Raw genomic sequence first — 52,897 nt, forward strand, 5'->3', positions numbered from 1 at the left:
CGATGAAACCACCTATTTGAATGCTTTGAGGAAGCGTGGGTCACCGCTCCTCAAGAGTCTTGATTTAGGTTGACTGACTTCCTCAGGGCGTGAAGCGGACGGTCGAATCAGGCAGCTAACGGCCAGGAGTTGACGATAGACACTGGATCGCGAGGTGCCTAATCTAGACTTCGAAATCACTACAGGGAAAAGGATATGGCAGGAGGGAACATCATTTGCGGTACGTTCCAAAGTGCCGACAAGTCGGGGTCAGCCTTGGAGGCAGTGTTAGATGCACTCCCTTTGCAGGCTCGCGAACTGGTCGAAAATGTTAAACAGCAACTCGACACAGCAGACTTTGTCCTCATAGATGTCGATCAAGCGAAAAGCTTGCTTCCATTTTTACAGGTCTACCAGGCGCAACTGATCGCCGAGATCGGGCACGATGATTGGGCTCGGGCAACGCAGGAGGAGGAATCTTCGCTTGAACCGGTTGCTGCCAAGTGGGGATCGGGCAAGGGATGGAGACTTTACTGCGTGCGAGATCTCGTAGGCGCTTGTGAAAATGCGTTGGTAGAGATGGAACCTGTTTGCATAGCGTTTAGTTAACTACATCCAGCCGGTCGCATGCCCGGCCTTGGGTACAGGCTGTTTGAAAATACAGACACTGCTTTGAGACCCACGCTTCTAGGTAAAGCCTGTCCGGTTTTTCGCGGTTAACGGACGCAAAAATTGGATAAAAACGGAAATTTCGTTCTCTTTTTGAGCCGTCGCGCAGCTCTCAAAAAGGTTTTCACACAGCCTGGACCCAAAGCTGACATGAGGCAATGGATGCTCTTGGCGAATAGCCGTGATTAAGCAAGCAGCGTAATCTTTCGGCCTTCCTGCACATTGAGGCTAGCGACAGATGACGGATCAGCTTTGCGTTGTATTCATTCCGGCGCTTTCGGTGGTTTTGCAAAGCGCCGAAACGAACAAAGGTTCGCCACTCACAGAGTCCGAAGTACTCAAGATCCGTGACCAAGCGACGTGTGTTGCAGTTCCATTCGACGTCGCCCTCGATATGGAGAACGAACGTGGTCTCCGGGACTTAGTTGCAGAGGACTGCTGGAATGAATGGCAACGACTACGGCTCTCAATGAAGAAATGAGCCTTCTGATTTGCACCGACACCCATTCAGATGATGCAGTTTTCAGCTGCCCATTGCTGCCGTAATGATCGGCAGCTAGTGGCCGCTTTCTGCCTGTCACGACCGGTTGAATCCACAACCCAAAGCGGTCAGTCGTGACAGGTAAAAAGCGACCGAGTGGAGTCGTTCGCTTCTCGCCACGCTCGACTGGGTGCCACACGCCGTCTGGGGTGTACCTGGGCTTTTCCGTTGCGTCTGTGACTGTCGGCTGCCGACTCGCTGAATCGGCTCTCGACAGCCCCCGCGCTCAGCAGGGCCTGCCGGGGATACATATTCGGGCGGGGCCTTAAGCGCGCTCGCCGGTAACCTGAATTTGCTGCCTACCGTTGACATCTGGCATGGTCAAAAACAAGTACGTACGTTTCTTATACTCGGAAATCTCAACCGATTTTCCGGCCACCTTCGCTTGATTGAACCCAAGGGTGATGAGCTGCCCAAGCTGATTCAAATCTGGAAACCTCTCGTCAGGGGCAATTCGTAACCGACACTCGACACCGATAATATTTCCGCCAGTAACGAACCCCCCGCATGGCCACCTCATCCAGTTGAAATCGAACGGCATTGGTGATTAATTGACTCGCTTTTTCCCTGGAGGAGAGTAATGCGCATATTTGAGATTTCACCACGTGAATCGATAGGCCCCGCCTGTCTCGGGGCGTCCCGGGAAGCGGCGAGGGAGGCTCTGGCCAACAGCGGATTTGCCCTTGAAGACTCCTATGGTCGCAGTGATTACTTTTGCGCCGCCTGTATCCAATTGGAGTACAGCCTCGAAGGTTTCGTCCAGTTCATCGGTGTCTCCGGCAGCTCTGAGATCAGCTTCACGTATAAAGGAATCGATGTTTTTTCCACCGCTGCGACAGAATTATTTTCTTTTGTGGCTGCGGCGGACGACTCCGGCCCGCATGTGTTCGACCGGTATGAATACTGTTTTCCGAACCAAATTCTTACACTTTGGGACGCCGACGAACAATACGATCGTCAAGGCGGAGAAGAACGTGAGGTGTGGGGGCAGATCGGAATTGGTAGCGAGGAATATGTCGCGACAGTTGAGGGTCTTCATCAGTAGCGATAAGGTGCCACGAAGGACCGGTCTTGGCCGATAGTTGTAGGTCACGAAGGGCCGCTACTGACCAACGTGGTCGATGACCCGAAAGAAACACCAGGCAACGCCAAACTCAAACACCCCATCCCTCCCGCACAGCCCTTCGAATGCCTTCCAGCAACATCGCAAATGCCGGGTTGTCATTGTTCTCGCGCCAGATCAGATGCAGCTCGCTCTGCACACCTTCGCCCAGATCGATATCGCGAAACACCACGTTCTTGAACACCACGCTGGTGGCGCAGCGAGGCACCAGGGCCAGGCCCATTCCGGCGTTGACCAACGCCAGGATGGTCAACGATGAGCCGAGCCATTGCACGTATTCCGGGGCGACGCGGGCAGAGCGGAGCATGCCGGTCAGCAGTTCGTTGAACGGCGGGTAGGCGGCGTGGGAGTACATTAGGAACGGTTGTGCATCGAGGTCTTTGACCGACACGGTTTCTGCGCTCGCTAGCCGATGACGGCTCGGCACCGCCAATACAAACGGTTCACGCACCAGGCATTCGGTGGCGTATCCCGGTTCCAGCAACGGTGCTCGAACGATGCCCAGATCGATACGCCGCGCGCGCAGCGCTTCATGCTGCTGGTAGGTGTTCATCTCCGTCAGGTCGATTTTCACATGCGGCTGTTTGAGCCGTGCTTCGGCGATGACCTTGGGCAGGAATTCATACACCGCGCTGCCGACGAAGCTGATGTTGACCGAGCCGATGTCGCCCTCGGCAAAACGGCGGGCGGTGACGGCGGCTTGCTGGGCGCGCTCCAGCAGGTTCTGCGCTTCGATGAAGAAGGCGCGGCCGGCGGCGGTCAGGGCGACGCTGCGGGTGGTGCGGGTGAACAGCTCGACGCCTAGGTGATGTTCCAGCAGTTGAATCTGTCGGCTGAGGGGCGGTTGGGTCATGTTCAACCGTTCGGCGGCACGGCGGAAATTCAGTTCGGTCGCCACGGTGGTGAAGCAGCGCAGTTGAGTCAGTTCGAACATTGATCTAATCCAGGTATCAATCGAATGCCAAGTTAGATTAGACGGGATCAATACCTGCGTCCATCATCGGCCTGTCCCTAAAAAAACAATGATTGGGAGTTGCCCCTTGAATACCGTCCAGAGTCCGCCGGACCCGAATGTACTCGCCCGCGCCGCGGCCAAGGTGAAGCGCCATGTGCTGCCGCTGTTCGTGGTGATGTTCATCGTCAACTACATCGACCGCGTCAACATCGGCTTCGTGCGCAGCCACATGGAAACCGACCTTGGCATTGGCGCGGCAGCCTACGGCCTGGGCGCCGGGTTGTTCTTTATCGGTTACGCGATCTTCGAAGTCCCCTCTAACATGCTGCTGCAACGCTACGGCGCTCGCGCCTGGCTGACGCGCATCATGTTCACCTGGGGCGCGGCGGCGATGGCCATGGCGTTTGTGCGCGGCGAAACCAGCTTCTATGTGCTGCGTTTTGTCCTCGGTGCAGCCGAAGCAGGCTTCTTTCCCGGCATCATTTACTACTTCACCCAATGGCTGCCGTCGACTGAGCGCGGCAAAGCCATGGCGATTTTCCTCAGCGGTTCGGCCATTGCCTCGGTGATCTCCGGTCCTGTCTCCGGCGCGCTGTTGAATGTCAGCGGTTTCAGCCTGCATGGCTGGCAGTGGATGTTCTTGATCGAAGGCTTTGCCTCGATCGTGCTCTGTGGGTTCGTGTGGTTCTGGCTGCAATCCCATCCGCGGGAGGCGAAATGGCTGAGCGCCGAAGAAAAGGACGCACTGGTTGACGCCATCGCGCTGGAACAACAGGCCCGCGAAGCCACACAGACCGTCAAGCCGTCGATGTTCAAGTTGCTGGCCGACAAGCAGATCGCGCTGTTCTGCTTCATCTACTTTTCCATCGCCCTGACCATCTACGGCGCCACGTTCTGGCTGCCGAGCATGATCAAGAAAATGGGCAACCTCGGCGACTTCCAGGTGGGCCTGTTCAACTCGATTCCGTGGATCATTTCGATCATCGCGATGTATGGCTTCGCCGCCATGGCCAGCAAATGGAAACACCAGCAAGCCTGGGTGGCGTTGACCCTGGTGATCGCCGCGTTCGGCATGTTCATGTCCACCACCGGCGGGCCGATCTTCGCCTTCGTCGCCATCTGTTTTGCCGCCATTGGTTTCAAGGCCGCCTCGGCATTGTTCTGGCCGATTCCGCAAGGTTATCTGGACGCTCGCATCGCCGCCGCGGTGATCGCCCTGATCAATTCCATCGGCAATCTCGGCGGTTTCGTCGCCCCGACGGCGTTTGGTTTCCTGGAGCAAAAAACCGGCTCCATCGAAGGCGGTCTCTACGGTTTGGCGGCCACGTCACTGGTCGCGGCCGTGGTGATCTTTTTCGCCCGCACTGCACCGCGTGGCGATGCGCTCCGCGCGCTGACCGACAAACCTGCCATCGACACGGCAGCCAAAAAATCCATCCGTCATCAAGCCTTGAGTTCAGGTTCAAAGGGAGCAGCTTCTTGAAAATCAAACGAGTCACCGTCACCCCAATCGCCTTCCGTGATCCGCCGCTGCTCAACGCCAGTGGTATCCACGAACCCTTTGCGCTGCGCTCGATCATCGAGATTGAAAGCGACAACGGCTACATTGGCCTGGGTGAAAGCTACGGCGACGCCCCGGCGCTTTTGATCCAGCAGCAACTGCAAGACCAGTTGATCGGCCTCGACCCGTTCAACCTCAATCAGCTGCGCCGCATCGTGCAGGCCACGGTGGCTGCGAACAAACCGGCGAGTATCGCCGGTGCGGAACTGGCGCCGGGCTCCCATGCCAGCAAAGCGGTGAGCAACGCGTATTCGGCGTTCGAAGTGGCGTTCCTGGATTTGCAGGCGCACTCGTTGAACGTGCCGTTGGTGGACTTGCTGGGCGGTGCGATTCGCGACGAGATTCCATTCAGTGCCTACCTGTTCTTCAAGTACGCCCAGCATGTCGATTCACCCTACAAACCCGACAGTTGGGGTGAAGCGCTGAACGAGGAACAGATCGTCGCCCAGGCGCGGCGCATGATCGAGGCCAACGGTTTCAAGAGCATCAAGCTCAAGGCCGGCACGCTGCCACCGGAGCATGAAGTGTCGTGCATCAAGGCGCTGAAAAAGGCTTTCCCCGGTTACCCGTTGCGCATCGACCCGAACGGCAACTGGTCGCTGGAAACCTCGATCCGCATGGCCGAACTGCTGGGCGATGACCTGCAATATTACGAAGACCCGACGCCGGGCCTCGACGGCATGTCCGAACTGCACAAGCGCACCGGCCTGCCGCTGGCGACCAACATGGTGGTCACCGATTTTGATGAGTTTCGCCGCAGCGTCGCGTTGAACAGCGTGCAGATCGTCCTCGCCGACCACCATTACTGGGGCGGCCTGCGCGACACCCAGGCGCTGGCGAAAATGTGCGACACCTTCGGCCTTGGCGTGTCGATGCATTCCAACTCGCACTTGGGCATCAGCCTGATGGCGATGGCCCATGTCGCCGCCGCGGTGCCCAATCTGGATTACGCCTGCGACACGCATTACCCGTGGCAGGAACCGGATGAAGAAGTGATCAAGGGTGGCAAAATACCCATCGTCGATGGCTGCGTGAAAATCACTCGAGCGCCCGGATTGGGTCTGGAGCTGGATCACGATCAACTGGGCAAGCTGCACGACCAGTACCTGACGTGCGGCATTCGTCAGCGCGATGACGTGAAACAGATGCAGCGTTACAAACCGGAGTGGAAGGCGGTCAAACCGCGTTTTTGATCAGGTGAGCTGTGCCTCCCCGGAGTATTGAAAAGTCATGGCAAACCGAAGGAGCGATCCTTGACCTATGCTGATGGCTTTTCAACGAGCCGGTTTCGGCGGGGGCATAGATGGATCTTCGGTGTGAAGTAGCGGTTCTCGGCATGGGCGCAATGGGCGCCGCCACCCTGTATCAACTGGCGAAATCCGGCGTCAAGGTGGTGGGTGTCGACCGCCACCATCCTCCCCACGATCAAGGTTCAAGCCATGGCGATACGCGCATCACCCGGCTCTCGGTCGGGGAAGGCGCCGAGTATCTGCCCATCGTCCGCAACGCTCACCGAATCTGGCGCGAGCTCGAAGCGCTGTCCGGTGAGTCATTGTTCGAGCAGTGTGGTGTGCTGGTCATGACCTCCAGCCCCACGTATGACGCTGACGATGAACGTGACTTCACCCACAGCACCCTTCATCTCGCGAACACCTATGACATCGAGCATGAGGTGTTGTCGGCGGGACAGATTCGTCAGCGATTTCCGCAGTTTTCACCGGTGCTGGACACGGCAGTCGGTTATTTCGAACCGGGCGGCGGTTATCTCCGGCCCGAACGCTGCATCGCGGTACAACTCAGGCACGCCGAGGAACTGGGCGCGACGCTGCTGAAGGGCGAAACCGTCATGCAAATCACCTCGGACGAGCAGGGCGTCACCGTCATTACCGATCAGCGAACCCTCCTCGCCGACAAGGTCGTGATCAGCGCCGGCATGTGGTCGCAGGGCTTGCTCGGCGAGCCTTTCGACCGGTTGCTGCGGGTGTGTCGTCAGAAACTGTTCTGGTTCGAACTGGAGGAGAACGCCCGATTCGCACCGCTGTCACCGACCTTTATTTGTACTCACGGGCCAGGCGATGAAGACTCTGTCTATGGTTTCCCACCGTTGCCCGGCGAGGGCAGCCTGAAGGTCGGCACCGAGCAATACAGCGAAGAAACTTCACCCGACACGCTGGACAGAACCGTCAGCGACGCCGAAGCACGCGAGATGTTCGACACCCATGTGCGCGGCAAGATTGCGGGCGTCAGCTCGCGGGTCGTCAAATCGGCGGTGTGTGCCTACACCGTCACACCGGACGGCAATTTCATCATCGACGAGCACCCGTCGCTGAAAAATACCTTGGTGGTGTCCGCCTGTTCGGGGCATGGTTTCAAGCATTCCGCTGCGCTGGGGGAAGCGCTGGCGCAGTGGTGCGTGCGGGGCAGCAGTGACCTGGACTTGTCGGCGTTTTCGTTGAAGCGGTTTGAGGGCGTTATTGAGTGAGTGCAGTGCACAGGCGCTCGATCTGCGCCAGCTCCCAGGTGCTGAGCAAACTGACCGGGTCGGTGCCGTAACGTTGCCAACTGTCGAGCACGCCCTCGCGACCGTCCGGGCTTTGGCAACGCTGGCAGTGGCGCAGGCGAGTGCCGTCGAAGTCGAGGGTCAGGCGCCAGCCCTCGATATCGATTTGTACCTGGCCGGGCTCGGGTTGTTCGTCGAGGCGCTTTAGAAGCCGAACTTCCAGCGCGGCGTCGCGCAATTGCTGGTAAACCTCGCGGGCGGTCAGGGGCGGCACTGATGTCTCCGGTGAAATCGTGGCAAGCGTAGATTCGGGGGGCACAGGATAGAGCGTGCGCTTGAAACTGTCAGCGGATAGCGGGCGCGCCGAATTTATTCGACGGTCTGCGGGCGCCGTGCAGGCTGTCCTTCTTCCTCTCGAAGCTCACGGCTCATGTCGTTGCAGCTTTGCGACCAGTCTGTCAGCCACGTCGGCATCGGCGGCGACTGTTCAGCCAAGCCCAGTTCCCGGGCGTATTCGCCAGGTGGAACGGTGCCTTTGGCAGAGCGGAACAGACCCCGCATCACCACGACACCGACCACGCGTCCCTTGCTCACGAAGCGGTGCTCCATAAAGCTCCACTTGTCGTCCCAGCCAAGCATCCTGGTGTGAATCTCGAACGCCTCGAACAGTTTCAGCTCACGCCGGAACTTGCCCCAGGTGTCCCCGACGATAGGAACGGCCTTATTACGCAGCGCCACCCGGAATGCACCGCAACGCAGCACGTAGTCCATGCGTCCGATATCGGCCAGGGTGAAATACCGGCCGTTGGTAACGTGTCGGTTGAGGTCGAGATCAAGCGGCCAGACGCGCATGTGGACGATGGTGGTGTCCAAGGCGTCAACGGGCTTGCGCCATGGACGACGAAACAGCATGAGGAAAAGTCGGAACCAGAGATTCATAAGTACGCCGATGATTGAATGACCGGTGCACTTTAGGGAGGAAGGATCGGGTAAGGTAGGTGCGCAAATGACTTTTTTCATGCGAAAAGCGCAATTGGATCATTTATGCACATCACGCTTTTACTGGCGGATCAATGTTCCGCCGCCAGCGCCACGATGGCCCTGGAAGTGCTCAGCGCCGCCAACCTGTTTGCAGACACTGCCGGCGCGCCTTTTGAAGTGGTCATCGCCTCGCTTGAGGGGGGTGATGTCGCCGCGTGGGGAGGGCAGATGTTGCGCGTGGACCTGTCCACCGGCGAGATCCCGCGAACCGACCTGGTGCTGATCCCCGGATTCCTCTTCACCTTGAAGGATGCCTTGCCGGCCTTTTCAGCTTATGGGCCGTGGCTGCGTCAACAGCATGCGCAGGGTGCCGTGGTGGCGTCGATGTGCACGGCGGCGTTCATGCTGGCCGAAACGGGCCTGCTGGATGGCGTTCGTGCTACCACGCACTGGGCCTTTGCAGACCTGTTTCGTCGTCGGTATGCCGAGGTCCGTCTGGAGGAGACGCAGATCCTCTGCGAGGACAATCGCGTGATCACGTGCGGGGGCGCGAGTGCCGCCATGGATCTTCTGCTGCACCTCGTGCGCCGGTTCGCCTCACTGGAACTGGCGCAAAAGTGCGGCAAATACTTGCTGGTCGACGCTGTGCGCAGCGAGCAATCGGTGTACGTCATGTGGTCATTGCCGAAGAACCATGGGGATGGCGACATCCTGCGGGTTCAACACTGGCTGGAGGAGCACTTCGAACAGCCGCTGCTGATTGATGACGTCGCCCAGCAATTCGGGTTCGGCGTCAGGAACTTCAAAAGGCGTTTCAAGAAGGCCACCGGTTACACGCCCATTACCTACCTGCAAACCCTGCGTCTGGAGAAGGCAAAGCAGCTTCTTGAGTCCACCCGCATGACACTCGACAGCATCACTTACGCCGTGGGCTACGAAGACGGTAATTCGTTCCGTAGACTGTTCCGCCAGCGCGTGGGTTTGCTGCCGGCGGCGTACAGGAAGAAGTTTCAATCGGGTGCGAGTTGATTGACTTGCGCCAAGCCACAGATGATTGGGAGCAGAACATGCAGAAAACCGCCGTACTCACCTTGGCCCTGGTGCTCAATGCTGGATTATTCGGCGCGCAAGCACACGCGGCCGGCGATGCTGAAGCGGGTGCGACACTGTTCAAGCGGATATGCGGTGGCTGCCATCAGGTCGGGGAGTCCGCGCGCGGTTCATTCGGGCCGCAGCTCAATGGCATTTTTGGACGCCCTTCGGGCAGCACCACGGATTACCAGTATTCCGATGCGATGAAATCCGCCGGTATCGTCTGGACCCGCGAAACACTGACCGCGTACCTGGAAGCTCCAAAAGAAGTGGTGCCCGGCACTCGCATGATTTTCTGGGGCCTCAGTGACCCGGAAAAGATCGACAACCTGTTGGCGTACCTTCAGACGTTTCAGCCGCAGTAGGACTTTGTGACGCTCGAAAGGCATTCGTTCGGCTCGGAACACCCGGTGGTTACGATCTGAATTACAATCCCCCCCTTTTTTCGGTGGGGAGCCGTTAATGGATGTTTTCGCGCTTCTGTATGACGGCCTGATGAAGTGGGTGATCGAGCCTGTCACGGATCAGTTTCTTGGCATTTTCGATCTGAACGGCCGCTTCAGCGTCGTGTTTCTCTGCGTGTCCTACAGCATCGCCTACACCCTGTACCGCTTCAGAAAATATCGCGGGCTGACCGACGCACGTTCTTTCTGGCAGTTCATCGGCGGGCACCGGGTTCATTTTCATCCCTCGGCGTTGCTGGATTACCGGTACTACTTCGTGCGGGCCATCCTGAAGGTCGCGCTGGTGCTGCCCATTGTTGGCCTGGTCGATCCGTACGTCCTGCGTTCCGGCGACTACATCTCGTTTTTCAACAATCTTTGGGGCGCGCGCGTGCAGGTGGGGGAGAACCTCTTACTTTCCTTGCTCTACGGGCTGGGCGTGTTTCTGGTGCAAGACTTCATCCATTACTGGGGCCATCGCGCCTTTCATTCCCGGTATCTGTGGGCGTTCCACAAAGTCCATCATTCCGCGCCCGTCCTGGTGCCGGCGACGGCTAGCCGGATTCACTTTGTGGAAAAAATGGTCGAGAGACTGACTGACACCGTCTTCCTCGGCGCTTTTGCCGGTGTCTTCTGGTACGCCTGTGGCGGGGAGATCAGCCGGTACACCTTGTTCGGCGTGACTTATATGGTCCTGATCCTCAATGCCTTGGCTGCCAATCTGCGTCACAGCCATGTCTGGCTGTCTTTCGGGCCTGTGGTCGAGCATGTACTGAACAGCCCGGCGCAACACCAGATTCATCACAGTGACGCGCCCCGACATTTCAACAAGAACTTCGGTATCAACCTGTCACTCTGGGACTGGATGTTCGGCACGCTCTACGTCACACACTCGACGCCCGAGCCTATTCAGTTCGGCACCGGCAAACAGGACCACGACCGTTACCTGACGCTCTATAGCCTGATCGTCACGCCCTTTGTGGACATCGCCCGCAAGATCTCCACGTTCAACCAGTGGACGGGATTGGAGCGTGTAAAGCTCCAATCCCGCCCTTTCTATTGTTGGCCAACCGGCAAGGGTGGGGTGCGAGGCGGGATCAATCGTTTTGACCCGATCGATTCGAACGCCGAAGCCAGGCGCAGCAGCGTCGAATCGTCATAGGCACGACCGGCGAATGTCAGCCCGACGGGCATGCCGATGTCGGGCATGACGCCCATCGGCACCGTGACCGTGGGAACGCCCAGGTGCCGGATGGCAAGATTGCCGTTGGCGACCCAGACGCCGTTACTCCACGCGATATCCGCAGACTTCGGATCGACATCGGCATTCGCCGGACCCACGTCGGCCACCGTAGGGAACAGCACCGCATCGAGCCCCAGCCGATCCATCCAGTGCTCAAGATCGATTCGACGCGTCTGTTCAAGTCCGCGCAGTCCGTCAGGCACTGTGGTGATCTGGTCCCACGGTGTGATGCCGCGCTTGGCCATCTTCACGTACTCGTCCATGCCTGCGGCAAGGTCGTCCTCCCGGTTGGGGAGAGTGCCCGGGTCGTGGGGGAAAATCAGCGGTCCGTCGACATCGGCCAGGCGGTTCAACTGAGGATCGCCATTGGCCCGCAGAAAATCATCGAACGCCCAGGCCGACAGGTCCCACAACTCATGATGCAGGAACTCTTTGGACACCAGGCCTCGCGTAAATACGGTCGGTGCACCCGGGCGATCACCCTCGCAATTGGAGACCAGCGGGAAATCGACTTCGATGACTTCGGCGCCAGCGGCTTCGAGTGCTTTGCGTGCCACTTCCCAGAGCCCGATCACGGAAGGACGGGTGATGATTCGCTGCCCTGTCGGACCACCGATGCCTGGCGTATCGCTCGTGCCCGCATCGGGATCCGCGTTGATGTACATGCGCGGAACACCAAAGCGCTTTCCTGCCAGTGCATCGGACTTCACGGCCAACTCGGCATAGGAAGCGGGGCGCACCGAGGCGACACTCGGAATCGGCACCCACGGTTGCATCCGCCACAGATCGCCACGGGTGTCGGGATCATCCGCCACCACCACGTCAAGGACCTCGAGCAGGTCGGCCATGGTTCTGGCAAACGGCACGACAACGTCCATCGTCGGCGTCAACGGCCAGTTGCCGCGCACCGAAATCACCCCGCGCGAAGGGGTGTAGGCGCACAGACCATTGTTCGATGCAGGGCCGCGTCCGCTCGACCAGGTTTCTTCCGCGAGGCCGAATGCCGCGAAGCTGGCGGCAGTTGCGGTACCGGCGCCGTTCGATGAACCCGAGGCGAAGGGAGCGGTGAGATAGTCAGCGTTGTATGGGCTTTCTGCACGGCCGTAGACCCCGCGCTGCATGCCGCCGTTTGCCATGGGTGGCATATTGGTTTTGCCCAGGCAGATCGCACCAGCAGCGCGAAGTCGTTCGATCGTGAACGCATCGCGATAAGCAATCAGGTTCGCGAAGGCGGGACTGCCGGAGGCGGCAGTGAGCCCCTTCACCAGGTAACTGTCCTTGGCCGTATAGGGAATGCCATCGAGCGGACCCAGCGTTTCGCCCTTGGCCCGACGGGCATCGGACGCCTGCGCCTCGTTCAGCGCCTCGGGGTTTAGAACCACCACCGCGTTGAGGGCGGTGGGCGTGTCGGGACCGTCGTAGGCATCGATCCTGGCGAGATAGGCCTGGACCAGCTCAACCGCAGTGGTTCGGCCTGACTCGAGCGCAGCACGCAGTTCGGCAATGGAAACTTCGGTGACCTCGATCATGCTGTTACCACCGTCTGCTGATGGGCGACGCGATGAATGTTGCCATCGCGCTGAATGTTGGGCTCAGGGACATCACTAATCTCAAAATGGGTATTCATCGGTGTTCTCGTTGCGCAGCTTTACGCGCTCTATTTAACACCAAGCAGGGAGCAGAGGCATCGCCCAAGGCGATGCAACGTCTTCAGGCTTTGCTGGCCGCCAGGTAAGCGCCAAGGCGTTGTCCCATTTGCTCGCCCAAGGCTTGCAGGCCACTCAAGGGACGGACCATCACTTCAAACTCGACGATTTTTCCTTGTTCATTGAAGCGAATCATGTCGATGCCCTTTAACGCTTTCCCGCCGACGTTGGCGCTGAACTCCAGGACAACGCTCAACCCGTCTGCGGTCGACAGTTCCCGGTGGTAGACAAAGTCCTCAAATACCTCGATGACCGTGTTGAGAATCATCGATACCACGGCCGCACCCGGGTAAGGCGTGTGAGCCATCGGGGAGCGGAATATCGCCTGTGGGTCCAACAAACCGGGCAAGGCGCTCAAGTCACCCTTGCTGATCATGTCGTGCCATTGGTTCAGGGATTCTGCGGCTTTGGGATGCAGTTTCAGTTCAGACATTTTCAACTCCTGTATTTTTGTTGTTTGGCAAACGCTTCGGTGTTGCTACTGAGCAGCGACGCACAGTTCCCCGGTGGCGCGGATCAGTGCCTGACCATGCAGACCGTCCTTGATCAGGCTGGATCGTTCTTTGGCTAGCCAGTCCGCGCATTGCGGGTCATTGCGATAGGGCGCGAAGGCGGCGTATTGCTGCAACAGGCGGTTTTGCAGCTCATCGAGCTGTGGCCGGATTTGATTGGCGAGGTCTGGCCGCGGCGTGTCAGGCGCCTTGCCAACCGCTCGCCATTGGGCCACCAGCCCGTATTGCACCAGCTTGTTGGCTTCAATCTGTGCGGCGATCAATTCGGCTATTTCGTCCGGGTCCAGTTTGCGCTCAACGGCCAGCTTCCTGGCGTTGGCGATGACTTGTGCTTCCCGGGCACTGTCCTGGATCGGTTTGCCACTGTCCCACTTGGTCAGCGCCACAAGATCAGCAATGCTCAGGCGTTCGTTCAACGTTACCAGCAGCGGTTGCAAGCTATCGGGTGCCGGGGAGGGCGCGCTGGCCTGTGCGCTGCTGGCGAGTAAACCGAGGACGGCGCAGGTCAGCAGTTGCGGTAAGCGTGGGGAGTGGAGCATGGGCAAACCTCATTGGGTACGGGACTCACAATCAGGTGTTATGTATCACAGGTGCGGCGGAGGCATTAAGCAGGGATCGATTTATTTTGTGCACGAAAAAGCCCGGCTTGTCAGGCCGGGCTTTTCGTTGAGTACTTCGGTAAAGCCATTCATTTATGCAGCGCGGTTTTCGATCAGACGGTCGGAACCACCTTCAGCGACGCGGTTCTCGATCAGACGATCTGAACCACCTTCAGCGACGCGGTTTTCGATCAGACGATCCGAACCACCTTCGGCAACACGTTTCTCGATCAGACGGTCGGAACCACCTTCAGCAACGCGGTTTTCGATCAGACGATCCGAACCACCTTCGGCAACACGTTTCTCGATCAGACGGTCGGAACCACCTTCAGCCACACGATTTTCGATCAAACGATCCGAACCACCCTCAGCCACACGACTTTCAATCAGACGATCCGAGCCGCCTTCAGCGACAACCGGGTGAGCAGAGGTAGCAGCGAAAGCGTTTACTGCAAAAACCGAGAAAGCGATGCTGAGAAGGATTTGGCGTTTCATGATGGTGTGCTCCGGGGTGTAGTTGTTGGGTATGGGGCTGATGTTACGCCGCGGATTTTTTATGAGAACTTCATTGAGGTGATGGTGACTATCGACGCCGGCAATGATCCTCCTGTCGTCGGCTCTACCGCTCAGCCAGAACCGCGGGGGTATGCTGGACCTCTCTGGTCGAGAGGATAAATCGATGCACGACTATTACGATTTGGGCACCTACAGCCGCCCTGTTACGACCCACTCGTCCCAGGCCCAGCGCTGGTTCGATCGTGGCTTGGTTTGGTGCTACGGCTACAACCACGACGAATCCATACGCTGTTTCCACAAGGCGATCGAACACGACCGCGATTGCGCGATGGCCTACTGGGGCATCGCTTACGCTTCGGGCCCCAACTACAACAAGCGTTGGGATGCCTTCATCGAACAGGAGTTGAAAGAGGCCGTGGCCCAGGCCCGACTGGCGACGCAAACCGCGCTGGCGCATATCGACGGCGCAACACCGGTGGAACAGGCGCTGATCCACACGCTGGAGCAACGCTACCAGGCCGACCAGGCCGACCAGGCCACCAGCCTCGACCAACTCTTCACCTGGAACGATGCCTACGCCGCGTCCATGCGCGATGTCTACAAAGCCTTTCCCGAAGATCCCGATGTCGTTGCGCTGTTTGCCGAAGCGTTGATCGACCGCACACCCTGGCAATTGTGGGACCTGAAAACCGGTAAACCGGCGCCGGGCGCCGACACGCTTGAAACGGTAGACGTACTGGAACGGGCGCTACGGCGGATGGAGCAGCACGGCGATGCGCCGCACCCCGGCGTGCTGCACATGTACGTCCACACCCTGGAAATGTCGCCCTACCCGGAACGGGCATTGCGCGCCGGCGATGTCCTGCGTGACCTGGTGCCGGATGCGGGACATTTGCGCCATATGCCGTCGCACATCGACGTGCTCTGCGGTGATTACCGTGGGGCCATGGTCACCAATAGCCGGGCAATCCTGGCCGACAGCAAGTACCTGGAACAGGAAGGACCAATCAACTTCTACACTCTGTATCGATGCCACAACTACCACTTCAAACTCTATTCGGCGATGTTCCTCGGGCAGTACCAACCGGCCCTGGAAGCCGCCAATCAACTGATGTCGACCATCAGGGAAGAACTGCTTCGCGTGGAGCAACCCCCCATGGCCGACTGGCTGGAAGGCTTCGTGTCGATGAAGGTGCATGTGCAGATTCGCTTCGGCAAATGGCAGGACATCCTCGCCACCCCGCTGCCGAACGACCAGGCGCTGTACTGCGTGACCACGGCGATGCTGCATTACGCCAGAGGCGTGGCGCATGCGGCCACCGGGTATATCGCCGCCGCAGAAGCCGAACAACGTCTCTTCCTCGACGCCTGGACCCGAGTGCCGGACACCCGCTACCTCTTCAACAATAAATGCACCGACATTCTGGCGGTTGCCGCCGGCATGCTGCGCGGGGAAATCGAGTACCGTAAAGGCAATTACGACGACGCCTTCGCCCACTTGCGCCAGGCACTGTCTCTGGACGACAACCTGCCTTACGACGAACCATGGGGCTGGATGCAACCGGTCAGGCATGCGTTGGGCGCGTTGCTTCTGGAGCAGGGCAGGGTAGAAGAAGCGTTGCAGGCCTATCGAGCCGATCTGGGACTGGACAACACACTGAGTCGTGCGTCCTGGCATCTGGACAATGTGTGGAGCCTGCACGGCTATGTGGAATGCCTGAAACGACTGGGTCTGGATGCCGAAGCTGCCGCCGCCCAGACCCGCCTTGCTCTGGCCATGGCCCGGGCGGATGTGGAGATTAAGGCCTCGTGTTTTTGCCGTGTTGGGGCGGGGTGTTGTCAGTGATGCACGAAAGCGCCGGAGATTGCCTATGGATCGCTTGTTTACGTTGTTGTCGCAGTTCGGCGTGTGCGCAAGCCTGTTTTACAACGGCAATCTTTGCGGCATGGCGTCATACGATGGCGCTGACCAGCGCGGGCATATTCACCTGCTGCGGGCAGGTAGCGTCACTTTGCAGGGGGTCGACCGGAAAGACTTGCTGCTCACCCAACCCAGTCTGATTTTTTTGCCGCGCCCGTTGTGGCTCTTTGAGGATGCTGAACGATTTAGCCAATCTGTTGCATCGACCGGTTGAATCCACAACCCAAAGTTATCGGTCGTACAGGATTTACAATCGGAGGCTCAGATGAACTGACCGGTAGCCTTCAAGACGGTGCATCCAAGGCGGCCACGTCGAACAGGCAATTCAATCGCGACCTGAGCAAACACGGCTAGGCGCGGGCACGCCGGTATAGTCGACTCTATTGCCTACCGTATTTCCCGGAGCCTCCATCCAGTGTCTGACTTGCTGAGCAACGCCGCCTACACAAAACGCTTCGACCTGGTGCTCGCCTACATCGACGCCAATCTCGGAGGTGACTTGTCCGTGAAGATGTTGAGCCAAGTCGCGAATTTTTCGGCGTTTCACTTCCATCGACAATTCACCGCGTTCGTGGGCGTGCCGGTTTCACGTTATGTACAACTGATGCGACTACGACGCGCGGCGCATTGCTTGTCTTCCCTCTCGGATTACTCGGTGCTGGACGCCGCTTTCGGTGCGGGTTTCGAAAGCCCCGAAGCATTTTCCAGGGCGTTCAGGCGGGCGTTCGGTACGACGCCGAGTGCATTCAGGAAGCAACCGAATTGGCAGGTCTGGAGTGCGGTGTTCACCATCCCTCATTTTTCCAGGAGCATCATCATGCAGATACGAATTGTGGAGTTTCGTGAAGTCAGGGTTGCAGCATTAGAGCATTGCGGAGCGCCGGGGCTCATTAATGAGAGCGTGCGTAAATTTATCGAGTGGCGCATGCAGAGCGGACAGTCGCCGGTGGCATCAAGTCGCAGCTTTGGTATTCCTTTCGGCAACCCCGATACAACCCCGGCCGAAGAGTTCCGGTTTGCAATCTGCGGCGAGATTCACGAGGCGGTAGCAGCGAATGAGTTCGGCGTGACCGAGAGGGTTATCCCTGGCGGGCGCTGCGTCGTGGTGCGTCACGTGGGCTCGACGGATCACATCGGCGAATCGATCTATCCGATCTATCGCGACTGGCTCCCTACCAGCGGCGAGGAGCTTCGAGACCAGCCGCTGTTCTTCGATTATCTAAGCATTTTCCCCGAGACACCGCAGGATCAATGGCAGACCGATATTTATGTGCCTTTGCAATAGCGGACAGGTCGCTGCTGGTTTGAAACGATCGTCGTTGAGTTCATCGTTGTAAGCTGCCTCTCGCCAAGGGGTAGCTATTGGCCGATTCTATTGAAAAAGTCGACCATGGTTTCCACGGCAGAAAAGTACGCGCTTGAGATTGAAATCTTTTCTATGAGCAGAGGGTTCCAGGCTCAGATTCCGCGTAGCTGCGCGCAAAAAAGGCGTTTTCAGCAACCAGAATGCGGGCAGTCTGGAAGGACCGACTTTTTCAACACAATCGGCCGATTTCAGCCCTTCAGAAAGAGCGGCTATTTGATCTGAAACAGGCGTGAAATCGTGATCAGAGCTTTCTCCCCGTCAGCCTCATAGAGGCCAAACAAGGACGCTTGGTCGGTGAGGCGATGCAGACGGAAATAGTGATAGAAGGCTTGACCCAGGCGCTGCTTCTCGAACCTTCCCTGGTTCCAAAGGCCGAAAAATTCGTTATAGGCAGCCTCCTCGATTTCCAGCCCCGGTGTGCTGTCCATTTGAACCTCACTTGATGGTGAACTCTGGCGGATCCTGCCAACCGTGGAAGCAACCTACCGACTATGAGCAACCGCTGCCTGTTGCTCGGTATCTACACGAACAAAAACGGAGTCTCCAATAGCCGTCAGCACATCCCCCGCGTAGACCTCGCAGATGACGCGAGTTTTGCGTCCGACTTCACCTTCGACTTTCGCGCGCAGGGTCAGCGGTACACCCATCGGTGTCGGTTTGAGGAACTTGATGCCAAGGTTGCCAGTGACGCAATTGATGCGGGGGAGGCTTGCGACTTCGCGGTGCTCCGTACGGTAGTGATAAGCCATCGCCGTCCAGTTTGAATGGCAGTCAACCAGCATCGCTATCAGCCCGCCGTAAACCAGATCCGGCCAGCCGCAATACTTGGCGTCAGGCACGTGTTCGGCCATGACGTGCACGCCGTCCTCATGCCAGACGCTCTTGATGTGAAGCCCGTGCGGATTACTGCTGCCGCAGCCGTAACAAACGCCTTCAGGTGCGGCGGTGTCTTGCAGGGAGGTGTCGAGCCTGGACATACGGTGGTCATCCTCAAAAATGTGAACAAAATCTGTCGAATTTTAACGCTGCAATCGGGCCGCGGTCACTCGGGCAACCCGGCCAGCCGCAGTCCATCCGCGAACCGCGCGAGATCCTCGGGCCGTTGGATGGGCAGCCAGTCTTTCAGGTTGGAGACGCGCAACGAGGGTTCCAGCTCGTGCAGGCGCTGTATCGCCTGCTTCGCTTTGTCCATTTGCCCGGTGAGCGCATGACTGGCCGCCATCAGGGCAACCGAGGGCAGGAGGGTGGGCAGGTTCCCCAGCGCCTTCTCCGCCCAGGTCGAAGCGGCGTCGTAGCGCCCGGCGAAGAAATACGCGAGTGCCATTCCCACCTGCATCCGGAACATTTCCGGGTCCAGCGGACTCAAGCGAACGGCATGGGTCAAATGCTCAATCGCTTCGTCTGTTTCACCGCGCAGTGCGCGCAGGATACCGCCCAGGAACCAGGCGGGGGCGAGGTTGGGATTGAGCAGGCGTGCCCTGTCGAGCAGGGCAATGCCGCCATCGACATCGCCAGCGAGATGGGCAAGCGCATGTCCGCCTCGCGTCAGCGCCACCGCATCATCCCGGCCGAGTGCCACCGCCAGCCGCGCAAGCCGTATGCCTTCGGCGATCTCTTGAGTCCGATCGATCATCCAGCCATTCAACTTGCGCCAGAAATGGCACCAGGATGCCATGCCATAGGCCGATGAAAATTCCGGGTCGAGCTCGATGGCCTTGTAGAACAACGGCAGCGCCACCTCGATGGCTTCCCGGGTGCCGCTGTGCAGTTTTGCCATGCCGCGCAGGTAATAGTCGTAGGCGTCCAGGCTTTCCGTCGGTTTACGCTTGGCGCGTTCGATTTCCGCACGCTCCAGCTGCGGCGCGATGGCGCCGACGACACTTCCGGCAATTTGATCCTGCAGTTCAAAGATGTCGTCGAGCGTGCCTTCGAAGCGTTCCGCCCAGATATGCGTCCCGTTTGTTGCGTCGATGAGCTGCCCGGTGATGCGTACCTTGTTTCCGGACTTGCGCACGCTACCTTCGAGCACGTAGCGCACGCCGAGCTCCTGGCCGATGCCCTTGATGTCCACCGCGCGGCCCTTGTAGGTGAAGCTCGAATTGCGCGCGATGACGAACAACCAACGGATACGCGACAGGGCGGCGATGATGTCCTCGACCATGCCGTCGGCGAAATATTCCTGCTCCGGATCACCGCTCAGGTTGTGGAAGGGCAGGACGGTAATGGAGGGTTTGTCCGGGAGGACGAGCGAGAAGGGAGGTGTTTGCTTCGGGTCCACGGGCGCGATTTCGCCGGTGCCTGGCCCGTCAGGCTGTCGTGCTCCGCCGATCTCGCCGACCTTGATCTCGCCGACGAAGCGGTAGCCCTTGCGGGCGACCGTGCGCACCAGTCGTTGTTCTTCGCCGCTATCGCCGATGGCCTTGCGCACCGCATTGATGTGGCTGGTGATCGTCGATTCCGAAACGATCCGACCGCACCACACCGTCTTGAGCAGGTCGTCCTTGCTGACGACGCGATCGCGGTTGCTGACGAGCTGCAGCAATAAGTCGAAAACTTGCGGCCCGATGTCCACGACGTGTCCGCGCAAGGTGAGCTCCCTGCGCTCCTGATCGAGCACGTAGTCTTCAAACACGAATGGCAAAGTGAGGTTCCCCTGGCGAAGCGCCCTCAACTCCGTGTTCCAGGCGACTGGCGATTAGTATTTGAAATTGATGATACGGCAGCGCTAAACCCGCCGCACCGTCCGCAGCAATGACGACGTCGGGCCGCGGCCTCTTTGGACGTAAAACCAAGCGTTCATGGAGGGAAACCCACAGCAGGCACAAGGACTTCGCTGACGCGCGCAGGCAATCTCCCTTTACACCGACGCAATGGTTGCAGTCGACACGTGGAGAAAGCCCATGAAGATCGTCGTCATCGGAGGCTCCGGCCTCATCGGATCGAAACTTGTGAACAACCTCCGCGAGCGCGGTCATGACGTGCTCGCAGCCAGCCCCAGCACGGGCGTAAACAGCATCACCCGCGAGGGTTTGGCCCAGGCGATGGATGGTGCTGACATCGTCGTCGACGTGGCGAACGCGCCGTCGTGGGAGGACCAGGCCGTCCTCGAATTCTTCGAAACGTCGAGCCGTAACGTGCTGGCCGCCGAAGCCGCCGCCGGGGTTCGCCATCACGTTGCCCTGTCGATTGTCGGGAGCGAACGGCTTCCCGAGAACGGCTATTTCCGGGCCAAGGTCGCGCAGGAAAACCTGATCAAGGCATCCGGCATTCCTTACTCCATCTTGCGTGCCACGCAGTTCTTCGAATTTGTCGGCGGCATTGCCGATTCGTTTGCCGTCGGCGAAGAGCTGTGCGTTTCGCCGGCGCTGATCCAGCCGTTGGCGTCCGACGACGTGGTGGCGGCGCTCACCGACGTCGTGCTGGCAGCACCGCTCAATGGCACGGTCGAAGTCGCGGGGCCCGAGGCCATGCCGCTAGACGAGCTGATCAGGCGCTTTCTGCGGGCCACTCAGGATACTCGCCAGGTCGTACCGGACGTACACGCGCGCTACTACGGCGCCGTGCTTGACGATCAATCGCTGACCCCCGGCAAGAACCCGCGTCTGGGCGCGATCCGCTTCGAAGACTGGCTCAGTCAGTCGACGGCCGGGTAACAGGCCGCGACGTCACAACTCACACCAAGAAGGAGATTTGTCATGTTTACCCGATACCTCTTGGCCGCTGCCTTTGCAGTGCTGTCGATCAGCGCAGCGTCGGCCGCTGAGCCGCCTGCCGGCAAGGTGACGGTCGTGTTTGACCGTCCCATTCCCAACATCCCTGGCAAGAGCATGAAGGGCGTAGTCGTCGAGTATGGGCCGGGCGCTGCGTCGCCGTCCCACACCCATCCGAAAACGGCCTTCATTTATGCAACGGTCCTGGAGGGCTCGTTTCGCATCAAAGTCAAAGGCCAGCCGGAAAAGATTTACAAGGTCGGCGAAAACTTTGTAGAGGAGCCGGGCTCCGTACACGAAGTCAGCGCCAACGCCAGCGACACCCAACCCGCACGCCTGTTGGCCGTGTTCGTCCTCGACACCGATGAAAAGACGCTCGTTACACCGATCAAAAAGTGAGCCGATGACGCGCTCATGAATGCTCGACAGCCGGGCGGCAGGCCACTGCCGCCCGTGGCTGCTGTAGTCCCAGGCATTGAACAGGAAATGACAACATGAACTCGCTTCAGGACAAGGCCGCCATTGCCACCGGCGCAAGCGCCGAGATCCCTGTCGTGGTGGTGCGGCAAAGCAAGAGAAAGAAGATCGGCATCCTGCTGTGCATCGGTGCCGTGGTGGTCCTGGCTGGCGGATGGGCCCTGGCGCTTTCGAGCGGTGCGACTTCCACCGACAACGCTTACGTGCGCGGCGACGTCACGTCGCTCGCCGCAAAGGTTGCCGGCTATGTCACTGCGGTAGAGGTCGAGGACAACCAAACCGTCCGGGCCGGTGACGTCCTGTTCCGTATCGATGATCGGGACTACCGCGCACGGCTGGCGCAAGCCGTGGCCAATGTCAGCGCTGCCCAGGCTCGCCTGACCCATGTCGACGCGCAAACCCAGCTTCAGCGTGCCCTGATTCGACAGGCCGAAGCCCAGAGACGCTCGGGCGTGGCCGAGATGAATCTGGCGACCAAAACCCACGATCGCAGCCGCAAACTTATCGTCAGCAACGCGGTCAGCCAAGCGCTGGTCGATGAAACCGGCGCGGCACAATCCAGAGCCGAGGCGACGGTATCGGCCGCTTCGGCATCGGTGGAGGCGCAACAGCAACACATCGCCGTCCTTGTGGCCGAGCGGGAAGCTGCCGTGGCTGCGGTGACGCAGGCGCAGGCCGCACGAGATCTCGCCCAGATCGATCTCGACAGCACCGTGGTACGCGCGCCGGTTGATGGCGTGGTCGGTAACCGCCAGGTTCGCATCGGCCGCTTTGTTACGACGGGCGTTTCTTTGCTCGATATCGTGCCGGTCAATGATGTGTGGATCGTGGCGAATTTCAAGGAAACCCAGCTCGAACAAATCCGCCCCGGTCAGCGCGTGCGCATCACAGTCGACGGCTACCCCAGCGGGGTACTTGAAGGCGTGGTCGACAGCTTTGCACCGGGTAGCGGGTCGGCGTTCAGCCTGCTCCCCACCGACAATGCGACCGGCAACTTTGTGCGTATCGTGCAGCGTGTTCCGGTGAAGATCCGGCTTGTCCACAACCCATTGCCGGGCCGCATCGTGCCGGGCCTGTCCGCCCGAGTTGAGGTCACGCACGGGGAGGGATCATGAGCGCGGATGCCAGCGCGACGCGGAGCAACACCCGCGCTACGACCGGTGTCTTGCTCATGGTGGGCATCGTGCTTGCCACGCTGACGGAAGCGATCGCCAGCACCGTTCTGTCGCTCGGACGCGGCGACATCATCGGCGATACCTATGCAACGCCTGATGAGTTCGCCTGGCTGGATATCGGCTACACCGCGCTCAAGCTGATCGGGTTCATGACCGCGCCTTGGCTGCTGACGCGTTTTAATCCGCGTCATGTGATCATCGGCTCAACCCTGGCCATGGGCATGGCATGCGGTATTGCTGCCATCACGGCTCGGCTGGACGTGCTGATCGCGCTTCGAATTATTCAGGGCTTCGCTGGCGGCACCCTGCTGGTCGGGGGGCAGGCAATCATATTTCGCACCTTTGCGCGATCTCACCAACCCATCCTTCAAGCCCTGTTTGCCATGGGTGCCGTTGTCGCGTCTGCGACGCTCGCCCCGGCCCTTCAAGGGTGGTTGATCGATAGCCAGTCCTGGACGTGGATTTTCTTCAGTGTTGTTCCGGTGGCCTTGGCGGCGACCGGATTTCTGCTGATCGCAGACGGCCCGATGCCAGCCAAGGTCCGGCACCGTCCATTTGACTGGGTCGGCTTCGCGCTGATCGCTGCCACGCTGTTCTGCTTCACTTACGTTCTCAGCCAGGGCAGTCGATGGGACTGGTTCGAAGAGCCACGCATCCTCTGGCTGAGCGTGATCGGCACAGCCGCGCTGCTGGCATTTCTCGGCCAACAAGTGTTGGCCAAAGGCCAAGGTCTGCTCGACTTTACCCTGTTCAAATCGAGCGACTTTTCCTTCGCCTTTATCGTCAGTTTTGTCGCCGGTGCCGCCTTGTTCGGCAGCGCGTTTTTGATCCCGGCGTTCGCCCTGTCGGTCCTCGCGTTCACGCCTACCGATGCCGGCCTGCTCCTGTTGCCCAGTGGCGGGTTGTTTATCGGCGGACTGCTCATATCGGCTTATCTCATGCAGGTCCGCCGCGTTCCGCCGGTCGCCACCGTGCCCTTTGGAATCCTGATGATCATGGTTGCGATGTGGATGCTGTCCGGTTCGACCAGCGAAAGCGGCACGGACGACATGATGGTAGCCATCCTGTTGCGCGGTCTGGGCCTTGGCTTTCTCTTTCTGTCGATCACGCTGATCGCGTTCAGCGACCTCAACAGCCGCAACCTCGCCTGCGGTATAGGCCTCTTCAATACGGGGCGCCAGTTGGGCGGTCTGATGGGCGTCGCAGGACTCCAGACACTGATCGACCATAACGTCTTCGCCAATGCCGTGGTCCTCGGCGCCAATGTCACCCCGGGAGGGGCCGCGGTCATCGAACGGCTGACGACCACGACAGCCATGCTGACGGTGAAAGGGATGGATGCAGCGGCCGCTGGCCGGGCAGCGGTGAGCCTCTTGGGCCGGGTCGTGTCAGGTCAGGCCACGGTGATTGCCTTCGACACCGCGTTCATTGCTGTCGCCCTGCTTTTTGTCGTCGCCGCCCCCATGCTGGTTGGCATCAAGATCGGACTCTCGCGACACGCGAAAGTGCGCGCTGCGCGAACCGTGGGGTGAGGTTTCACTCAGTCCAGGTTACTCAGCAGCCACTCGCTAAAGCTTCGCGCCAGCGCATTATTCTCACTGTCACGATGGGTCAGCATGGCCCAGTTCGGGCCGCGAATGGTTTGCTCCACCAAGGGTTGCAACAATCCTTGGGCGCGCGCCTGCCGACTCAATAACTGGCTGACCAGGGCGATACCGAGCCCCGCGCACGCGGCGTCCAGCAGCAGGCCAGGGTCGGAGAAATTCAGCCCCTGATCTTTCTGGCCGACATCGATGCCAGCCTCCACCGCCCAGTGACTCCAATCCATTTCCCGCTCACCGTGAAGGGTGGTGCGCTGTTCCTGTGGCAACGCCAAAAGGCTCGGGTGACACGCCGGATAGAGGCGGTCGGCGTGCAGCACCTTGAAGCTGCACTCGGCTTGGGAGCTGATGTCATCGCGCACTGCGAGGTCGATGGTCTGGGTGGTCATGTCCGGGACTTCATCGGTACTGAAAATCCACAGATCAACGTCCGGATGCTCGCGGCGAAAATCCCCCAAGCGTGGCAGCAACCAGTGACGGGCGAACGCCGGAGTGGTGTTGAGGACCAGTTGGTTGGGTTTCTGGTATTGCCCGAGGCGGCGAATGCCGACGGCCAGTTGTTGCAGCAACGCCTGGGTGGTGCTGAGCAGGTCGTGACCGGCGTCGGTCAGGCTGACGCTGCGTCCACTGCGAAAGAACAAGGGTTGTTCGAGGTACGCCTCAAGGCTGCGGATCTGCTGACTGATCGCCGATTGGGTGAGGTGCAACTCGGCGGCCGCCTTGTGGAAACTGCCCAGCCGGGCGGCGGCTTCAAAGCCGCGAAGGGTGCTGAGTGGCGGCCAGTGCTTGAGCATATTGATAAGTTCCTCTAATCATTTGTCTGCAAAATCCATCGTTTGTTTGCCTGATTTTACGGCCGTAGCATGCATGCCAGGATCACCCAAGCAGTTTTGTTGAACACAATGGCTTAACTTAAAGGGCTTTTTATCATGCAGCATGTCATGCAGCAGAATGAAATTCGAAACAGCGGTTGGATGATGCCGGCCGAGTGGGTCAGGCACGCCGCCACCTGGATGGTCTGGCCGCACAACACGGTACTCTGGGAGTCCGGTTGGGGCGTGACATTGCCGCTGGTGCAAGAGGACTTCGCTCGCGTGGCCAACGCCATCGCCCGTTTCGAACCGGTGAAACTGGTCGTCGACCCTTCTGCTATTGCCAGTGCCAAAGCGTTATGCGGGCCGAACATCGAATTGATCGAGCTGGCGGTGAACGACAGCTGGTGCCGGGACTCCGGTCCAAGCTTCGTCTGCCATCCGCAACAAGGTCTGGCCGGGGTGAGCTGGCGCTTCAACGCGTGGGGCGGCAAGTCGGCCCATGATCTGGACGAAAGCCTGGCTCGTCGCGCACTCAATCACTTGGGCGTGGAGTGCTTTGGTACCGCGCTGAGCAATGAAGGCGGGGCCATCCATGTGGACGGCGAGGGCACGCTGATCACCACCGAGTCGGTGTTGCTCAACCCCAATCGCAACCCGGGGATGAACAAGGCGGAGATGGAGGAAATCTTCTCGCGACTGCTGGGTGTGAAAAAAACGATCTGGCTGCCAGGCGATCCGGACTATGTGACCGGTGACATGACTGACGGCCACGTCGATGGCGTGTGCGCGTTCGCCCGCCCTGGGGTTTTGCTGGTGGACGCCACCCACGACCAGCACTCGGTGTATGCCGAAGTGGCTCGCGAAAACCGGCGTGCTCTGGTGCTGGCCACCGATGCCCGAGGCCGACAGTTCGAGCTGATCGAATTGTATGAAGCCACCGATGCCGTGGACACCGAAGCTGAAGTGTTCTGTGCCTCCTACACCAACTTCTACATCGCCAACGACGCCATCATCATGCCGGCCTATGGCATTGATGCCGACAACGTGGCGGCCGCTGTACTGCAGCAGGCATTCCCGGGGCGCGAAGTGGTGCCGGTGCGGATCAATCACCTGGCCCACGGCGGTGGCGGTGTGCATTGCATCACCCAGCAACAGCCCGCCTGGCCGGTGGAGGGTTGATGCCATGACGCTTCTGACCATCGCTACCACCCAGATGCCCTGCACCTGGGATCTGCAACACAACCTCGATCAGGCCGAGCAATTGGTGCGCGAAGCCGCGGCCAAAGGCGCCCAGGTCATCCTGTTGCAGGAGCTGTTTGCCACGCCGTATTTCTGCATCGAGCAAAGCCACAAGCACCTGGAGCTGGCTGAAGAATATCGATACAGCCCTGTGCTCAAGCGCTTTGCCGCATTGGCCAAAGAGTTGGGAGTGGTGCTGCCGCTGAGCTGGTTCGAGAAGGCCGGTAATGCTTACTTCAATTCCTTGAGCGTGGCCGATGCCGACGGGCGCCTGCTGGGTGTGTATCGCAAGACCCACATTCCCAACGCCATCGGCTATCAGGAGAAGGAATACTTCAGTCCCGGCGATACCGGTTTTCGTGTCTGGGACACGGCGTTCGGGCGCCTGGGTGTGGGGATCTGCTGGGATCAGTGGTTCCCCGAAACCGCGCGCTGCCTGGCGTTGATGGGCGCTGAAGTCTTGCTGTTTCCTACCGCCATCGGTTCTGAGCCTGGCTGCGCGGCGCTGGATTCCCGTGACCACTGGCAGATGACCATGCGCGGCCACGCCGCCGCCAACCTGCTGCCGGTGGTGGCCGCCAATCGCGTCGGCCGAGAGGCGGCGACCACCGATCCGACCTTGCAGATGAGCTTCTACGGCTCGTCGTTTATCTGTAACCACAAGGGCAAGTTGCTCGCCGAGGCCGACCGCGACAGCACCGGCGTGCTGGTGCAAAGCCTGGACCTGGCCGCGATGCGCGAAGAGCGCTTGAGCTGGGGCATTTACCGCGATCGCCGTCCGGACATGTACGGCGCGCTGTTGACTCAGGACGGTCGTCACACCCATGCACGCTGGAAGACTCAAGAGGTTTGATATGCACACGATCAAAAAGCTGTTGAGCGGTGCCTTGGGCCTGGCGCTGGGCTGTGCCTTGCCGGCGCTGCACGCGGAAGAGAAAACCCTCAGGCTGTACAACTGGGCCGACTATTTTGCCGAGGACACGCTAGCCAAATTCACCGCCGAAACCGGGATCAAAGTGATCTACGACGTCATGGATGGCAGCGAGACGCTGGAAGCCAAAATGCTCGCCGGCGGCAGCGGTTATGACCTGATCTTCCCGGGCGACACCGTCGCCGAACGCTTGATGCGTGCCGGCAGCCTGCAACCGCTGGACCGGTCAAAACTCACGGCCCTGGATGACATCGAACCCGGTTTGCAGAAGTTGCGAACGCACTACGAGTATTCGCGCCGGGCCACCGTCCCTTACACCTGGGGCACCATCGGCCTGACCTACAATGCCGAGCAGATCAAACAGCGTGTGCCGGATGCTCCGGTCAACAGCCTCGACATGTTGTTCAAACCGGAGCTGGCTGCCAAATTTGCCGACTGCGGCATTTCGATGATCGACTCGCCGGACGAAGTGCTGGCGGTGGTGCTCAATTATCTGGGCCGGGAGCCACGCAGCGCCAAGCCCGAGGACCTGGCCGCGGCGAGTGATCTGTTGCTCAAACTACGGCCGTACATCCGCAAGTTCCAGTCGCAGCCGGTCACCGACCTGGTGAACGGCAATCTGTGCCTGTCGCTCGGTTACAGCGGGGACATGACGCAGGCGCAACGGACGGCGGACTCCGCCGGCAAGAGCACCACGTTCCAATACCGTGTTCCCCGTGAAGGCACCACGGTGTGGATGGACGCCATGGCGATTCCGGTCGACGCCAGACATCCGGAGTACGCTTATGCGTTCATCAACTTCGTCATGCGCCCGGACAACATGGCCGCCATCAGTAACTTCACCGGCTACCCCACCTCCAATGCCAAGGCACGTCCGAGCGTCGATGCGACCATGCGCAACAACCCGGATATTTACCTCGATGAGGCCACTTACGCACGGTTGATTCCGGGCAAGGACATTCCGCAGCCCGATATGCGAGCGCGCATGCGCACCTGGACCAAGTTCAAGACGGCCACCGCGAAATGACTTCAGACAAATATTCCAGGGATCAATACATGTCGACGCGTCGTGAGTTCATCAAACAGGTATCGGTAGTCGCCGGTTTAGGCGCGGCAGCGTCTATCGGGCTTGGCCTGACGCCCCTGCATGCGCAAGCGGCCACCCCCGGCAGTTGGCGTATGCCGGATGAGGGCGACAGGCATCAGCGGGCCTTCATCGCCTTTGGCGCACAGGAAGCGATCTGGGAGGATTTCACCCCCGACGTACAAGCCGCCATTGGCCTGATCGCTCGCACCCTCGCACGATATGAACCGGTGACCGTGTTCTGTCGTGAGCGAGAACGGGATCTGGCCGAAGAACATTGCGGCACGGCTAACATCACCTACGTCACCAGCGAACTCGACGACATCTGGATGCGCGATATCGGCGCCAACTTCGTCATCGATGGGGAAGGCGGGCTCGGCGCCGTGGATTTCAACTTCAACGGCTGGGGCAACAAACAGCAGCACGGCGAGGATGCGCAACTGGCCGCTCTGGTTGCGAGCACCGTGGAAGCCCGTCATATCCGCAGCGAGTTGGTGGGTGAGGGCGGTGGTATCGAAGTGGATGGTCATGGCACCGGGATCATGACCGAAAGCAGCTGGATCAATGCCAACCGCAACCCCGATTGGAGCAAGGCCGAAATCGAGCAAGAGCTGAAGGCGCGCTTGGGCTTGCGCAAGATCATCTGGCTGCCGGGGATCAAAGGGAAGGACATCACGGATGCCCACGTCGATTTCTACGCCCGTTTCGTCAAGCCAGGCGTGGTGATCGCCAACCTCGACAACGACCCTCAGTCATACGATTACAGCGTCACGCGTGCCCATTTGGACATTCTCAACAATGCCACGGATGCCGATGGCCGCAAGCTGCAGGTGCATACCGTGTCGCCACCGCTCAACCCACGAAAGAGCAAGTTCAGCCGCAACAACCCGGACTTTGCGGCAGGCTACATCAACTACTTCGTGATCAACGGGGCCGTCATTGCGCCCGAGTTTGGTGACAAGGCGGCAGACTCCAAAGCATTCGATGTGTTGTCTGAACTCTACCCGGACCGTGAAGTGGTGCAGCTCAACATCGACGCGATCTCTGCCGGTGGTGGCGGTATCCACTGTGTGACCAGTCACCAACCGTTGGCTTAGTCTGGAACAACTCTTTGCCATCGGGTGCTGCGAAGCCGTCAGGCCTTGACCCAGCGTTGACGGCTCCAGCTGCTCAATGTGTCGACGGCAAATACCAGCAACAGCATGGCCAGAATGACCGTGCTGGCTTGAGCTTCCTGGAACAGGCTGAGGCTGACATAGAGCATTTGCCCCAAACCACCGGCGCCGACGAAGCCGAGCACACTGGCCATGCGGATATTGTTTTCCCAGCGATACAGGATGTAGGCCAGTAGCTGCGGCAACAGGTTGGGCAGTGATCCGTAACAGAACGCCCATACGGCATTGCCGCCCTGCAAGCGGATGGCTTCGGCCGGTTCGGGTGGGGTGTTTTCCAGCGCTTCGGCGAACAGCCGGCCGAGCACGCCGGTGGTGTGCAAGGCCAGGGCCAGGGTGCCGGCATTGGGGCCGAGCCCGGCGGCGAGGACCATCAACGCAGCCCACACCAGTTCCGGAACCGCGCGCAAGGCGTTGAGCACCAGACGCGACGCGCTCTGCAAAGGCCAGCCGAAGCGCCCGGCCGCGGGCAATGCCAACAGCAGGCCGAATACCGCCGCGAGCAGGGTGCCGAGGGCGGACATGGCGATGGTTTCCAGGGCGCCGTGGCCGATGGCTTGCAGATGGCCCGCGCTCAAGTCCGGGCTGAGAAAACGCTGCGCATAAGCGCTCATTTGCTTCAGGTTACCGCTGCCACCGAGCTCGCCGAGGTCGATGCCCAGGTAGATGAACGAGGCGACCACCGCGGCGCCGATACACAGGAGCAGCATCAGGTTGATCAGGCGATTCATGCCAGCCTCCAGCGCAGCAGGCGGCTGAGTTGATCGGCGAGCAGTACCAGGACGAGAAACGTCAGTAACAAACTGGCCACTTCACCGCCGGCGAACATGCGCAACGACAGGTCCATTTGCTGGCCCAAACCGCCGGCACCGACGAAGCCCATCACCACCGAGGCGCGGATTGCGCATTCCCAGCGGTACACCGTGTACGACAGCAGTTCCGCAGCCACATTGGGCAGGATCCCGTAGAAAAAGGCTGCGAGCCGACCGCTGCCAGCCTGCAGCAGTGCGTGCGCCGGGCGCTGGTCGACCGACTCGAAAATTTCCGCGTAGACCTTGCCCAACATGCCGCTGTACGTAATGGCGATGGCCAGTACCCCGGCCGTCGGGCCCAGTCCGACGGCGCGCACGAACAAAAGCGCCCAGACGATTTCCGGCACGCTGCGCAGGAAGATCAGTAAACCGCGTACCGGCCAACGCAGCAGTTGACCCCAATAGCTCGGGTGACCGGCGCGGGAGGCAGCAGACAGCGACAGAGCCCGACTGGCCAGCAGGCTGGCGGGGACGGCCAACAACAACGCCAGGGCCATGCCGGCCGTGGCGATGGCCAGGGTCTGCAAGGTGGCTTGCATTAACAGCTCAACGAATTCCTCGCCATGGGCCGGTGGCCAGAAGGCTGAGACAAACCGGCCCATCTCGCTCTGACTGTCACTCGCCACCAGAACACTGAGGTCCAGTTCGCTGAAGTGGATGCCCGGCCACAGCAAGGCAAGGGCCAGTAAGGTGAACAGCAGGCGGGGCCGGGTGGCCGGATCTCGGGTATCACGGGTCAGCATCGGGGAATCTGCACACTCAAGGGCGCCGGAGTAATCGGTGGGGATTGCAGTTGTTCGTTGGCGTAGAGCTTGTCGAGCAGCTCGCGGTCGACTTCGCTGGCCGCAAGATCGAACATGATCTGTCCATCACGTAAGCCGATGATCCGCGAAAAGTGCGCCAGGGCCAGCTCCACCGCATGTAGGCTGGCGACCAGGGTGACGTTGTGCTGCCGGGCATGGCGACAGAGCACCGACAGCGTGTGCTCGGCCAACACCGGGTCCATGGCCGAAACCGGCTCATCGGCCAGCAACACTTCGGGTGCTTGATACAGCACGCGGGCAATGCCCACGCGCTGTAGCTGTCCACCGGACAGTTGCTGACATTGCGCGAACAACTTGTCGCTGAGGTCGAGCCTCGCCAATGCCGCGCGTGCGCCCGGAATATCCACCGGATGCAGCAAGTTCAGCAGACTTTTGCCCAGGCCCCACTGACCCAGCTTTCCAGCCAGAACCGCAGTGACCACGCGTTGGCGCGGTGGCAGCGGGGGCGCTTGATGGATCAGGCCGATGCGCGCGCGCAGACGCTGACGCTGGCGGGCAGACAGCTGCCAGGCTCGCTCGCCGAGCACCTGCAGCTCGCCGTTGTCCGGTCGCAGGGCGGTGGCCAGCAGGTTGAGCAGGCTCGACTTGCCTGCGCCGGACGGACCGATGATGGCGACCTGTTCGCTGGCACCGATGTGCAGGTCCACACCACGCAACGCATGGACGCCGTTAACGTGGGTAAGGCTGACCTGGGTCAGATGCAACGTCATTTGAGCAGTTCGGCAGCGCGTGCGGCTTCCTCGATGCCCTTGTAGTTCTCGGGTTTGGTTTCGATGAATCGGCTGGCGGCCTGCAGGTCCAGAATCTCCTTGTCCTTCGGGTTCGCCGGATCGAGCGCCAGGAAGGCGGCCTTTATCTTGGCCGCCAGCGCCGGGTCGAGGGTCCCGCGTACCGTCCAGTTGTAGTCGTAGTAGGCCGGGGTGGTCGCAAACACTCGGACCTTGGTGGTGTCGACCTTGCCGGCGGCGACCAGTTTTTCCCACACGCTGGCGTTCAGTACCCCGGCGTCCACTTTGCCGGCCTGGACCCAGGCGACAGTGGCGTCATGGGCGCCGGAATAGCCCACGCGACTGAAGTAGGTTTCCGGCTTGATGCCGTCCTTCAGCATGAAATAGCGCGGCATGAGACTGCCCGACGTGGAGGACACCGAACCGAAGGCGAAGGTCTTGCCCTTGAGGTCGGCGAGGGATTTGACGGCCGGGTTGGCGGTGATGAATTTGCTGGTGAACTGGGCGTCCTGTTCGCGCTGTACCAGCGGAATGGCATTGCCGGTTTTCAGGCGTGCCTGCACGAACGTGAAGCCGCCCAGCCAGGCCATATCGATTCGGTCAGTGGCCAGCGCCTCGACCACGGCCGGATAGTCGCTCACGGGAACGAACTCGACCTTCATGCCCAATTGTTGTTCCAGGTAGGTGCCCAGCGGCTTGAACTTGCGCAGCAGTTCGGTCGGGGCTTCATCGGGAATCGCACTGACTTTCAGGGTGTCGGCGGCCTGCGCCAACAGGGTGCAAAAAGACAGCGTCACGCCGACAGCCAATGCCAGGGTACGGTTGAGCATGAAAATTCTCCGGTGCATTAAGGCAAAAATGTCGATACGCCAAGCGCAAGCTGGTTGCTGCATGGCGCTTTGTGAGGGTAGACGAAATGGAGCGAAATTGACCGCTTTTGGCCCGATTGTTAGTGCGACAAGCCTGAAGTCGATCCGGCCAGGATGATACGTGGTTTAGCGCTTTTAGCGGCCCGAAATCGCCATGTTGCATGACCGCTCGTAACCCGGCCCGAGGGTTGGCTAACGCTTGGCTATTCTTCATGACACTACAGCGTTGCAAGTTGAACAGAGGATTGAATGATGAAGATGTTACTGATGGTCGAGTGCCCTAACGAACCCTTCAACACCCTTGTCAAAGCCGGGAAGGTGGGCGAGGTTATTGAACGCATCCTGACCAGCATCAAACCGGAGGCGGCGTACTTTACCGAGCAGGATGGCAAGCGTGGTGGGATTTTTGTGGTCGACGTGCAAGACCCCTCCGACATCCCCGCATTGGCGGAGCCCTTTTTTCTCAACTTCAACGCCAGCTGCAAGTTCCGTATTGTGATGAGCCCAGAGGATCTGCAAAAGGCCGGTCTGGAGACGCTCGGGCAAACGTGGGCGTGCTGAGAGGCCAGCCGCGTCTGATTAGTCAGTTCCGTACAGTCCAAAGCATGGTCTGAACCCTGATATGCGGATGACTGACCAAAGGTTCCCATTCATCGATGAAAGAGAAACCCTGCTTTAGATAGAAGTTCGAGGCTCTTGCATTGTCCGGGGAGACATCCAGGAAAACGCGATCATGCCCTTTGCCGATCGCGCGAGATTTCACCGCCTCAACAAGCTGAGCTGCCACACCAGAACCACGTGCAGCGGGTTCAGCCCACATGCCGATCAGGTTGTAGCGATTCGCTTGACTGACCCCGGCACCGATCATCCCCACCGGTTTATCGTCCTTGATGGCCAACCAGAATTCCGCTCCGGCCGCTGACGAGGCTCGCTCTTTCCACTGCTCGTCACTGTATTGAGCGGCCGTTTGGTAACTCACACCAAACGCTGTCGGCGTGTCCAACAGCGCAGCGAGACGGACTTGCTTCAAAAATATCCAGTCTTTGGCTTCCGTCAATCGAATGTCCATGATCTTCCCTGAAGATGGCGCGAAATGGCTGCTTTCGTAGTCTAGTTTTTTTTCTTGATTAGTTTAGCCAGGTAGTACTTTAGGCTTAAACGATCTTTGGGCCTTGGCTTGTAGTGGGTTTTATTTCTTTGTGCAGGATCGATCACCATGGTGCCTGCGGTGTAGTAATAAAGCGCTATAGACCTGCGCGTGATGTGCTCTGGCGTTGTTAAAGGCTCTGGATGCCCATGATTGCTGTCTTTGTCTGTGTTGAAAATGACACATCGATTGTAAATGGGCAGGACTTTTTTAAGGCAGGTCTTCATCCCGACATCCCAAAGTTCAAGGTTGCCGCCGTATTCCTCTCGCCAGTCTTCATTCAGATAAATGATGATATTCAGTCTGCGCTCAACATTAAGCTTTTTGTTGAGCCTGAAGTCCGAGTGTACCCCCAGGAAACCGCCACTTTTCGTTTCATGCAAGCCGCCACCAGCGAAGTAGGGGTCGGGTATCAAACCTTCGATGCCTGTGAGCTTTTCAAGAAACTGCAACATGGGGGCGGAGTTGAAGGCGTTGAAAACAGTCTTCAAATAGGGGGGGCATTCGTTGGGACTGATTTGACGTTTTAGTTGGCCTTTATAGCCGCGCTCATAGAGCATTTCGTTGTGGGTGGGTTCGGTTGGGAAGTGCGAGCAGATACTCGCAATCAGCTCTTCATCCAGGAAATTATCGATGACGATGTGCGGAAATGGCGTTGCCTGAATATAGCCACTGGCCAATGACGAACCCAAGGCGCTGGCGGCGTTCTGGTCGAAATCAAGCTCCGGGGAGAGGGTCATAGGTAGTGCTTGAGTGATGGGTGCCATTACCGCTCCAATAACTTGATATAAAGACGTTTTGGTGACTTCAAGCAGCGTCCAGCGCACTGCTCGTTGTGTCTCTTCGTCGCTTAACTTTGGCTGTCTTCTTTTTTCAGGCGCTTAAGGATGTCGTTGTACATTTTGGTTCGTCTATGAGTCTTTTCATAGCCGCCAGCCGCTGCGACAGTGCCAGACTGCATGTGATCCAGATAACTGAAGATTTTACGCGGTGATAACATTTCAACGACATAGCCAAGTTCGGTCATGCGGTCCTGGAGGGTGTAGCCAGGCACCCGATCATCCATCGAAAAATGCATGTTGTGCTGTTTGATAAGTTTGCAGTTCCACAATGTGCAGAAACTCTTCAAGTAGACTTCTCTGTACGGTTTTGGTTCTCTGGAGCGTAATCCCATGGAGATTTTCAGGTGCCTGAAATGGTGTTTGAATAGTCGTGAGCTAAAGCGCCAAAGCGTTCTCGTGGTACCGCGGTTTAATTGCTCAACACAACCGACGGCTACGACTTTTTGGTTTTTCAAGCATTTATTCAGCATCATCGGGAAAACATTTTTGTCGAAAACAAATGTATCGGTGTGCATTAGAAATAAATAATCAGTTTCAACTCGCTCCAAAACCAGGTCAAGTGCTTTGCCATGCGCGACATGCCCAGGTTCTGGTTCAGAAACAGAACGCTCGATTAAATTGATCCAGTCAAGCGTTCGTAAATACTCAGTGCTTTCATCGGCGGAATAGTTGTCAACGACCCATACTGGGATGTTGTGACTGGCCACATGCTGGTGCAATAAGTCTAAGCATATTTTGGTGATTTCTGGTGTTTTGTAATTGACTATAACTATGCTGAAAGTTTTAGAGTTATCAGCCAGAAAGTTAGTGTTATTCATCGTTCAGACGCCCAATGATATAGCATTTTGTTGTAGAAATAATTGAGCATGTATACAGCTTTCGCTAATTTGTCTGCACAAGATTTGCTTGACTATAAAAACACAATTTGTTAAGCCCGCTTTGTCAAATATAACCATAGCTTAGTCTGCCTGATGGAGAGCAGTATATGCGACTTCATCGTATAAGGATCTGCGCTGTAGGTAAACGTTTGTGACTTAATTTGTTACACGTTCCCCCGCTAGCTATCTCCCGTACACGCAGCCTGGCCAAGTACAGCCATTGCTGTAGTTACCGTGGCACTAACGGTTACTGCGCATTGAGCATCACTGATGAAACGTGCGGTCCAGTGCATCCAGGCGAACCGCGATGGGTGGCAAGCGCTGGCTGCTCAGGGCAAGGGTTTCGACATCGTCTGCGGTGTTTTGCGCGATGCCCTGCACAGACTGCAAGCGCCCGACCACTTCGCGGCCGCCAGCTGACTGTCTTCGACACAGCGCTCCACGCCTTGGGTGTCGATGGGAGAACATGGAACCCACATCGTCGATAGCGTCTAAATTACAGAGAGATGTCCCGTCACGCTGAAGGAACGACTCATGCTCAGATCTCGCTCATTGATTGCAGCTATTACATGCCTTGCGCTGGTTTCCGGTTCAGTGACTGCATTGGCCGATCCTGGTAATGGAAAGGGCCAGGGAAACGGCAAGGGGCATCCGCAAAACAGCCAGGATCATGGCAACCAGGGGGGCAAGGGCAAAAATTCCGGGGGTGGTGATTGGGATAATGGCCCAAGCATCAATCGCGGAAGCGTTCTTGGGATCGTTGGCGGGTATCGAGACTACTGGAGTCCCGGACCTGCATTGCCACCCGGCATTCAAAAGAACCTCGCGCGAGGTAAGCCGCTTCCCCCCGGGATTGCCAAAAAACTGGACGGCCGGTTGATCGGCAGGCTGCCTCATTATGATGGATATGAATGGCAGCAAGTTGGCACCGACTTGATATTGGTCGCGCTGGCAACCGGGCTCATCTACGAAGTGCTCAACGGTGCTTTTGATTAATGGGCATGATCCCTATGCCCATTTGAAGGTGGCAACCGGCGTAAACAGCGCTATTCGTCCACGCTGATACCCGATCCCCCTAATTCGTTGGGGACATCCTTCAGCTTGGGCACTCCATCTTTGATGCGCAGCACGGTCTCCTGATAGTGGACGTGAACGCCTGGCGAATACGCAAGATCCGGGATGACCGCGGCATACACATCGATCAGCCCCATCCCCGGGTGCTCAGTGAAGATGTGTCCACCGCACGTCTTGCACCACTTGCGGTAACTGCGCGGTGTCTTGTTGTAGGTGCCGATGTTGTCAGCACCCCGAGTCACTTGCACCGCCTCGGGTTTCCACAGCGTGAAGGCATTGACCGGCCCTGCTGACCAATGCCGACACGACTCGCAATGGCAATAGCCCATCGCGGCCGGCTCGCCACTGACGGTGAACTCGACTGCGCCGCAAAAACAACTGCCCTTGTAAGACCGTTCAATGCTCATGGCATGACTCCTTGATCAATTGCCAGGCGATACCGCCGGACCTCATTCGTCAATGTAGTGCACCGCAGTCGCCGGCGTGCGCCGCACCTGCAGTTCGAAAATGTCCGGGCGCGCGTAATGCCCGGTGACGTCGAGCGCCCGCCGCGCTGGCGCCACGAGTGCGACGTCGATGTCCGCATACAGAATGCCGGCCTCTCGGTGTAATGGACCGGCCACGATCCGGCCTTGAGGACTGACCACCACCGAGTCGCCGTCGTTGATCCATTCCTCCGGATCGGGAAACAGTTGCGCACGCGCCGGGAAGTCGTCGGGAATGTCACTGCCGCGCAGCGCGGTGCCACTGCCGAGCACCCAACAGCGGCCTTCAAGTGCAATGTGACGCATCGTGCTGATCCAGCCTTCGCCCGTGTCGTACGTGGGGGCGACGTAGATTTCCACCCCTTGGGCATACAGTGAATAGCGTGCCAACGGCATGTAGTTTTCCCAGCAGATGAGCGCACCGACGCGGCCGACGGGTGTATCGACCGTGCGCAAACCGGAGGCATCACCGAAGCCATGCACCATGCGCTCTGGATTGGTTGGCATCAGCTTGCGATGTCGGTTGAGCACGGCGCCGTTCGAGCCGATAACGACTACGCTGTTGTAGAGCGTGCCGCCACCCTTTTGCCGGTCGCATTCATTGACGCCGCACACGATCGTCACGGCGTGAGCCCTGGCGGCCTCACACAATTGGCTCAGGTCACCGTTCGCGATATCGACGGCGTTGGCCAGCAGTCGCGTGTGCAACTGGCCCATGACAGCCCCGTCCTTTCCCGCCGCCAGCCGCCAGATCCAGGAGGGGTAACCGGGAATGTACGATTCGGGCAAAACGATCAGCGAGGCTCCCGCTGCCGCAGCCTCAGCAACCGATTGCACGGCCCGGGCGATTGTCGCGCTGCGATCGAGCAGCACGGGCGGAAGCTGAATGATGGCTACCTTGGTCATGGCGTGCTCCTTTGGTATTTGGCTTTCGAGGTTTCAGCGTGCGCGTGGCGAAGTGGCGGGGCTAGTTCAGAATCTGAAGCGTTGTAATTGCGGAGCCAAGGCAATGGACGAAAGCTACGGTCAGTTCTGCACGGTCGCGCGCGGTGCTGAAGCCCTGTGCGAGCGCTGGACACCTTTGGTCGTGCGCGAGTTGCTGTGCGGCAGCAAGCGCTTCAATGAATTGCACCGCGGCGTGCCCCGGATGTCCACCAACCTGCTGGCACAACGTCTGCGCCATTTGGAAGAAATCGGCGTCGTGCACCGCACGGCCACCGGCAAAGTCTGGGAGTACAGCCTGACCGAGGCGGGCGAGGAATTGCGCCCCATCATCATGGCGCTAGGGCATTGGGGCGCGCGCTGGATCGGCAGTCGCCTTCGCGATGACGAACTCGACGCGGGCCTGCTGATGTGGGACGTGCGGCGGTTCGTGCGCGTCGAGACGTTCCCGTCCCGACCGGTGGTCATCCACTTCAAGTTCCACGACGCGCGACCCGGCGAGCAAGCGTGGTGGCTCGTGGTCGAACAGGGTGTGGCAGACCTGTGCCGCGACGACCCCGGTCGCGAACTGACGCTCGTCGTGGACTCCAGCGTGCGCGCGTTGACCGAGGTGTGGGCGGGCGACCGCACACCGCGGGAGGTTCTTCAGTCGCGAGAGCTGCGTGTAGATGGCGCGGTGAAGGATGCGGAAAGTTTGTGGCGCTGGCTTGGCACGAGTGCGTTCGCGGGTACCCGGAGCGCGGCACGCTAGCGCTGGCAGCATCCGTCGGTCGCAGGACGTGAACTGTCTGGGGCCTAAAGCGTCATAAGACTCGCGATATCAACCTACCCTACGGAAGCAATCATGCTTTTAAAGAATAAGAGTCTCATTGCTGTAATGTCCTGCGCCCTGATGCTTGCGGCCGCCCCATTACTCCCTGCTGACCTGTCCATCATGAACTCCGCCTATGCGAAAGACGGTGGTGGTGGTGGTGGTGGTGGTGGTGGTGGTGGTGGTGGTAATGGGGGCGGAAACGGAGGTGGTAATGGCGGTGGCCACGGCGGCGGTATAGGCGGCGGCCACAGCGGTTCAGGTCACGCCGGCAACTCTGACAGCAACGGCCACGGCAATGGACTGGCCAGCGATCACGCCGGCAAAGCTGTTCGCGACCATGGTGTAAGCGGAAACCACTACGGCAGTGAGCGCAATAGTGATCGCGGTCATGGTCAAGCGACTTCAGGCATCGCCCATTCCAAAGACACTCGCGGCGTGGCCCAAGCCAGAGCAATCTCGGCCACGACACCAGGCGATCACAACACGAAAGGGTTGAGCAAAGCCGGGACATCGGTATCGAAAAAATCGCACTGATCAGCCATAAGGGCTGATGGGAAAGTCCAACAGACTCAACTGCAAAGTCTGCCGCACGCTTGAGCTCAATTGGACTTCTTCGGTGGGTAGTTACCGCGCAAGCCCCCGGACTGGGTGCCTGTCTTACTGGGCAGGGCAGGCACTACCGGGCGAGATCTGGGTTGGGGGTTGGAGCGGCTCCCGGGTTGAGGTTGTTTGCTCATTGTTTGCCTCCTGACTTTTCAGGGTTTCGCGAAGGCCTCCTGATAAAGCTTAGCTGCTGGCTGCGATGGTCTGCATCGTTCAGCAGTGGGTGAAAAGGCTGCAAGCGACCAAACCCCGCAGCACGCAATCCTGAACAAAACGGGCGCCCGTCAAGGCGCCCGTTTTCGTTTGTTCCGCTGCTTGAGTCCGTAAACGTCGACCGATCACATCCTCTCTAGCGCAGCAGATGCACCGCCAAGCCGACGAGCGCGCAAGCCATCAGCACCTGAATGACGCCCCGCTTGAAGCGGAACAAGGCAATTGCCGCCAAAATGGCAATCAGTGCAGAGGGCCAGTCGAGGTTGCCGCTGAAGCCCTTCGGCCACAGCACGTGATAGCCGAAGAAACATGCCAGATTGAGGATCACTCCAACCACCGCCGCTGTGATTGCGGTAAGCGGTGCGGTGAACTTGAGTTCGTTGTGGGTCGATTCCACCAGGGGGCCACCGGCGAGGATGAACAGGAACGAGGGCAAGAAAGTGAACCATGTCACCAGGGTGGCCGCGACAGCCCCGGCCAGAAATACATGATCGGCGCCGAACACTTGTGAGACGTACGCTCCCACAAAGCCGACGAAGGCCACCACCATGATCAGCGGCCCTGGTGTGGTTTCCCCCAGTGCCAAACCGTCGATCATCTGGGTCGGGGTAAGCCAGCCATAGTGACCGACCGCACCTTGATAGACATACGGGAGGACTGCATAGGCCCCGCCAAAAGTCAGCAACGCGGCCTTGGTAAAGAACCAGCCCATCTGGGTCAAGGTACCTTCCCAGCCAAAAAGCGCGGTCAGGACTCCCATCGGCAACGCCCACAGCGCTGCGCCGATAAGGGCCAGCAGCGCCAGTTTCATCCAGCTGAACCGGGCATGTTCCGGGGACGGGGTGTCGTCATCGATCAAGGCTGGGCCGAAGGACTTTTTGGCAGCGCTATGGCCCCCGGTTCTGAACTTTTCAGGCGCCAGACGCCCTCCGGCATAGCCGATTAACGCTGCTCCCAATACGATCAGCGGGAAAGGAACATTGAACGCGAAGATCGCGGTAAATGAAGCTGCTGCTATCGCCCACAGCCAATTGTTCTTCAGCGCCCGAGTGCCGATCCTGTGTGCCGCCTGCACCACGATGGCCGTCACGGCAGGCTTGATCCCATAGAAGAGGCCGGCCACCACAGGCACTTCGCCGAACGCGATGTACATCCACGACAAAGCGATGAGGATGAACAGTGAGGGCAGCACGAACAACACTCCGGCGATCACTCCGCCCCAGGTTCGATGCATCAGCCAGCCGATGTAGGTTGCCAATTGCTGAGCCTCTGGCCCAGGCAGCAACATGCAATAGTTGAGCGCATGGAGAAAGCGTCGTTCGGAGATCCAGCGCCGACGTTCCACCAGCTCCTGGTGCATGATCGAAATCTGTCCTGCTGGCCCGCCGAAACTGATGAAGCCGAGCTTCAACCAGAACCAGAATGCCTCACGCAAGCTGATCGCCTCCGGCCTCGATAGATCCTCTTCAGGCGTTGATGCCAACACCTTACTCATTGGGTTGTTCCTCTTTCACAAACTCGGCGAGCAGGCCGTCGAAGATGGCGCTGGCAGCAGCCAGCAAGTGGTCGTCATGGGAAATGGTTTCGCGCAATCCCGCCAGCACGCGCTCGATGCCGGCAGCCTCCAAAGGCTGAATGCCGCCGATATCGAGGTAGTGCACCAAGGCCGCGATGCGGTTCAGGCCGGGCTCTTGAAGCTCAAAACTGGCTTGCAGGGTTTCGAAGGTCACGCGATTGCCGACATGACTGAAGGTCGCATCATCGAAGTCGAAACCCAGCGCGTCTGCCGGACAGTCATGTGGAGTATTCAGCCAGAGGATCCGAGCTTGAGGATCAATGAAGCGCCGAATCAACCAGGCGCAAGCCAGACGATCAACCCACGGACGCTTACGTGTTGCCCAGACACGACGTTGATAATCACCACGGTTGAGTGCCGTGATGGGCTCGTCGCGGCTATGGGGTTCATCCGCAGACAACGCCCTGCGGACAGCCGTCTCAAGCGCCTGCAAGGCTGAATCAGTCTGCTCCTTTGGCTTGCCTGGAAAATAATCGATGTGGGTGAGCTGATCGTAGTTTTTGCGCAGCTTGCGAATTTGCTTGGTGGTGGCCAATGCGTTGTCAGGATTGAGCTGCCCACGGCGCTCTTCAATCTCTGCGCGTAGCTTGCTGTAGTCATCGTTACGGTCGAACAACTCGACAAAGCGCTCACCCTCCGGATCGACCACGGGCAGGATGTAAACAGTGCCATTGATAGAAAGGATGTCGCGCTCGACAGACGCCAGAGCTTCACGGCAGACAGCGGTATCAGGCAACAGATAGGCACCATCGCGCAAAACTGCCGCACCTGAGGCTTTCAGAGCACGCCAGGCTCGCATGCGCTCGGTGGCATTCGCCGTGGGTAAGGCGAGAATCAGTGTCAGCCAGTTGTTCATGTAGAGAACGCTATTTATTTTGTAGTTCTTATTACGTTATCGGTGTTTTTGGCGTTTGGAAAGCCCGACCAGCGCTGCGCAAGAAGACTCAGGCCGGCTTTCGCACCTCTCGAATGAACTGAACGGGCTGGTGGGGCGCTTCAAGTCGTAGAGGCGGTCCGATGCGCTTGGCTATCGGTACAACAGAGGTGCCAGCAGTGCACACATGCCGCGCCAGTGCGAACCTTCCCAGTAAACCCGCTGGCAGGCGTCGCAGCGCAGGAAGTGCGAATAGAGGATGCCAACGCGTGGCGGCACCTGCGCCCGGGCCAGTTCCGGGCTGATCTCGTGCAGCGGCAGGTTGCAATGAAGGCACAGGCTGAATGGCCGCGCGCTACGCGCCAGGTCGAGGCGTTCGTACAATTCGCGCAGCTGCAGCGACGGTTTCAGGGCATGCACGTAACAGCCGTGGCTGATGATCCGTCGCTTGAGCAGTTCGCGGTCGCGGGTTAGCACGATGCGTCCTTGCTGCGCAGCGATCTCGGCGATCTCGGCATCCTCGAAGCCATTGTCGTAGAGGGTGTCGAAGCCGCTCATGCGCAGCAGGTTGGCCAGCCCGCCAAGGTGCGCATCAGCGACGAAGCGCAGCACCCGTAAAGGTTGCGCACGAACCTTGAGCAGCGGGCTGATGTCCAGCGCTTCGAACTTGGGATACACCGCCAGCCGGTCACCGTCGAAAATCACCCGCTCGAAGCCCACCGACTCGCCGTTGAGCAGCACCAACTCGACCTCCGTGTGCGGTATCCCGAGCGCCTCGATCATGTGCTTGACCGTCGCCGCTCGCGCGCACTCGCAAGTGAAGGACTGCCGCCGCCGTTCGGCCGGCAGGAAATCGTTGAGCTCCTCGTAGAAGCGGAAGGTTGCTCTGGTCATGTTGAACAGTATGGCAGGGCTGCAAGGATGAGCGAGTCTAGCCCGGACATCTTCTCCGGCGGCCCCCAAACTACGAAACGCCCGCTGAACGATTTAGCCGAAGCTGCATGAGATACACATCATCGGGCGTTGGGATCTACGAGAGCAAAATCAACTCAAAGCGCTGTTAGCACAGCGTCTTTTGGTAATAGAGTCGAGTCTGTCCTGGTGGGTAATCTGCCAAGCGTCCGAACTCGGAGTACCCAAGTTTTCGATAAAAACCTGGCGCCTGAAAGCTGAAGGTCTCTAGCCAAATGCCAATGCAGTTCTTCTTTTGCGCGATATCTTCGGCCATGCGCATTAACCGCTCCCCGATACCCTGGCCCCGCATCTGTTCAGGAACGCTGACAAGATCGATGAGTAGCCATCGATAGGAGATCTTCCCGTACAGCCCGCCAATGACTTCGTCCCTGTCAGGGGCTCGTAGCAGCAGAGCAAATGTTTCATGCGCGTCGTCTCCGCCGTTAGTCAGGTTATGGGCCAGCAGCGGGGTCAGAATGGCGAGGCGCTCTGCCTCCGTTACATTTTCTGATAGTTGGATTTGTGCAGGCATGGTGCTCTCCCTGAGCGTTTTGCAACCGGGTCAAAAGGGTATCCCATTCGCGTCATCCATGATGATTCAACCGGCCGATGTAACAGATTGGCTAGCTACTTTCTTGGAGAATCTCTTACCAAAAGCAATCCACCATTTTTCATAATAGAAGGTCGAGATATGCGCGGTGAGAAAAATGGCGGCGAACAACAAAGGGCGCTTCAAGTATTTTATGACGGTATCTCCGCTGCCCAGCCAAGTATTTATTAGCAGCGGATGAACAACGTAGAGAGCGTACGAGATGGTGGCAATATAAAATAGAGCGCGATTATTCAGAAGCTGGGCAACGGGTGTCCGGCTATTGAGTAATGTGCTCCCCACCATTGCTGCGGCAAGATAGGGGCGGAAGTAGTTCATGAAGCCCGCATCGGGATGACAGGACAAGACAAACAGGAGGCATAAAAATATTTGTGCGATCCCTGTTTGTGTCGGAAGTTTCGCAAGGATGTTACCCAGTCTATTGTTGTATATCAGTGCAAGTATGCATCCGGAAAGTATTTCATCAATGCGGTAATAAGTATTGATTGCGACATGGACGTCGTTCATGACCCGGTACATCGTGACGGCGATGCAGAGACAAGGGATTAGCAGTATCCACTTGTTTCTCATCAAAACTACCAGCAAAGCGATGGCGAAATAAAACTGGACCTCCATGCACAAACTCCATAGGTGGCCATTTACACTGCCAAGCCACATGGGCGGCCAGTTGGCAACGAACAGAAAGTTTGCGATGTAGAAATCCGGAGTGCTGTTCATGACCGGTAAAGCAATGAGCATGTACAACCAGGCGAGCGGCACAACCCGAAAGATTCTGCGGATTAAAAAATCAACGACGCTGCTGTTGTTGAGCAGAAAGTTTGTTATCAGGAAACCCGATAGCGTAAAAAATATAGCCATTCCCATAACGCCTGCGGCGGCATTGAATTGCCAAGGCTTTGGGCCAAGTGGTAGCAGGTGGCACGCCAAGACAAGCAAGATGCTTATGCCGCGCCATCCATCAAGTACGCTGAATCGAGAGCCCGCTACGGAATCACTATTCATATTTGCATCCCGCTCTTGGGTCGATAGAGGGCATTCTATAAAGGCAGCGCTGCGACTGAAAACTGTCTGAATTCATATAAAAACCCAGTAGTTACAGCGGTAAAAAATTCAAGAAATCTGACCATTTAAGCCTGTAGTCTAGGACACCTTTTGCACTTTACACTTCACGCCATGAAAAAATTCCAGGCGCGAGGAGTTCGCTAAATGACTGGGTTTTTGGCGTTGTTTGTTTGACGTTGCTTGATAGCGTGGCGCTAAGTGAATCGCCCACGGTCGCTCCATAAGCCGGTGCGTCGCCATAAGATGAAAAAGCGTTCCGTCGCGGTAGCGCGTTATCCAGATTGCGCGTAAGTCAGCGCCGGTTCATTCCGGCGTTGTGGTCAGGAGGTGGGATCGGCGTGGTAGACGATTCCTCCTCCCGGAGTCCATGGCGATGATCAGGCTTGCGCCGCGCTCATCCCGCCAGTGGCCATGGATTTTTTGCGCACCGCTTGATAGAGCAGGCTGGACACCATGAAGCCCACTATGGCCAGTATGCTCATCAGGCTGAAGACATAGTTGTAACCCTGTTGACCGGGGAAGTGGTCGAGGATCGCGCCATAGATCACGTAGGCAAACATGCCGGGTGCATAGCCGATCAGGCAACCGATGCCGAAGGCCGAGCCGGTGATGTGCTGGGGAATGCCGACCTCACCCATGGGCGCCCAGAACACGCCGCGCATGGAGAACACGATCAGGGCGAAGGACAGGGTGGCGGCCATGCCCGCATAGATGAAGCCCGGGCTTTTCGGAATCAGCATGATCACGCCCATCAGCGGCAGCAGCGCCAGGAATGCCCACTTCAGGTAGCGGCTGGTGCTCTTGAACTGCTTGTCGGCGATGAAACCGCCGGCAGGACCGCCGAGGATCTTCAGGAAGTATTGGTTGATGATGCCGTAGGCACCCACCAGAGCCACGGGCAACCCGTACATTTCCTTGAGGTAGGGAATGAAGTAGGTCAGGCCGCAGTAGACGATGTAGACCATGAACACGTTGAGGCTGACCAGCCAGATGCCCGGTACCTTGATCGCCTCCATCAGGTTCGCCAGACCGTTCTTCGGCTTGGCCACCGACTGCGCGCTGCCGCTCTTGAGCAGGAACCAGGTCAGGGTGCCGGCCAGAATATCGATGACCGAGTAAAACAGGATCGCCGACTTCAGGCCGGTTTCGCCCGAACCCATGGCGACGAACACGCCCAGGGCGGAAAAGGCCACCAGTGTATCCACCACGCCACGCCCGCCTTCGAGCAGGCCGAACAACCGGCCTTGCTCCTGATCGTCACCCAGGTTGCGGATGGCTTTGAGCAGCGATGGCCAGAACAGGCAGTCGGCACAAATCGCCAACAGACTGAACACGATCAGCAAATTGCTGAAGGGCGGAAAGGTCGCCAGGTACAACCCCAGGCCACCGGTGCCGATCAGGCCGAGAGGAATCAGTTTGCGCGTGTCGTAGCGATCGGCGAGCAGGCCACCCACCACAAACAGCGCGGTGGCGATGATCGCGTTGGCACTGAGCAGCATGCCGATTTCAGTGTGGCTCAAGCCCATGAATTCCTGCATGGGTACATAGAAGGCGTCCTTGAGGTTCGCCAGCTTGTAGATGGTGCCGCCACCGAGGATGAGGATCAGGAATCTGAGCCATTTGGCCTTGTTTTGAGTTGTCATTATTGTTCTCCGGGCGTAGTCGGGTCGTCAGGTTCAGGCGTTGGAAGGGCTGGCCAGGGTCAGTTCAGCCAAGGTGCGCATTTCGGCCAGCAGGCTACGGACATAGGCGACCTGGTTGTTCGCCCAGCGGTGTTCGTCGGCCAGCATTCGCTCAAGGGAGTAGCCGTTCGGCAGCGGCGTTTCGCTCATCTCCCGGTAGGCAATGAAGGGATCGGCCGCCTCAGTGCTCTGGCGGAAGGCCGGGGCCACGTAGTGGTTTTCCTGCTCGAGGATGAACGCGATCACCTGCGGGGTTGCTTCGCCCAGCATCAACAGCTCGAACAGCATGCGGGCGCTGGGCAGATCATCCTCGTCGCTGCCCTGCAAAACGCCGTAATGGCCGAAGCCGTTTTGCTCGGGGACGATGCGCACACCCTTGAGGTGAGTCTGGCGGATGTGCGGCGCCAGGTTGCGCAGGGCCTGCAGGGGCTGTTCGCAGGCATTGATCATGTTGCCGAAGTCAAACAGAGCATGCAGGCGAGGGTGGTTGAGTCGGTTGAGCAGTTGCGCGATTTCGCCGCTTTTGAGTTCTTCATGCTGCTCGAAGTCAAAGTACAGATCGTGTGCGTCGGCCTGTTGTGCGAGGTAGTGCAGGTCGGTCTCGATCACGTCCATGACCCGCGAAAGCTTGCCCTCGTAACGTGAGTAAACACGGATGTTGCGCACCCCCAGGGCCCTGGCGATGGCGATCACCTGGTCGACATCCTTTTTCAGCGTGCTGCTGATTTCCAGGTGCACATCCAGCCCCAGCGCTTTGGCCTTGGCGGCAAACGCCTGGAGCTGCGCGGGTGACATTTGGCTCAGGCTGTTTTCCTCGCCGTCGAGCAAGTGCAGGCTCAGGCCTTGCAGCTCGTGGCGATAGGCGAAGTCCAGCATGTCGGCAGGGATGACACGACCGTGGGTGAGGTTGGTCAGTAGCGGGTAGGCGTGGGCAAACAGGCGCAATTGCCCGAGACGTTCAAGCAGCCGCCGGGCCAGGGCGTCCGTCAGCACGGGAACAGCCCCGTGTTCGACCACTTTATGGCTCAGCAAGGCGTTGAATCGTTCCTGGATCTTATTGTTCATTAGAGTCGTTCCTGGTTCAGACACCGGGTCTACCGGCGCAGCCTTTATCGCGCCAGTCAGGAACTCTCGATAGATCCATTATCAGTTAATTGATAAGACCACTTGCCTCGCATCAAGTGGTCGGCGGCAGATAACCCAATATGCGCAAGGCCTGGGCCAGCGCTTCGACACGTTCCCGGGCCTGGTTTTCAGGCGTGCCGGCAAAGCCGATCAACAGAGCTGGCGGCAGGGCAAGTTTGATGCGGTAGTCGCTCAAGGCGTAGGTGTGGATGTTGTGCTGGGCCAGTTGCCGGGCGATGTCAGTGTCACTGAGTTCAGGGGGCAGCCAGGCGATCAGGTGCATGCCGGCATCCGTCGGAGTGATCCTGAAAAAGCTGCCAATCTGCTTTTCAATCTGTTCGATCAATGCCTCTTGGCGCGCCTTGTACAGCGCACGCATGCGGCGGATGTGCCCCAGAAAGTGGCCTTCGATCATGAAGTCTGCCGTTGTCGCCTGAAGCAGGGTAGGCGGACTGCGATCCATGACCGCGCGCAGGGTGCAAAAGGGTTCGACCAGGGCCTGCGGCAGAATCACGTAACCCAGTCTCAGTGACGGAAAGAGCACTTTGCTGAACGTGCCGACGTAGATCACCCGGGCCATCTGGTCCATGGCATACAGCGCCGGGAGGAGTCGGCCACTGTAGCGAAACTCACTGTCGCAATCGTCCTCGATGATCCAGCTCTGATGCTGCGCAGCCCAGTCGATGAGTGCCTGGCGCCGCGCATAACTCAGGGTGACACCCAAAGGATGCTGGCGCGAAGGCGTACAAAACACCAGGCGGGCATCAGGGCACTCGGTCAGGCCTTGCTGGACATCGATCCCCTGTTCATCGATACGCAACGGAATCACCTGAGCCCCCTGGGCCTGCAACGCAATGCGCGCGGCGATGTGCCCCGGGTCCTCCATCCAGACGCTGTCCTGAGGATTGAGCAGCAGCATGCCCAGCAGGTTGAACGCTTGCTGCGCGCCGGAAACGATCACCACTTGCCCGGCACTGCAGTCGATGCCACGAGCATCGAAGACGTATTCGGCAATCGCTGTGCGAAACGCCTGCAAGCCTTGCAACTCGCCATAACCCAGAATGGCCTTGGTTGGCTTGAGCAAATGACGGTTCATCAGGCGCCGCCAGATCGCCTGCGGGAATGCGTCATAGCTGCTGTGGCTGGGCAGGAAGGAGGTCGGGGTCGCGGGGTCCCAGTCGGCATAGGACACCCCGCGAAAATGATCGCTGCGCAGCGACAGCATCGACTGGCTCAAGTCGGAGAGGCGCGGTGGCTGGCGCGGTTGCTCGTCCTCGATACCCCGGCTTTCCCACTCAGTGCCGACATACGTACCGGCGCCAGTGCGCGAGGCCAGGAAACCTTCGGCAATCAGCTGATCGAAAGCATTGAGAATGGTGATCCGCGATAACCCCAACTCGTTGCTCAAGGTCCGGGTCGACGGCAGGCGCACGCCCCCCTGGATTCTGCCGTTGAGTATCTGTTTGCGAATCTGCAGATACAGTTGGCGGTACAGGGGAATGGCACTGGCACGGTCCAACTCGATAGCCGACAGCAGCAAACCTGCGGGGGATTTCATGACATGCTCGTCTGGGCGAAATGGGATTTGACCGGGAAACCGTCAGGCGACGGGGAGGTAAGGGTATCGAGCGATACCCGATAAGTCATCCGTCTGGCGTTGATGTCCGGCGCAATACGAAACCAGGGGGCAATACAAAGCGACTGCCAGCTTACGGCTGTGTCAGATACACCGGTAGCCTGATCGAGAGCTACGCTAATGCCTGGTGAGGCCCGGTCCATCCCAATCAGCAGTGGCGCACGAACATGGTTTTCTCTTTACTGATGGCGTTGGTATTAGCGTTCCTGATTGGCTGGGTTTCGCAGCGCATGGGTATGTGCCTTGTCAAAGCGAGCGAACAATTGCTGGCGGGGCGCCCGACGTTGTTTGTCGCACTGACATCGTGTGGATTGTTCGGGTTGATGCTGGCCCCGCTCTATCGTTTCTCCGAGGTCAGCCTGCCGCTGTACTCGCCTGGTATTTCCTATCCTTTACTGGTTTCGGGCGGCTTGTTGTTCGGGGTGGCATCGGTGCTGAACAACGGTTGCAGCGTAGGCACGCTGACCAAGTTTGCCTGTGGCAATTTCAATAAACTGTTCACAATGATCGGCTGGGTCCTGGGGATCGTGCTCTGGTATTACATGCGCATGATGCCCGAACAGAAGACCATTCTGATGCCGGAAATTTCCAGCCGCCATTACTGGCTGTTGATCGGTGTAGTGGCACTGGTGCTGATATTTTTGGTCGGCATACAGGGTAATAAACACCTGGTTCTCTCCAGTATGCTGCTGGGTGCGTTGACGAGTGCGCTCTATACGTTCGAGCCGTTATGGACACCTAGTGTGTTCTTTTACAATGTTTCGCAGATGTTCTGGCAAGCCGATATGGCAATCAGCGCCCGGCGTATTGCGGTGTTTGTTATGTTGCTGGCAGGCATGTTGAGTTTTACCCTGTACAGGAAAACGTTCTGTTTCGAGGCCTTTACCCCATCAAAGGCTGGCGTTCATTTGTTGGCGGGTATTTTGATGGGGATTGGGGCTTCGATGATGCTCGGCGGTAACGACTCGCAAATACTGTTGGTGTTTCCAACACTGAGCGTTGCTTCAAGCATTCCACTGGTGTCGATTGCCACAGGCATTCTGGTGTCATTGTGGTGCAAAAAACGCGGTACGAGTTGAACAGGCGGTTCCAGAGCGAGCATTTCGTGGGAAGGGGCTGGTTTGATTTCGTCTGGCTGAACATTTGCAAAGTGTCGATTGGAGCTGGTCGCTGAGAGCCGCTTTCGACTCAATAATATAGGCGGTGACGACAGACAGAAATCGGCCAGTTTCAGCCATTGCTGACCGGCAGCTAGGGGGCGATTTCAGCCCCTCGCGACGGGCAAACATCGGCCAATAGTTGCCTGTAGCGAAGGGCTGTTTCCGACCCGATGCGGTCATCGAGATTGTGGCTAGTGATCCTGAATTTCATACCAAGGTGCCTTGGACGTTACTTCGACATGCGTATGCTTGTCAGAAGTAAATGGACACCGTCAACCCAACATTCAGGCTTTAAGATATTCAACGATTTGGTCAATGTTGCTGATATGCGGTGCTGTGCAAATCAAATCGCTGGAGAGACACCATGGATAATTGAGACTCTGTAGCCAATTTATCACCGATTCCAAGTCCTGTGCTACGCAGGCCTGCATGTGTTCGATCGTGATGCAGAGGTGCGTTGCAAGCCCTGATGTTGGCAGAAACCGCCAGTGATATTCCCCGCAACCTACACGCAGTTCGCCAGTTGCCTTAACTGACATCCCTACCAACCATTTGCACGTATGTGTGGTGGTCCCTGCATTGGGTGGTTCGCCGAGGCAGAACGTATAGACGTTCTCGTAACATTGGCCAAAGCGGCGCACCAGTATGTCCGCGATACCTGTCCGGCCGCTGACATGGGGAGGGAATGAAATAGTGCCTGTACGCACAACCATTTCAAGGGTTGCGTCGGAAGTGAAGCATTGCCGTAGAAGGTCTGGTCGGTTTCCGTCCTTGGCAAGGATGTATTTCTCAACCGAGCGAGCAGAGGTTGGCATTTTGGATACGTCCTGAAAGTCGATGATGTTAAGTTTTGTAATGGTCTAATGAAACCGGATACCCATTTAGGCGAGAATGCTCGCCAGATCGAGGTGTCCGGTTTCATTAGACCACTACAGATCGGCAAGGAAAATATTCTGCCAAATCGGTGTGCCTCGACCCTTTAAAGCGGCCGGTTGAGCACCAGTAAACGTGCCGCCAGAGCTGTCATTACCGCAGCGAAGCCATAAGCACCAAGGCGTTTAGATATCATGCCTTTGCTGAGGCGTCCATGCAGCCGTCCGGCGCAAAATCCGAGCAGGGAATGGAAGATCAATGCGATCAGCGCAAGCAACAAACCTAAGAACATCAATTGCAAGGTGACGCTGCTGGCACCTACGGTGACGAATTGCGGCAGGAATACCATGAAGAACAACAGCGCCTTGGGATTTAACAGGCTGTTGAGCGTGGCTCGGGCAAAGATCTTCCGAAAGGAAGCCTGTGTAGCTTGAGTATCAGTATCCGCAGGAGGAGTCTTCAATGCCTGCCAGGCCAGCCACATCAGATAACAAGCCCCGGCCCACCGTAGCAAGTCAAACGCCGGCGCCCAACTCATCACCAGCGCACCGAGACCTGCGCTAACCATGACGGTCATCAGCACATCGGCCAGGGTTATTCCTAGTGCTGCGGCGAGGCCGGCGCGCCAGCCGTGGGTGACTGCATGGCTGCTGACGATAGCCATGTTAGGGCCAGGCACGATCAGCAACATCAAGGCGGCAACAATGAATAGGTAGAGGTTAGTGGCGTCCGGCATAGAGCAATACTTCCTTGTGTGAGGAGTAATGCTAACCGGTAGTAGTTAGGCAGAAGCAGATACAGTGGGGATGGATTTGGCCGCAACAGTCTGGTGTGGAGAGGCAAAATAATCCGTTCGACAGCATGGTGAAACAAGTTCGAGCGGCTGCTATTGGCCGATTCTGTTGAAAAAGTCGACCATGGTTTCCACGGCAGAAAAGTACGCGCTTGAGATTGAAATCTTTTCTATGAGCAGAGGGTTCCAGGCTCAGATTTCGCGTAGCTGCGCGCAAAAAAGGCGTTTTCAGCAACCAGAATGCGGGCAGTCTGGAAGGACCGACTTTTTCAACACAATCGGCCGTTATCTGCCCTTTACGAAGGGCAGCTTCACGCCCTGAGGAAGTCAGTCAACCTAAATCAAGACTCTTGAGGAGCGGTGACCCACGCTTCCTCAAAGCATTCAAATAGGTGGTTTCATCGTAAGGC

Annotated in this window: 55 protein-coding genes and 1 pseudogene; 26 read left to right on the forward strand and 30 right to left on the reverse strand. The window is 58.4% G+C overall.

Annotated features, from left to right (window positions below; translation table 11 throughout):
• The first annotated feature begins 195 nt into the window (after window positions 1-195).
• The 3 genes from ASC74_RS21125 (at window position 196) to ASC74_RS21140 (ending at window position 2,234) form a co-directional block, all read left to right on the forward strand.
• On the forward strand, window positions 196-588 hold the full coding sequence (locus tag ASC74_RS21125) for a hypothetical protein (protein WP_056743756.1): 393 nt from the start codon (window positions 196-198) through the stop codon (window positions 586-588).
• 298 nt (window positions 589-886) lie between these two features.
• Window positions 887-1,129, forward strand: coding sequence for a hypothetical protein (locus ASC74_RS32220; protein WP_056743758.1), 243 nt, complete (start codon window positions 887-889; stop codon window positions 1,127-1,129).
• Window positions 1,130-1,769: 640 nt separating this feature from the next.
• The gene (locus ASC74_RS21140) at window positions 1,770-2,234 is read left to right on the forward strand and encodes a hypothetical protein (protein WP_056743762.1); all 465 of its coding nucleotides are present in this window, start codon (window positions 1,770-1,772) and stop codon (window positions 2,232-2,234) included.
• A gap of 109 nt (window positions 2,235-2,343) precedes the next feature.
• Here the strand turns inward: ASC74_RS21140 and ASC74_RS21145 are convergent, their stop codons facing one another.
• Window positions 2,344-3,246 (reverse strand): LysR substrate-binding domain-containing protein, encoded by a 903-nt coding sequence (locus tag ASC74_RS21145; RefSeq protein WP_033060009.1) that lies wholly within the window; start codon window positions 3,244-3,246, stop codon window positions 2,344-2,346.
• A gap of 106 nt (window positions 3,247-3,352) precedes the next feature.
• On the opposite strand from ASC74_RS21145, the gene ASC74_RS21150 reads away from it, so the two are divergent.
• From ASC74_RS21150 to solA, 3 genes are all read left to right on the forward strand, one after another.
• Window positions 3,353-4,750, forward strand: coding sequence for an MFS transporter (locus ASC74_RS21150; RefSeq protein ID WP_056743764.1), 1,398 nt, complete (start codon window positions 3,353-3,355; stop codon window positions 4,748-4,750).
• On the forward strand, window positions 4,747-6,021 hold the full coding sequence (locus tag ASC74_RS21155; RefSeq protein ID WP_056743766.1) for a glucarate dehydratase family protein: 1,275 nt from the start codon (window positions 4,747-4,749) through the stop codon (window positions 6,019-6,021). The genes ASC74_RS21150 and ASC74_RS21155 overlap by 4 nt, the downstream gene beginning before the upstream one ends.
• Before the next feature lie 110 nt (window positions 6,022-6,131).
• A complete protein-coding gene (gene solA, locus ASC74_RS21160) occupies window positions 6,132-7,310 on the forward strand; it encodes an N-methyl-L-tryptophan oxidase (RefSeq protein ID WP_056743769.1) in 1,179 nt (392 codons plus the stop codon).
• On the opposite strand, the gene ASC74_RS21165 is transcribed toward solA, so the two are convergent.
• On the reverse strand, window positions 7,300-7,602 hold the full coding sequence (locus ASC74_RS21165; protein ID WP_056743770.1) for a DUF7693 family protein: 303 nt from the start codon (window positions 7,600-7,602) through the stop codon (window positions 7,300-7,302). The genes solA and ASC74_RS21165 overlap by 11 nt on opposite strands.
• Window positions 7,603-7,697: 95 nt before the next feature.
• Entirely contained in the window at window positions 7,698-8,267 is a 570-nt protein-coding gene (locus ASC74_RS21170) for an acyl-CoA thioesterase (RefSeq protein ID WP_056743772.1), read from the reverse strand.
• A 105-nt stretch (window positions 8,268-8,372) separates the two neighbouring features.
• Here ASC74_RS21170 and ASC74_RS21175 point away from each other — a divergent pair, with 105 nt between their 5' ends.
• The 3 genes from ASC74_RS21175 to ASC74_RS21185 all read left to right on the forward strand — a co-directional run bounded on the left by ASC74_RS21175 (window position 8,373) and on the right by ASC74_RS21185 (window position 11,006).
• Complete coding sequence (locus ASC74_RS21175; RefSeq protein WP_056743774.1) at window positions 8,373-9,338, forward strand: GlxA family transcriptional regulator; 966 nt, start codon at window positions 8,373-8,375, stop codon at window positions 9,336-9,338.
• 38 nt (window positions 9,339-9,376) lie between these two features.
• Window positions 9,377-9,766 carry a c-type cytochrome gene (locus ASC74_RS21180; protein WP_056743847.1) on the forward strand — a complete coding sequence of 130 codons (390 nt, stop codon included), beginning with the start codon at window positions 9,377-9,379 and terminating at the stop codon, window positions 9,764-9,766.
• Between the two features lie 97 nt (window positions 9,767-9,863).
• Entirely contained in the window at window positions 9,864-11,006 is a 1,143-nt protein-coding gene (locus tag ASC74_RS21185) for a sterol desaturase family protein (protein ID WP_082555859.1), read from the forward strand.
• Here the strand turns inward: ASC74_RS21185 and ASC74_RS21190 are convergent.
• From ASC74_RS21190 to ASC74_RS21205, 4 genes are all read right to left on the reverse strand, one after another.
• Complete coding sequence (locus ASC74_RS21190; RefSeq protein ID WP_056743776.1) at window positions 10,901-12,616, reverse strand: amidase; 1,716 nt, start codon at window positions 12,614-12,616, stop codon at window positions 10,901-10,903. The genes ASC74_RS21185 and ASC74_RS21190 overlap by 106 nt on opposite strands.
• Window positions 12,617-12,797: 181 nt before the next feature.
• Entirely contained in the window at window positions 12,798-13,226 is a 429-nt protein-coding gene (locus ASC74_RS21195; protein ID WP_056743778.1) for a nuclear transport factor 2 family protein, read from the reverse strand.
• Between the two features lie 45 nt (window positions 13,227-13,271).
• Window positions 13,272-13,844, reverse strand: coding sequence for a chorismate mutase (locus ASC74_RS21200; protein ID WP_056743779.1), 573 nt, complete (start codon window positions 13,842-13,844; stop codon window positions 13,272-13,274).
• A gap of 153 nt (window positions 13,845-13,997) precedes the next feature.
• On the reverse strand, window positions 13,998-14,399 hold the full coding sequence (locus ASC74_RS21205; protein ID WP_056743781.1) for a hypothetical protein: 402 nt from the start codon (window positions 14,397-14,399) through the stop codon (window positions 13,998-14,000).
• Between the two features lie 184 nt (window positions 14,400-14,583).
• Between ASC74_RS21205 and ASC74_RS21210 the strand changes: the two genes are divergently transcribed.
• The 3 genes and pseudogenes from ASC74_RS21210 (at window position 14,584) to ASC74_RS21220 (ending at window position 17,626) form a co-directional block, all read left to right on the forward strand.
• The gene (locus ASC74_RS21210) at window positions 14,584-16,266 is read left to right on the forward strand and encodes a tetratricopeptide repeat protein (RefSeq protein WP_056743783.1); all 1,683 of its coding nucleotides are present in this window, start codon (window positions 14,584-14,586) and stop codon (window positions 16,264-16,266) included.
• Between the two features lie 25 nt (window positions 16,267-16,291).
• Window positions 16,292-16,498 (forward strand): annotated as a pseudogene (locus ASC74_RS21215) (cupin domain-containing protein); the annotation flags it as partial.
• Between the two features lie 258 nt (window positions 16,499-16,756).
• Window positions 16,757-17,626: an AraC family transcriptional regulator gene (locus ASC74_RS21220; RefSeq protein WP_056743788.1), complete on the forward strand. Its 870-nt coding sequence runs from the start codon at window positions 16,757-16,759 to the stop codon at window positions 17,624-17,626.
• 290 nt (window positions 17,627-17,916) lie between these two features.
• Here the strand turns inward: ASC74_RS21220 and ASC74_RS21230 are convergent, their stop codons facing one another.
• The 3 genes from ASC74_RS21230 to ASC74_RS21240 all read right to left on the reverse strand — a co-directional run bounded on the left by ASC74_RS21230 (window position 17,917) and on the right by ASC74_RS21240 (window position 20,348).
• Window positions 17,917-18,135: a hypothetical protein gene (locus ASC74_RS21230; RefSeq protein WP_056743791.1), complete on the reverse strand. Its 219-nt coding sequence runs from the start codon at window positions 18,133-18,135 to the stop codon at window positions 17,917-17,919.
• A gap of 54 nt (window positions 18,136-18,189) precedes the next feature.
• Window positions 18,190-18,684, reverse strand: a complete 495-nt coding sequence (locus tag ASC74_RS21235; protein ID WP_056743793.1) for a PaaI family thioesterase — start codon at window positions 18,682-18,684, stop codon at window positions 18,190-18,192.
• A 65-nt stretch (window positions 18,685-18,749) separates the two neighbouring features.
• Window positions 18,750-20,348: a winged helix-turn-helix domain-containing tetratricopeptide repeat protein gene (locus ASC74_RS21240; RefSeq protein WP_056743795.1), complete on the reverse strand. Its 1,599-nt coding sequence runs from the start codon at window positions 20,346-20,348 to the stop codon at window positions 18,750-18,752.
• 259 nt (window positions 20,349-20,607) lie between these two features.
• Between ASC74_RS21240 and ASC74_RS21245 the strand changes: the two genes are divergently transcribed.
• The 4 genes from ASC74_RS21245 (at window position 20,608) to ASC74_RS21260 (ending at window position 24,601) form a co-directional block, all read left to right on the forward strand.
• Window positions 20,608-21,360 carry an SDR family oxidoreductase gene (locus ASC74_RS21245; protein ID WP_056743796.1) on the forward strand — a complete coding sequence of 251 codons (753 nt, stop codon included), beginning with the start codon at window positions 20,608-20,610 and terminating at the stop codon, window positions 21,358-21,360.
• 42 nt (window positions 21,361-21,402) lie between these two features.
• A complete protein-coding gene (locus ASC74_RS21250; RefSeq protein WP_056743798.1) occupies window positions 21,403-21,816 on the forward strand; it encodes a cupin domain-containing protein in 414 nt (137 codons plus the stop codon).
• A 95-nt stretch (window positions 21,817-21,911) separates the two neighbouring features.
• Window positions 21,912-23,009, forward strand: a complete 1,098-nt coding sequence (locus ASC74_RS21255) for an HlyD family secretion protein (RefSeq protein ID WP_056743800.1) — start codon at window positions 21,912-21,914, stop codon at window positions 23,007-23,009.
• Window positions 23,006-24,601, forward strand: coding sequence for an MFS transporter (locus ASC74_RS21260; protein ID WP_056743802.1), 1,596 nt, complete (start codon window positions 23,006-23,008; stop codon window positions 24,599-24,601). The genes ASC74_RS21255 and ASC74_RS21260 overlap by 4 nt, the downstream gene beginning before the upstream one ends.
• An 8-nt stretch (window positions 24,602-24,609) precedes the next feature.
• On the opposite strand, the gene ASC74_RS21265 is transcribed toward ASC74_RS21260, so the two are convergent.
• On the reverse strand, window positions 24,610-25,464 hold the full coding sequence (locus ASC74_RS21265; RefSeq protein WP_056743804.1) for a LysR substrate-binding domain-containing protein: 855 nt from the start codon (window positions 25,462-25,464) through the stop codon (window positions 24,610-24,612).
• 147 nt (window positions 25,465-25,611) lie between these two features.
• On the opposite strand from ASC74_RS21265, the gene ASC74_RS21270 reads away from it, so the two are divergent.
• The 4 genes from ASC74_RS21270 to ASC74_RS21285 are packed head-to-tail and all read left to right on the forward strand — an operon-like array spanning window position 25,612 to window position 29,836.
• A complete protein-coding gene (locus ASC74_RS21270) occupies window positions 25,612-26,664 on the forward strand; it encodes an agmatine deiminase family protein (RefSeq protein WP_056743849.1) in 1,053 nt (350 codons plus the stop codon).
• A gap of 4 nt (window positions 26,665-26,668) precedes the next feature.
• On the forward strand, window positions 26,669-27,577 hold the full coding sequence (aguB, locus tag ASC74_RS21275) for an N-carbamoylputrescine amidase (protein ID WP_056743806.1): 909 nt from the start codon (window positions 26,669-26,671) through the stop codon (window positions 27,575-27,577).
• Window position 27,578: 1 nt separating this feature from the next.
• Complete coding sequence (locus ASC74_RS21280) at window positions 27,579-28,682, forward strand: extracellular solute-binding protein (RefSeq protein ID WP_056743808.1); 1,104 nt, start codon at window positions 27,579-27,581, stop codon at window positions 28,680-28,682.
• 29 nt (window positions 28,683-28,711) lie between these two features.
• A complete protein-coding gene (locus ASC74_RS21285; RefSeq protein ID WP_056743810.1) occupies window positions 28,712-29,836 on the forward strand; it encodes an agmatine deiminase family protein in 1,125 nt (374 codons plus the stop codon).
• A gap of 38 nt (window positions 29,837-29,874) precedes the next feature.
• On the opposite strand, the gene phnE is transcribed toward ASC74_RS21285, so the two are convergent.
• The 4 genes from phnE to ASC74_RS21305 are packed head-to-tail and all read right to left on the reverse strand — an operon-like array spanning window position 29,875 to window position 33,105.
• A complete protein-coding gene (gene phnE / locus ASC74_RS21290; RefSeq protein ID WP_056743812.1) occupies window positions 29,875-30,642 on the reverse strand; it encodes a phosphonate ABC transporter, permease protein PhnE in 768 nt (255 codons plus the stop codon).
• Complete coding sequence (locus ASC74_RS21295; RefSeq protein WP_056743814.1) at window positions 30,639-31,466, reverse strand: PhnE/PtxC family ABC transporter permease; 828 nt, start codon at window positions 31,464-31,466, stop codon at window positions 30,639-30,641. The genes phnE and ASC74_RS21295 overlap by 4 nt, the downstream gene beginning before the upstream one ends.
• Entirely contained in the window at window positions 31,460-32,257 is a 798-nt protein-coding gene (locus ASC74_RS21300; RefSeq protein ID WP_056743816.1) for a phosphonate ABC transporter ATP-binding protein, read from the reverse strand. Before ASC74_RS21300 ends, ASC74_RS21295 begins: the two co-directional genes overlap by 7 nt.
• On the reverse strand, window positions 32,254-33,105 hold the full coding sequence (locus ASC74_RS21305) for a putative selenate ABC transporter substrate-binding protein (RefSeq protein ID WP_056743818.1): 852 nt from the start codon (window positions 33,103-33,105) through the stop codon (window positions 32,254-32,256). The genes ASC74_RS21300 and ASC74_RS21305 overlap by 4 nt, the downstream gene beginning before the upstream one ends.
• A 291-nt stretch (window positions 33,106-33,396) precedes the next feature.
• Here ASC74_RS21305 and ASC74_RS21310 point away from each other — a divergent pair, with 291 nt between their 5' ends.
• The gene (locus ASC74_RS21310) at window positions 33,397-33,705 is read left to right on the forward strand and encodes a hypothetical protein (protein WP_056743851.1); all 309 of its coding nucleotides are present in this window, start codon (window positions 33,397-33,399) and stop codon (window positions 33,703-33,705) included.
• A 22-nt stretch (window positions 33,706-33,727) separates the two neighbouring features.
• On the opposite strand, the gene ASC74_RS21315 is transcribed toward ASC74_RS21310, so the two are convergent.
• The 3 genes from ASC74_RS21315 to ASC74_RS21325 all read right to left on the reverse strand — a co-directional run bounded on the left by ASC74_RS21315 (window position 33,728) and on the right by ASC74_RS21325 (window position 35,951).
• Window positions 33,728-34,213, reverse strand: a complete 486-nt coding sequence (locus ASC74_RS21315) for a GNAT family N-acetyltransferase (RefSeq protein WP_177338872.1) — start codon at window positions 34,211-34,213, stop codon at window positions 33,728-33,730.
• Between the two features lie 41 nt (window positions 34,214-34,254).
• Window positions 34,255-35,058 carry a 2OG-Fe(II) oxygenase gene (locus ASC74_RS21320; protein ID WP_046046719.1) on the reverse strand — a complete coding sequence of 268 codons (804 nt, stop codon included), beginning with the start codon at window positions 35,056-35,058 and terminating at the stop codon, window positions 34,255-34,257.
• Between the two features lie 83 nt (window positions 35,059-35,141).
• Window positions 35,142-35,951, reverse strand: coding sequence for a glycosyltransferase (locus tag ASC74_RS21325; protein WP_056743820.1), 810 nt, complete (start codon window positions 35,949-35,951; stop codon window positions 35,142-35,144).
• Window positions 35,952-36,281: 330 nt separating this feature from the next.
• Between ASC74_RS21325 and ASC74_RS31780 the strand changes: the two genes are divergently transcribed.
• Both ASC74_RS31780 and ASC74_RS21330 read left to right on the forward strand, forming a co-directional pair.
• A complete protein-coding gene (locus tag ASC74_RS31780) occupies window positions 36,282-36,431 on the forward strand; it encodes a hypothetical protein (protein WP_162247451.1) in 150 nt (49 codons plus the stop codon).
• 114 nt (window positions 36,432-36,545) lie between these two features.
• Window positions 36,546-37,007 carry an anti-virulence regulator CigR family protein gene (locus ASC74_RS21330; RefSeq protein WP_056743822.1) on the forward strand — a complete coding sequence of 154 codons (462 nt, stop codon included), beginning with the start codon at window positions 36,546-36,548 and terminating at the stop codon, window positions 37,005-37,007.
• A gap of 50 nt (window positions 37,008-37,057) precedes the next feature.
• Here the strand turns inward: ASC74_RS21330 and ASC74_RS21335 are convergent, their stop codons facing one another.
• A complete protein-coding gene (locus ASC74_RS21335) occupies window positions 37,058-37,492 on the reverse strand; it encodes a GFA family protein (RefSeq protein ID WP_056743824.1) in 435 nt (144 codons plus the stop codon).
• A 42-nt stretch (window positions 37,493-37,534) separates the two neighbouring features.
• Window positions 37,535-38,476, reverse strand: coding sequence for a carbon-nitrogen hydrolase family protein (locus ASC74_RS21340; RefSeq protein WP_056743826.1), 942 nt, complete (start codon window positions 38,474-38,476; stop codon window positions 37,535-37,537).
• 103 nt (window positions 38,477-38,579) lie between these two features.
• On the opposite strand from ASC74_RS21340, the gene ASC74_RS21345 reads away from it, so the two are divergent.
• Both ASC74_RS21345 and ASC74_RS31880 read left to right on the forward strand, forming a co-directional pair.
• The gene (locus tag ASC74_RS21345) at window positions 38,580-39,263 is read left to right on the forward strand and encodes a winged helix-turn-helix transcriptional regulator (RefSeq protein ID WP_056743828.1); all 684 of its coding nucleotides are present in this window, start codon (window positions 38,580-38,582) and stop codon (window positions 39,261-39,263) included.
• Window positions 39,264-39,356: 93 nt separating this feature from the next.
• Window positions 39,357-39,860, forward strand: coding sequence for a hypothetical protein (locus tag ASC74_RS31880; protein ID WP_082555862.1), 504 nt, complete (start codon window positions 39,357-39,359; stop codon window positions 39,858-39,860).
• A gap of 418 nt (window positions 39,861-40,278) precedes the next feature.
• Here the strand turns inward: ASC74_RS31880 and chrA are convergent, their stop codons facing one another.
• From chrA to pdxR, 8 genes are all read right to left on the reverse strand, one after another.
• Window positions 40,279-41,637 carry a chromate efflux transporter gene (gene chrA, locus ASC74_RS21350; protein ID WP_056743830.1) on the reverse strand — a complete coding sequence of 453 codons (1,359 nt, stop codon included), beginning with the start codon at window positions 41,635-41,637 and terminating at the stop codon, window positions 40,279-40,281.
• Window positions 41,630-42,574, reverse strand: a complete 945-nt coding sequence (locus ASC74_RS21355) for a chromate resistance protein ChrB domain-containing protein (RefSeq protein WP_056743832.1) — start codon at window positions 42,572-42,574, stop codon at window positions 41,630-41,632. Before ASC74_RS21355 ends, chrA begins: the two co-directional genes overlap by 8 nt.
• A 171-nt stretch (window positions 42,575-42,745) precedes the next feature.
• Window positions 42,746-43,486 carry a Mut7-C RNAse domain-containing protein gene (locus tag ASC74_RS21360; RefSeq protein WP_056743834.1) on the reverse strand — a complete coding sequence of 247 codons (741 nt, stop codon included), beginning with the start codon at window positions 43,484-43,486 and terminating at the stop codon, window positions 42,746-42,748.
• A gap of 166 nt (window positions 43,487-43,652) precedes the next feature.
• Entirely contained in the window at window positions 43,653-44,078 is a 426-nt protein-coding gene (locus tag ASC74_RS21365) for a GNAT family N-acetyltransferase (RefSeq protein ID WP_056743836.1), read from the reverse strand.
• Window positions 44,079-44,144: 66 nt separating this feature from the next.
• Window positions 44,145-45,158: an acyltransferase family protein gene (locus tag ASC74_RS21370; RefSeq protein ID WP_056743838.1), complete on the reverse strand. Its 1,014-nt coding sequence runs from the start codon at window positions 45,156-45,158 to the stop codon at window positions 44,145-44,147.
• A 437-nt stretch (window positions 45,159-45,595) separates the two neighbouring features.
• The gene (locus tag ASC74_RS21375; protein WP_056743840.1) at window positions 45,596-46,861 is read right to left on the reverse strand and encodes an MFS transporter; all 1,266 of its coding nucleotides are present in this window, start codon (window positions 46,859-46,861) and stop codon (window positions 45,596-45,598) included.
• Window positions 46,862-46,894: 33 nt separating this feature from the next.
• Window positions 46,895-47,965, reverse strand: a complete 1,071-nt coding sequence (locus ASC74_RS21380; RefSeq protein ID WP_056743842.1) for a sugar phosphate isomerase/epimerase family protein — start codon at window positions 47,963-47,965, stop codon at window positions 46,895-46,897.
• A gap of 112 nt (window positions 47,966-48,077) precedes the next feature.
• Window positions 48,078-49,583, reverse strand: coding sequence for a MocR-like pyridoxine biosynthesis transcription factor PdxR (pdxR, locus tag ASC74_RS21385; protein WP_056743843.1), 1,506 nt, complete (start codon window positions 49,581-49,583; stop codon window positions 48,078-48,080).
• A 245-nt stretch (window positions 49,584-49,828) separates the two neighbouring features.
• Here pdxR and ASC74_RS21390 point away from each other — a divergent pair, with 245 nt between their 5' ends.
• Window positions 49,829-50,740, forward strand: a complete 912-nt coding sequence (locus tag ASC74_RS21390) for a YeeE/YedE thiosulfate transporter family protein (RefSeq protein WP_056743845.1) — start codon at window positions 49,829-49,831, stop codon at window positions 50,738-50,740.
• 365 nt (window positions 50,741-51,105) lie between these two features.
• Here ASC74_RS21390 and ASC74_RS31260 read toward each other — a convergent pair whose 3' ends face one another.
• Both ASC74_RS31260 and ASC74_RS21395 read right to left on the reverse strand, forming a co-directional pair.
• Complete coding sequence (locus ASC74_RS31260) at window positions 51,106-51,636, reverse strand: nuclear transport factor 2 family protein (protein WP_082555863.1); 531 nt, start codon at window positions 51,634-51,636, stop codon at window positions 51,106-51,108.
• Between the two features lie 164 nt (window positions 51,637-51,800).
• Window positions 51,801-52,430, reverse strand: coding sequence for a LysE family translocator (locus tag ASC74_RS21395; protein WP_046046699.1), 630 nt, complete (start codon window positions 52,428-52,430; stop codon window positions 51,801-51,803).
• Window positions 52,431-52,897: the final 467 nt, after the last annotated feature.

The sequence above is a fragment of the Pseudomonas sp. Root329 genome (genome assembly GCF_001424925.1).
Taxonomy (GTDB): Bacteria; Pseudomonadota; Gammaproteobacteria; order Pseudomonadales; family Pseudomonadaceae; genus Aquipseudomonas; species Aquipseudomonas arabinosi.

Coding starts and splice junctions, on each gene's coding strand:
- ASC74_RS21280 (WP_056743808.1), top strand. CDS start 27,579: ATGCACACGATCAAAAAGCTGTTGAGCGGTGCCTTGGGCCTGGCGCTG.
- ASC74_RS21360 (WP_056743834.1), bottom strand. CDS start 43,486: ATGACCAGAGCAACCTTCCGCTTCTACGAGGAGCTCAACGATTTCCTG.
- ASC74_RS21315 (WP_177338872.1), bottom strand. CDS start 34,213: ATGGACATTCGATTGACGGAAGCCAAAGACTGGATATTTTTGAAGCAA.
- ASC74_RS21125 (WP_056743756.1), top strand. CDS start 196: ATGGCAGGAGGGAACATCATTTGCGGTACGTTCCAAAGTGCCGACAAG.
- ASC74_RS21235 (WP_056743793.1), bottom strand. CDS start 18,684: ATGTCCAGGCTCGACACCTCCCTGCAAGACACCGCCGCACCTGAAGGC.
- ASC74_RS21270 (WP_056743849.1), top strand. CDS start 25,612: ATGCAGCAGAATGAAATTCGAAACAGCGGTTGGATGATGCCGGCCGAG.
- ASC74_RS21195 (WP_056743778.1), bottom strand. CDS start 13,226: ATGTCTGAACTGAAACTGCATCCCAAAGCCGCAGAATCCCTGAACCAA.
- ASC74_RS21355 (WP_056743832.1), bottom strand. CDS start 42,574: ATGAACAACTGGCTGACACTGATTCTCGCCTTACCCACGGCGAATGCC.
- chrA (WP_056743830.1), bottom strand. CDS start 41,637: ATGAGTAAGGTGTTGGCATCAACGCCTGAAGAGGATCTATCGAGGCCG.
- ASC74_RS21245 (WP_056743796.1), top strand. CDS start 20,608: ATGAAGATCGTCGTCATCGGAGGCTCCGGCCTCATCGGATCGAAACTT.
- ASC74_RS21380 (WP_056743842.1), bottom strand. CDS start 47,965: ATGAACAATAAGATCCAGGAACGATTCAACGCCTTGCTGAGCCATAAA.
- aguB (WP_056743806.1), top strand. CDS start 26,669: ATGACGCTTCTGACCATCGCTACCACCCAGATGCCCTGCACCTGGGAT.
- ASC74_RS21210 (WP_056743783.1), top strand. CDS start 14,584: ATGCACGACTATTACGATTTGGGCACCTACAGCCGCCCTGTTACGACC.
- ASC74_RS21330 (WP_056743822.1), top strand. CDS start 36,546: ATGCTCAGATCTCGCTCATTGATTGCAGCTATTACATGCCTTGCGCTG.
- ASC74_RS21365 (WP_056743836.1), bottom strand. CDS start 44,078: ATGCCTGCACAAATCCAACTATCAGAAAATGTAACGGAGGCAGAGCGC.
- ASC74_RS21325 (WP_056743820.1), bottom strand. CDS start 35,951: ATGAATAACACTAACTTTCTGGCTGATAACTCTAAAACTTTCAGCATA.
- ASC74_RS21390 (WP_056743845.1), top strand. CDS start 49,829: ATGGTTTTCTCTTTACTGATGGCGTTGGTATTAGCGTTCCTGATTGGC.
- ASC74_RS21335 (WP_056743824.1), bottom strand. CDS start 37,492: ATGAGCATTGAACGGTCTTACAAGGGCAGTTGTTTTTGCGGCGCAGTC.
- ASC74_RS21185 (WP_082555859.1), top strand. CDS start 9,864: ATGGATGTTTTCGCGCTTCTGTATGACGGCCTGATGAAGTGGGTGATC.
- ASC74_RS21200 (WP_056743779.1), bottom strand. CDS start 13,844: ATGCTCCACTCCCCACGCTTACCGCAACTGCTGACCTGCGCCGTCCTC.
- ASC74_RS21320 (WP_046046719.1), bottom strand. CDS start 35,058: ATGGCACCCATCACTCAAGCACTACCTATGACCCTCTCCCCGGAGCTT.
- ASC74_RS21300 (WP_056743816.1), bottom strand. CDS start 32,257: ATGACGTTGCATCTGACCCAGGTCAGCCTTACCCACGTTAACGGCGTC.
- ASC74_RS31260 (WP_082555863.1), bottom strand. CDS start 51,636: ATGCCAACCTCTGCTCGCTCGGTTGAGAAATACATCCTTGCCAAGGAC.
- ASC74_RS21205 (WP_056743781.1), bottom strand. CDS start 14,399: ATGAAACGCCAAATCCTTCTCAGCATCGCTTTCTCGGTTTTTGCAGTA.
- ASC74_RS21395 (WP_046046699.1), bottom strand. CDS start 52,430: ATGCCGGACGCCACTAACCTCTACCTATTCATTGTTGCCGCCTTGATG.
- ASC74_RS21345 (WP_056743828.1), top strand. CDS start 38,580: ATGGACGAAAGCTACGGTCAGTTCTGCACGGTCGCGCGCGGTGCTGAA.
- ASC74_RS21265 (WP_056743804.1), bottom strand. CDS start 25,464: ATGCTCAAGCACTGGCCGCCACTCAGCACCCTTCGCGGCTTTGAAGCC.
- solA (WP_056743769.1), top strand. CDS start 6,132: ATGGATCTTCGGTGTGAAGTAGCGGTTCTCGGCATGGGCGCAATGGGC.
- phnE (WP_056743812.1), bottom strand. CDS start 30,642: ATGAATCGCCTGATCAACCTGATGCTGCTCCTGTGTATCGGCGCCGCG.
- ASC74_RS21370 (WP_056743838.1), bottom strand. CDS start 45,158: ATGAATAGTGATTCCGTAGCGGGCTCTCGATTCAGCGTACTTGATGGA.
- ASC74_RS21295 (WP_056743814.1), bottom strand. CDS start 31,466: ATGCTGACCCGTGATACCCGAGATCCGGCCACCCGGCCCCGCCTGCTG.
- ASC74_RS21255 (WP_056743800.1), top strand. CDS start 21,912: ATGAACTCGCTTCAGGACAAGGCCGCCATTGCCACCGGCGCAAGCGCC.
- ASC74_RS21190 (WP_056743776.1), bottom strand. CDS start 12,616: ATGATCGAGGTCACCGAAGTTTCCATTGCCGAACTGCGTGCTGCGCTC.
- ASC74_RS21305 (WP_056743818.1), bottom strand. CDS start 33,105: ATGCTCAACCGTACCCTGGCATTGGCTGTCGGCGTGACGCTGTCTTTT.
- pdxR (WP_056743843.1), bottom strand. CDS start 49,583: ATGAAATCCCCCGCAGGTTTGCTGCTGTCGGCTATCGAGTTGGACCGT.
- ASC74_RS21340 (WP_056743826.1), bottom strand. CDS start 38,476: ATGACCAAGGTAGCCATCATTCAGCTTCCGCCCGTGCTGCTCGATCGC.
- ASC74_RS31780 (WP_162247451.1), top strand. CDS start 36,282: ATGAAACGTGCGGTCCAGTGCATCCAGGCGAACCGCGATGGGTGGCAA.
- ASC74_RS31880 (WP_082555862.1), top strand. CDS start 39,357: ATGCTTTTAAAGAATAAGAGTCTCATTGCTGTAATGTCCTGCGCCCTG.
- ASC74_RS21230 (WP_056743791.1), bottom strand. CDS start 18,135: ATGGACAGCACACCGGGGCTGGAAATCGAGGAGGCTGCCTATAACGAA.
- ASC74_RS21175 (WP_056743774.1), top strand. CDS start 8,373: ATGCACATCACGCTTTTACTGGCGGATCAATGTTCCGCCGCCAGCGCC.
- ASC74_RS21310 (WP_056743851.1), top strand. CDS start 33,397: ATGAAGATGTTACTGATGGTCGAGTGCCCTAACGAACCCTTCAACACC.
- ASC74_RS32220 (WP_056743758.1), top strand. CDS start 887: ATGACGGATCAGCTTTGCGTTGTATTCATTCCGGCGCTTTCGGTGGTT.
- ASC74_RS21375 (WP_056743840.1), bottom strand. CDS start 46,861: ATGACAACTCAAAACAAGGCCAAATGGCTCAGATTCCTGATCCTCATC.
- ASC74_RS21250 (WP_056743798.1), top strand. CDS start 21,403: ATGTTTACCCGATACCTCTTGGCCGCTGCCTTTGCAGTGCTGTCGATC.
- ASC74_RS21260 (WP_056743802.1), top strand. CDS start 23,006: ATGAGCGCGGATGCCAGCGCGACGCGGAGCAACACCCGCGCTACGACC.
- ASC74_RS21140 (WP_056743762.1), top strand. CDS start 1,770: ATGCGCATATTTGAGATTTCACCACGTGAATCGATAGGCCCCGCCTGT.
- ASC74_RS21285 (WP_056743810.1), top strand. CDS start 28,712: ATGTCGACGCGTCGTGAGTTCATCAAACAGGTATCGGTAGTCGCCGGT.
- ASC74_RS21145 (WP_033060009.1), bottom strand. CDS start 3,246: ATGTTCGAACTGACTCAACTGCGCTGCTTCACCACCGTGGCGACCGAA.
- ASC74_RS21170 (WP_056743772.1), bottom strand. CDS start 8,267: ATGAATCTCTGGTTCCGACTTTTCCTCATGCTGTTTCGTCGTCCATGG.
- ASC74_RS21180 (WP_056743847.1), top strand. CDS start 9,377: ATGCAGAAAACCGCCGTACTCACCTTGGCCCTGGTGCTCAATGCTGGA.